The sequence below is a fragment of the Bacteroides congonensis genome (assembly GCF_900130125.1).
Taxonomy (GTDB): domain Bacteria; phylum Bacteroidota; class Bacteroidia; order Bacteroidales; family Bacteroidaceae; genus Bacteroides; species Bacteroides congonensis.
The window spans coordinates 865,073-922,743 of record NZ_FQXY01000010.1 but is presented as its reverse complement, the minus strand read 5'-3'; the positions used below and the strand labels follow the sequence as shown (position 1 = coordinate 922,743).

34 protein-coding genes and 4 pseudogenes (2 of these 38 running past the window's edge) are annotated in these 57,671 nt (G+C 44.1%); 30 read left to right on the top strand and 8 right to left on the bottom strand.

Translation table 11 applies throughout. The annotated features are described in order from the left end of the window. The 3 genes from BQ7997_RS14920 to BQ7997_RS14910 all read left to right on the top strand — a co-directional run. Positions 1-966: the 3' end of a zinc-dependent metalloprotease gene (locus BQ7997_RS14920; RefSeq protein ID WP_073347060.1), read on the top strand. Its footprint begins 1,383 nt before the window's first position; 966 of the gene's 2,349 nt are visible here — the last part of the coding sequence; its start codon lies off the left edge, out of view; its stop codon occupies positions 964-966. A gap of 26 nt (positions 967-992) precedes the next feature. Then, complete coding sequence (locus BQ7997_RS14915; protein ID WP_073347059.1) at positions 993-3,050, top strand: DUF5117 and DUF5118 domain-containing protein; 2,058 nt, start codon at positions 993-995, stop codon at positions 3,048-3,050. A 135-nt stretch (positions 3,051-3,185) separates the two neighbouring features. Continuing rightward, positions 3,186-3,959 (top strand): radical SAM protein, encoded by a 774-nt coding sequence (locus tag BQ7997_RS14910; protein WP_073347058.1) that lies wholly within the window; start codon positions 3,186-3,188, stop codon positions 3,957-3,959. A gap of 354 nt (positions 3,960-4,313) precedes the next feature. Here BQ7997_RS14910 and BQ7997_RS14905 read toward each other — a convergent pair whose 3' ends face one another. After that, positions 4,314-5,975 (bottom strand): IS1182-like element ISBf3 family transposase, encoded by a 1,662-nt coding sequence (locus tag BQ7997_RS14905; protein ID WP_073344447.1) that lies wholly within the window; start codon positions 5,973-5,975, stop codon positions 4,314-4,316. Between the two features lie 718 nt (positions 5,976-6,693). Between BQ7997_RS14905 and BQ7997_RS14900 the strand changes: the two genes are divergently transcribed. The 10 genes from BQ7997_RS14900 to BQ7997_RS14870 all read left to right on the top strand — a co-directional run bounded on the left by BQ7997_RS14900 (position 6,694) and on the right by BQ7997_RS14870 (position 16,428). Then, positions 6,694-8,244, top strand: coding sequence for a sulfatase-like hydrolase/transferase (locus BQ7997_RS14900; protein ID WP_073347057.1), 1,551 nt, complete (start codon positions 6,694-6,696; stop codon positions 8,242-8,244). 234 nt (positions 8,245-8,478) lie between these two features. After that, positions 8,479-12,321 (top strand): TIM-barrel domain-containing protein, encoded by a 3,843-nt coding sequence (locus BQ7997_RS14895; RefSeq protein WP_073347056.1) that lies wholly within the window; start codon positions 8,479-8,481, stop codon positions 12,319-12,321. A gap of 52 nt (positions 12,322-12,373) precedes the next feature. After that, a complete protein-coding gene (locus BQ7997_RS26140) occupies positions 12,374-12,559 on the top strand; it encodes a GNAT family N-acetyltransferase (RefSeq protein ID WP_394333738.1) in 186 nt (61 codons plus the stop codon). After that, positions 12,537-12,680, top strand: coding sequence for a GNAT family N-acetyltransferase (locus BQ7997_RS25920; RefSeq protein WP_235817304.1), 144 nt, complete (start codon positions 12,537-12,539; stop codon positions 12,678-12,680). Before BQ7997_RS26140 ends, BQ7997_RS25920 begins: the two co-directional genes overlap by 23 nt. Positions 12,681-13,029: 349 nt before the next feature. Beyond that, entirely contained in the window at positions 13,030-13,956 is a 927-nt protein-coding gene (locus BQ7997_RS14890; RefSeq protein ID WP_022137329.1) for a DNA adenine methylase, read from the top strand. Beyond that, positions 13,907-14,269: a DpnII family type II restriction endonuclease gene (locus tag BQ7997_RS26135; protein WP_083589249.1), complete on the top strand. Its 363-nt coding sequence runs from the start codon at positions 13,907-13,909 to the stop codon at positions 14,267-14,269. The genes BQ7997_RS14890 and BQ7997_RS26135 overlap by 50 nt, the downstream gene beginning before the upstream one ends. Positions 14,270-14,286: 17 nt before the next feature. Next, a complete protein-coding gene (locus BQ7997_RS14880; RefSeq protein ID WP_073347054.1) occupies positions 14,287-14,934 on the top strand; it encodes a DpnII family type II restriction endonuclease in 648 nt (215 codons plus the stop codon). Continuing rightward, a complete protein-coding gene (locus tag BQ7997_RS24955) occupies positions 14,927-15,280 on the top strand; it encodes a hypothetical protein (RefSeq protein WP_394333744.1) in 354 nt (117 codons plus the stop codon). The genes BQ7997_RS14880 and BQ7997_RS24955 overlap by 8 nt, the downstream gene beginning before the upstream one ends. Then, positions 15,169-15,432 carry a DNA methyltransferase gene (locus BQ7997_RS26130; protein WP_374117637.1) on the top strand — a complete coding sequence of 88 codons (264 nt, stop codon included), beginning with the start codon at positions 15,169-15,171 and terminating at the stop codon, positions 15,430-15,432. Before BQ7997_RS24955 ends, BQ7997_RS26130 begins: the two co-directional genes overlap by 112 nt. A 177-nt stretch (positions 15,433-15,609) precedes the next feature. Next, positions 15,610-16,428 carry a hypothetical protein gene (locus BQ7997_RS14870; RefSeq protein ID WP_022137324.1) on the top strand — a complete coding sequence of 273 codons (819 nt, stop codon included), beginning with the start codon at positions 15,610-15,612 and terminating at the stop codon, positions 16,426-16,428. Between the two features lie 68 nt (positions 16,429-16,496). Here the strand turns inward: BQ7997_RS14870 and BQ7997_RS26125 are convergent, their stop codons facing one another. Next, complete coding sequence (locus BQ7997_RS26125; RefSeq protein ID WP_353935680.1) at positions 16,497-16,643, bottom strand: helix-turn-helix transcriptional regulator; 147 nt, start codon at positions 16,641-16,643, stop codon at positions 16,497-16,499. Next, positions 16,630-17,328, bottom strand: coding sequence for a hypothetical protein (locus BQ7997_RS24950; RefSeq protein WP_235817303.1), 699 nt, complete (start codon positions 17,326-17,328; stop codon positions 16,630-16,632). Before BQ7997_RS24950 ends, BQ7997_RS26125 begins: the two co-directional genes overlap by 14 nt. Positions 17,329-17,395: 67 nt before the next feature. On the opposite strand from BQ7997_RS24950, the gene BQ7997_RS14855 reads away from it, so the two are divergent. Next, a complete protein-coding gene (locus BQ7997_RS14855) occupies positions 17,396-17,902 on the top strand; it encodes a GNAT family N-acetyltransferase (RefSeq protein WP_073347050.1) in 507 nt (168 codons plus the stop codon). Positions 17,903-18,970: 1,068 nt separating this feature from the next. Beyond that, positions 18,971-19,606: a hypothetical protein gene (locus BQ7997_RS14840; protein ID WP_073347048.1), complete on the top strand. Its 636-nt coding sequence runs from the start codon at positions 18,971-18,973 to the stop codon at positions 19,604-19,606. A gap of 183 nt (positions 19,607-19,789) precedes the next feature. Here BQ7997_RS14840 and BQ7997_RS14835 read toward each other — a convergent pair whose 3' ends face one another. Then, a complete protein-coding gene (locus BQ7997_RS14835; protein ID WP_073347047.1) occupies positions 19,790-23,758 on the bottom strand; it encodes a hybrid sensor histidine kinase/response regulator transcription factor in 3,969 nt (1,322 codons plus the stop codon). Between the two features lie 8 nt (positions 23,759-23,766). Then, positions 23,767-25,200, bottom strand: coding sequence for a sialate O-acetylesterase (locus BQ7997_RS14830; protein ID WP_049701441.1), 1,434 nt, complete (start codon positions 25,198-25,200; stop codon positions 23,767-23,769). 266 nt (positions 25,201-25,466) lie between these two features. On the opposite strand from BQ7997_RS14830, the gene BQ7997_RS14825 reads away from it, so the two are divergent. From BQ7997_RS14825 to BQ7997_RS14795, 7 genes are read left to right on the top strand one after another with little or no spacing between them, the layout of a single operon-like run. Further along, positions 25,467-28,739, top strand: a complete 3,273-nt coding sequence (locus tag BQ7997_RS14825; RefSeq protein WP_073347046.1) for a SusC/RagA family TonB-linked outer membrane protein — start codon at positions 25,467-25,469, stop codon at positions 28,737-28,739. Positions 28,740-28,768: 29 nt separating this feature from the next. Next, positions 28,769-30,580, top strand: coding sequence for a RagB/SusD family nutrient uptake outer membrane protein (locus BQ7997_RS14820; protein WP_073347045.1), 1,812 nt, complete (start codon positions 28,769-28,771; stop codon positions 30,578-30,580). A gap of 20 nt (positions 30,581-30,600) precedes the next feature. Beyond that, positions 30,601-32,415, top strand: coding sequence for a heparinase II/III domain-containing protein (locus tag BQ7997_RS14815; protein ID WP_073347044.1), 1,815 nt, complete (start codon positions 30,601-30,603; stop codon positions 32,413-32,415). 24 nt (positions 32,416-32,439) lie between these two features. Next, positions 32,440-34,371: a heparinase II/III domain-containing protein gene (locus BQ7997_RS14810; protein ID WP_073347043.1), complete on the top strand. Its 1,932-nt coding sequence runs from the start codon at positions 32,440-32,442 to the stop codon at positions 34,369-34,371. A 15-nt stretch (positions 34,372-34,386) separates the two neighbouring features. Further along, positions 34,387-35,565 (top strand): glycoside hydrolase family 88 protein, encoded by a 1,179-nt coding sequence (locus BQ7997_RS14805; RefSeq protein ID WP_073347446.1) that lies wholly within the window; start codon positions 34,387-34,389, stop codon positions 35,563-35,565. A gap of 15 nt (positions 35,566-35,580) precedes the next feature. After that, positions 35,581-36,054 (top strand): hypothetical protein, encoded by a 474-nt coding sequence (locus BQ7997_RS14800; protein ID WP_073347042.1) that lies wholly within the window; start codon positions 35,581-35,583, stop codon positions 36,052-36,054. Between the two features lie 29 nt (positions 36,055-36,083). Then, positions 36,084-38,123, top strand: coding sequence for a fimbrillin family protein (locus BQ7997_RS14795; RefSeq protein WP_073347445.1), 2,040 nt, complete (start codon positions 36,084-36,086; stop codon positions 38,121-38,123). A gap of 697 nt (positions 38,124-38,820) precedes the next feature. On the opposite strand, the gene BQ7997_RS14790 is transcribed toward BQ7997_RS14795, so the two are convergent. Further along, positions 38,821-39,732: a helix-turn-helix domain-containing protein gene (locus BQ7997_RS14790; protein ID WP_004322625.1), complete on the bottom strand. Its 912-nt coding sequence runs from the start codon at positions 39,730-39,732 to the stop codon at positions 38,821-38,823. A gap of 223 nt (positions 39,733-39,955) precedes the next feature. Between BQ7997_RS14790 and BQ7997_RS14785 the strand changes: the two genes are divergently transcribed. Genes BQ7997_RS14785 through BQ7997_RS14775 form a run of 3 tightly spaced genes read left to right on the top strand, consistent with a single transcriptional unit; the run spans position 39,956 to position 45,633 of the window. After that, positions 39,956-41,062: an efflux RND transporter periplasmic adaptor subunit gene (locus tag BQ7997_RS14785; RefSeq protein ID WP_004313771.1), complete on the top strand. Its 1,107-nt coding sequence runs from the start codon at positions 39,956-39,958 to the stop codon at positions 41,060-41,062. A gap of 14 nt (positions 41,063-41,076) precedes the next feature. Continuing rightward, on the top strand, positions 41,077-44,256 hold the full coding sequence (locus BQ7997_RS14780; RefSeq protein WP_073347041.1) for an efflux RND transporter permease subunit: 3,180 nt from the start codon (positions 41,077-41,079) through the stop codon (positions 44,254-44,256). A gap of 12 nt (positions 44,257-44,268) precedes the next feature. Next, the gene (locus tag BQ7997_RS14775) at positions 44,269-45,633 is read left to right on the top strand and encodes a TolC family protein (RefSeq protein WP_073347444.1); all 1,365 of its coding nucleotides are present in this window, start codon (positions 44,269-44,271) and stop codon (positions 45,631-45,633) included. Between the two features lie 154 nt (positions 45,634-45,787). Here BQ7997_RS14775 and BQ7997_RS25205 read toward each other — a convergent pair. Both BQ7997_RS25205 and BQ7997_RS25200 read right to left on the bottom strand, forming a co-directional pair. Continuing rightward, a pseudogene (locus BQ7997_RS25205) lies at positions 45,788-46,240 on the bottom strand (helix-turn-helix domain-containing protein); the annotation flags it as partial. Continuing rightward, positions 46,212-46,856 (bottom strand): annotated as a pseudogene (locus tag BQ7997_RS25200) (glycoside hydrolase N-terminal domain-containing protein); the annotation flags it as partial. The pseudogenes BQ7997_RS25200 and BQ7997_RS25205, both read right to left, overlap by 29 nt. Before the next feature lie 338 nt (positions 46,857-47,194). Here BQ7997_RS25200 and BQ7997_RS14765 point away from each other — a divergent pair. The 5 genes and pseudogenes from BQ7997_RS14765 to BQ7997_RS14745 form a co-directional block, all read left to right on the top strand. Continuing rightward, the gene (locus BQ7997_RS14765) at positions 47,195-48,928 is read left to right on the top strand and encodes an ATP-binding protein (protein ID WP_073347040.1); all 1,734 of its coding nucleotides are present in this window, start codon (positions 47,195-47,197) and stop codon (positions 48,926-48,928) included. An 837-nt stretch (positions 48,929-49,765) separates the two neighbouring features. Next, positions 49,766-53,084: pseudogene (locus BQ7997_RS14760) on the top strand (SusC/RagA family TonB-linked outer membrane protein). A 16-nt stretch (positions 53,085-53,100) separates the two neighbouring features. Then, positions 53,101-54,972 (top strand): RagB/SusD family nutrient uptake outer membrane protein, encoded by a 1,872-nt coding sequence (locus BQ7997_RS14755; RefSeq protein WP_073347039.1) that lies wholly within the window; start codon positions 53,101-53,103, stop codon positions 54,970-54,972. Between the two features lie 29 nt (positions 54,973-55,001). Further along, the gene (locus tag BQ7997_RS14750; RefSeq protein ID WP_073347038.1) at positions 55,002-56,891 is read left to right on the top strand and encodes a DUF5006 domain-containing protein; all 1,890 of its coding nucleotides are present in this window, start codon (positions 55,002-55,004) and stop codon (positions 56,889-56,891) included. A gap of 109 nt (positions 56,892-57,000) precedes the next feature. Beyond that, positions 57,001-57,671: pseudogene (locus tag BQ7997_RS14745) on the top strand (glycoside hydrolase family 20 protein); it runs 1,654 nt beyond the window's last position.

Genomic DNA, 57,671 nt, shown 5'->3' with positions numbered 1-57,671 from the left:
GGTAGTTCTATTATGGACTATGTACGGTTTAATTATGCTTTGCGTCCTCAAGATAAGGTCGATTTGGAAAACAGACGGATACGTGTCGGCGAATATGATAAGTGGGCTATTGAATGGGGTTACCGCATATTTCCGGGTAAGGATGCTTCTGAAAGAGAAAAGAACAGGAACCGTTGGAATCAGGAAAAACAGAAAGATCCTTCATTGCATTTCTTAGGTGGGATGGATGTACGGGCACAGGCGGAAGACTTAGGTAACGACCATGTTATTGTCAATACACAAGGAATAGAAAATTTGAAATATTTGTGTGAACATCCGGATGTCTGGAATGTAACGGATAAAACGTCTTTATATGTATTACAGGGGCGTTATGAAGCCGTATTAAATCATTATAAACAGTGGGTACAGCATGTTTTGTCGCATTTGGGTGGAAAATGTCTTGCTGAAGCCGATAATAAGAATATTTATATACCGGAAAAGGCTGATTACAATAAGAAAGTGATGAACTTTATACAGACTTATGTATTACAGCCTCCTGTATGGATGTTTAATACAACGTTTACCAATAAATTAGAAATAGATACCAGTCAGGAATTCGATCGTTTTTATGAGGAGCTTATGTCGGAAATAATCCGTTCTCTTCGGAAGGTAGAAAAAGCGGAGGATGCTTGCGAGGGGATGTTATCTGTAAATGAGTTTCTGGAAAGTATGCATGAAGGATTATTCGTCGAATGGGCTAATAAGGGTCTTGTAAGTGAAGCGAAGCATAAGGTACAGATACTTTATGTAAATAAACTCTGTGATTTACTGAATCGGTCGGGAAAGACAACCTCGTCGAAATTATTAGTTTCTGTCAGGCAAGCTTTGAATAGAATTAAGAAAGAGGGGCTTGAATATAGTCATAGGGTATCAGAACCGGTTGCTAGAAAGCGTGCTATGTTTCTTGTAGATAGTATTATATTTTAAGGATGAAAAGCAAAATAAAAAGACTCATGAATAAGAGAAAATATGTGATTTTTATATTGCTGTGTATGACTACATGGCTTCAGGCACAAGATTCCGTCAAGACGTTTGATGAATTCTTTGTCACCGGAATGAAAAAAATAGAGGGAGTATTTCCTGTATATGTAGCGGAGAAAGAGGTTTATCTGGAAATACCCGGTGAATATATCGGGCGGGAGATTGAAGTGCGAGGACAGATAGATAGAGGCTTCGATTTACTGAATCGTCCTGTTACCGGTTTGGGGGTAGTACGCATCATGTCTCCTGATAAAGCTACGATTTGTTTCCAAAAACCGTTTTATACAGAACGTATTCTGGATGAAAAGAGTGTATATCAGCAGTCATTTTCATTGTCGAATATACAACCTGCCGGCGATAGCTATCCGGTAGTGGCTTATTCGAAAGAACAAGGAGCCATTATCAGGATCACAGAATATTTGGTAAATGGCAATGACTGGTTCAGTTATAATCATACTTTTATCCGTTCGTTGGTTCCGGAACTGTCGGAGGTAACAAAAATACATCCTTTTGAAGAAGGGGTGTCCTTTACGATCAGGCGTTATCACGGGGTTGAGGCGGAAAGATATATGTTTTCCAGCTCTGCCATTATATTACCTGAAGGCAGCATACCTTTGGAGGTTACTTGTGTAGTACGTTTGCTCCCTCAAAAGAAAGATCAGATCCGCCTGGCAGATCACAGGATACCCTATCAGACATTGACTTTTAAAGATTATTCCCAAGATCCTTATTGTATGGTAGAAGATTCATTAATTCTTCGTTGGGATATGTCGAAACCGCTTATTTTTTATGTAGATACGCTTTTTCCGAAGGAATATTTTCAAGCTGTGAAAGAAGGAATATTGGTATGGAATACTGCATTCCGCAAGGCAGGTATCCGGGATGCTTTACAAGTGAAGTATGCAGACAGCAAGATTGTTCCGGCCGAACAGTGTGCTTTCGTTTCATACGATTTGATGATGCCGGGGATAAAGAGCGACTTTACCTGTCATCCTCGTACCGGAGAAATACTGTCATGTCGGGTGAATATCGGACATGGATTTCAAAAAGGAAAATTGGATGACTATTTGTTGAGTTGTGGTGCTTCGGATCCACGTATCATAGCCGACCGTTATTCTAAAGAAGTGGAAAAAGAGTTGTTGCGAAATGAAATAACAGGGGAAATCGGGCATCTTTTAGGTTTACACGGAAATCTGTCAAAAAGCTCGTGCGGAACGACTGTAAAAGTAGGGGACGATGCTTGCCGGGCTATTTATTTTGGTTATAATCCTCTCAAAGGAAGTAGGAATTGCTATGATGAACGGGAGCAACTCCGCCGATGGATAGATAAAAACCTGCCGGATGGGATTTTTTCTCTTCCGTTATCCGATTATGCAGCAAAAATGTCAAATCTGCAGATTGTACTAAATCAGTTGGATAAGATTGTGTATAAAGGAGGAAAAAGGGACAAGGGCAGTTCACTCACTGATATATATAGGAAGGCTATTCGTCTGTATGGAAGTTATCTGATGGGAATAGCTGAAACAGTGGGAAGTTCCCAACCGGCAGACGCACAACATCAAGCAATGCTCGAACTGGACAACTATTTATTTCATCCTGCAGAAAAGATGGAATGTACGTATGTAAAAGAGAATTTACTGGAAGCAAGAAATAACATTCTATATCCGGAATTGGTAAAGATGTTCAAGCACTTACTAAGTATAGAAACCATATCGGCTCTTAGATTGCAAGCATTACATAGTAATCAAAAAGGATATAGTGATGACGATTTCTTCCGGGATTTGTATAAAGGGCTGTTTAATGATTTTGATCCGTCGGCTGCTGTAAGCTATGAACAAATGGATATCCAGTTGATATGTCTGGACGCATGGTTGGATATCATACAGGAAAATGCAAAACATAATAGTATAACGAAGCGTTTAAAGGACGAATTGCATAGTCTGTACAACAGATTGGAGAAGCTTGGCACGATACATCCCCAGGCAGAGGTGCGTGATATGTACACTTTACTTATGGGAAGAATAAAGTGATATTTCTGTTATTTCCTGCATATTGTTAAAGAAGCTAATTTGTTTCGGGTGATGAAAAAATGGTTGAACAGATAAGATAACCTGTAACTTTTGGGTTATCTTTGCTACGATTTATGAATAAATTATTAAAATAAGATGACTATTATTTTTCCTTCACCCATCTTCGGCCCTATCCATTCCCGCCGTTTGGGTGTTTCTTTGGGAATCAATTTATTACCGGATGACGGTAAAGTTTGTTCATTCGACTGCATTTACTGTGAATGTGGCTTCAATGCCGAGCGCCGTACGAAGAAGCTTCTCCCTACCCGTGTGGAAGTCCGTACGGCTCTTGAAGAGAAACTGAAAGATATGCAGGCAAACGGCCCTGCTCCCGATGTGTTGACATTTGCCGGAAACGGTGAGCCGACTGCGCATCCCCATTTCCCGGAAATCATAGAAGATACGCTTGCACTTCGCGACAAGTATTTTCCTGAGGCGAAAGTAAGTGTATTGAGCAACTCTACGTTTATCGACCGTCCTGCCGTATTCGAAGCGTTGAACAAGATAGATAACAATATCCTGAAACTGGATACGGTGGATGAAGAATATATTCGTCAATTAGACCGTCCGAATGGAAAATATTCCGTGAGGAATATTATCGAAAAGATGAAAGAATTCAAAGGAAACTGTATTGTACAGACGATGTTCCTGAAAGGAGCTTATCAGGGAAAAGATATGGATAATACATCCGATAAATATGTACTTCCCTGGATAGCAGCGGTGAAAGAAATCGCTCCCCGTCAGGTTATGATATACACGATTGACCGTGAAACACCCGACCATGATTTGCAGAAAGCTACCCACGGGGAATTAGACCGTATTGTAGAGTTGATAGAGAAAGCCGGAATTCCGGCAACAGCTTCTTATTAGCATGTGACTATTTATTCATAATCGTGCGAAAATGAATCAAATACTTATGATTCTTTTTAGGCACGGATTACGCGGATTACACGGTAGCTTTGCGCACTCACTATGCTAAAACCGTGAAATCCGTGCCTAAATTTTATAACTTGTTTAGTTCGCAACAGTGCAGAAATAAGCCAAGTATTTAGCTTCATCAAGATTTAAAATGATATAATTATCTTGCACACCTACACTCTTTGTATCTACTTGATTGACACATAGAGATATAAGCGTGTGCAAGATACCGTTGCAGACGAGGTTGTGTCAAAACGTTGGCACAACCTCTTTTATATTTTACAGTTCTGCTATATTTTCTTTTGGCTATGCTGCTTTTTCCTCATGCATTTGGCAACAAGTTGCTATATTCCAATTATATCGGGTTATAAATAGTCCCATAAACATATATTTGGCAACTGTAATGAGCCCCTTTCCTTCTTTTATCAGTTTAGCACACATTTTTTTGATATTAAAGGCTATAGCAAAGAAAGCAAAGTCCATTGTAACCTTGTCTTCTCCCACATGCCGGAATCTTCTGTATGCCATGTTGTATTTCATTTGTCCAAACACAGCCTCTGGTTCTATACACCTCCTGCCTCTATGCTTGATACCTTCTTCTGAGAGCAACCTTTCCCGTGCCTGCCGTTTGTATTGATTTAATCGGTGGTTGACTTCTATAATACGGTTCCCCCGAGCTTTAAAACAACTGCCACGCAAAGGGCAACCTTCGCATCTTTTTGCTTTATACCGGGCACTTTCGATGATGTATCCGCTCGCTGTCTTGTCACGTTTGGTTCCTATACGGTTCATGTGCTGTCCCATAGGACAAACGTAATAATCCTCTTGGGCATTGTAATGGAGACTTTCGGCATGGAACGGGTTGGGAGTATAACGAGGACGCTGTTCTTTATGGAAGTAATTGTACTTGATGAAGGCTTCTATCCCATTCTCCTGCATGAACCGGTAATTTTCTTCCGAACCGTAACCGGAGTCTGCCACACAGATATTCGGTAAACGGTTATAGCGGTACTGGAAAGAGTGGAAAAAAGGTATGAGGGTCAGTGTATCGGTAGGGTTGGGAAACAGACGGAAGTCTGTGATGAATTGGTTTTCAGTACCTATTTGCAGATTATATCCGGGTTTGGTCTGCCCGTTCTTCATGGCATCTTCTTTCATGCGCATGAATGTGGCACCAGGATCGGTTTTGGAATAGGAGTTACGTTCTCCAAGGGTATCAAGGTGATTGTTGTATTCTATCAGCTTGTCACGATACCCTTCAAGTTCCATGACCTGCTTCTTCTTTTTGCGCAGGGCTTTCTTTTCTTCCTTATCCTTTGTTGCAGGCTGGCGTTCCAGGGCTTCTTTAAGTTCATCCACTATGTCAGAGAGCCTGCAGGGAGTAAACTCCACGGATGTGTCTTTTATAGAGTTCTCCTGTGCAATGGCTTGATCCACCTGCTCCAAGAGAATACGGATTTTATCCATTAGTATCGTACGGTTCCGTTCGACTGTCTTGCGCCAGACAAAAGTATATTTGTTGGCTTTGGATTCAATCTTGGTGCCGTCGATATACTCTACATCAAGGCTGATGAAACCTTTATCGGCAAGGACAAGAACCAACTGGGTAAATACATTATTTATTTCCTCCTTTACACGGTTACGAAAACGGTTGATCGTGATAAAATCCGGATGCTCATTACCGGCAAGCCAAATATAATGAATGTCACGAAGGAGGTGCTTCTCTATTTTACGGCAAGAATAGATATTATTCATGTAGGCGTAGATTATCACCTTAAGCATCATTTTAGGATGATAAGGACAACGGCCCGTTTCCTTATAAAGCTTCTTGAAACTCTCAAGATTGAGATTGTCAATAACAGCATTCACGATGCGGACTGGGTCGGTCGCAGCTATGTTTTCATCAATTCTTTGTGGAAAAAGAACGGTTTGGTTGGGAATGTAAGGACGAAAATGTAACTTTGCCATAACGAAAAACTTTATACCTAAAGATACGAAAACTTTGGGTAATAACAAAGCCCGGGCTTGAGAAAGTCTGGGCTTTGCGCATAAAAAAAGGCTGTGTCAGCGTTTTGACACAACCTCGTCTGCTGTGATTACTTAGCTATTCATTCCTGTTGACGGTAGTTCCCATTTTTTTCAAGCACTTGAAACAAAGTGTTCATAGGCTTGAAACAAAGTGTTTACTTACTTGAAACAAAGTGTTTCTCTATAGCAAACACTTTGTTTCATTACTTTGAACAAGTCATTTGATGCCTTGATTCTATAAATGACTGCATAGTTTTCGGGAATTATCAGGAACTTTTTGAAAAAGACAAAGCGTGCAAGATACTTTTATCTTGCACACATCTGCAACGGCATCTTGCACACGCTTATATCTCTATGTATCAATCAAGTAGATGCAAAGAGTGTAGGTGTGCAAGATAATTATATCATTTTAAACTCTATGTAATGCAGGAACTATTATGATTTTGTTCAAAACAGTATCGAAATGAAACAAACTTTTGATGCGATTGCCCTAAATAATAGTAGGCTGTTTTAGAAATGAGGCAGCTTTTTTCTAGTGTATATTAAGACCAGGTGATAGAATTATTGTACATTTGACAAATAAAAAAGGATTTTCGTACGGGGACAACAAGATTTGAAGTGTATTTATAGTAAGTGATAAATTCTAATTAAATAAGACATGAGAAACTTAGATTATGTATTTTACACATTAGCTGGTATTTCTTCGATACCTGCCACCCTGTTAGCCGGACAAGCTCAACCGGAGAAAAAGCCGGTTGACAGACAACAGCCGAACATCATCCTGATTGTAGCCGATGACCTCGGATATGGTGATTTGAGTTGCTACGGCGCTCATCGCATCTCCACACCGGGCATGGATCGCATAGCGAACGAAGGAATCCGCTTTACGCAGGGTTTCTGTACGGCAGCTACTTCCACCCCCAGCCGTTATTCCGTAATGACCGGACTTTACCCGTGGACGAGTACGGAAGCGAAAATCCTTCCGGGTAATGCGGCACTGATTATCGATACGAAAAAGATAACCTTGCCAAAACTAATGAAGCAGGCAGGCTATGCTACCGGTTCCGTAGGAAAATGGCATATCGGACTGGGAGACGGCAGTGTGGACTGGAACAAAGATGTCCATCCCGGAGCAGTCGAAATCGGATATGATTATTCGTTTATTCAGGCAGCTACCAATGACCGCGTTCCGTGTGTCTTTCTTGAAAACGGACGTGTTGTAGGACTGGACCCTAATGACCCGCTTTATGTGGATTACCGTAAGAACTTCCCCGGCGAACCTACCGGAAAGAACAATCCCGAAATGCTCCGTATGCATCCGAGTGTAGGACATGCTGGCTCGATAGTAAACGGTGTTCCCCGTATCGGATTCCAGAAAGGTGGTAAAGCGGCGCAATGGAAAGATGAAGAAATGGCGGAGCTATTTCTGGATAAAGCCAAACAGTTTGTCAACGACCACAAAAATGCTCCTTTCTTTCTCTATTACGGATTGCACCAGCCACACGTGCCCCGTGTTCCTAATGAACGCTTCGCAGGAAAGTCACCTATGGGGCCACGTGGAGATGTTATCCTCGAAGCAGACTGGTGTGTATCCGAGTTTCTCAAAGAATTGGACCGCTTGGGATTGGCGGAGAATACGATTGTAGTGCTGACCAGTGACAATGGCCCGGTGTTGGATGACGGTTATAAGGATGATGCAGTGGAATTGGTAGGTGACCATAAGATAGCAGGCCCGCTTCGCGGCGGAAAAACAAGTATGTTCGACGGTGGTACACGTATACCTTTCATGCTTCGCTGGCCGGCAGCGGTGAAGCCTCAGGTTTCTGATATATTCGTTTGCCAAATGGATTTGCTGGCTTCCTTTGCTTCTTTATTGGGACAATCTTATCCGGATAAGTTGGATAGTGAAAATACATTGGACGCTTTCTTGGGAAAGAGCAAGAAAGGACGTGAAGAACTCGTCATCGAAGGTATGTTCAATTATGCGTATCGTCAGGGAGATTGGGCATTGATTCCACCTTATTATAATCCTTACAGCAAAGAAGACGGTGAATTTATCGGTTTGGGATATGGATATAAACTCTATAATTTGAAGAAAGACATTGGTCAGCAAGAGAATCTGGCAGATAAGTATCCAAAGAAATTGGGAGAAATGATTAATCGTTTCGAATATTTGAAATCGACTACAAACAAGGTGACTCGTTACTGATTTTTGATGTGATAAATGATAAACAGCAGCATTGAAAATTCATATAGGAAAGTTAATGCTGCTGTTGTCATTTCTCCGCTATTGTTTCCTATTCTGCCTTTTAATAGTGAAAAAAAGTAATAAGAATAAAGAATACCTAAAAAAACAGCCATATAAATAGGGTAATAGGCGACTTACGTGTATTTAAATTGTATTACGACAATAAGCTTATGTCTAATTCTAAATAAGTAAAACATGAAAAACAATCATTCTCTTTCTTCGCGGTATCTCAAGTTTATCGCATTACTAGTATTGTTATTACATCCCATTTCGTTTCTTTCCATACAAGCATCCGAAACTTCAGGTATCCTTCGGGCGGAAAAGGTAAATCCGACCACAGTCGATGTGCTGTTTACAAACAACCAGCGAATGACTATCGACTTTTACGGAGAGAACATCTTCCGTGTCTTTCAGGATAACTCCGGAGGTATCATTCGTGATCCCGAAGCGAAACCTGAAGCGCGAATACTTGTCGACCAGCCCCGCCGCAAGGTGTCCGGCCTTGCACTGGATGACAGGGACGGCCGTATCATCCTGACCACCGGAAAGGTACGGATTGAGTTCGACAAACAAACATCCCTGATGAAAGTCTTTAACCTTGAAACAAACGTATGTGTCATCGAACAAACTGCCCCGGTGGCATTCAGCCCGAAAGAAGTGACCGTCACCTTGAAAGAACAGCCGGACGAATATTTCTATGGCGGCGGCGTACAGAACGGGCGCTTCTCCCACAAGGGCAAAGTGATTGCCATCGAAAACCAGAATAGCTGGACAGATGGCGGAGTCGCTTCCCCCACCCCTTTCTACTGGTCAACAAAAGGCTATGGAATGATGTGGTACACCTTTAAGAAAGGCCAATATGACTTTGGAGCAACAGAAAAAAACGTAGTGAAACTATCCCATAATTCTTCTTACCTTGATTTATTTTATATGGTCAACGACGGAGCCGTTGCCTTATTGAACGATTTTTACCAACTGACGGGAAATCCCGTCCTGCTGCCCAAGTTCGGTTTTTACGAAGGGCACCTCAACGCCTACAACCGCGACTATTGGAAAGAGGATGAGAAAGGAATCCTCTTCGAAGACGGAAAACGTTACAAGGAGAGCCAGAAAGACAATGGCGGCATCAAAGAATCCCTGAACGGTGAGAAAAACAACTACCAGTTCTCGGCACGTGCCGTTATTGACCGCTACAAGAACCATGACATGCCCCTCGGCTGGCTGCTCCCGAATGACGGCTACGGCGCCGGCTATGGACAGACGGAAACACTGGACGGCAACATCGCCAACCTGAAAAGCCTGGGCGATTATGCCCGCAAGAACGGAGTGGAAATCGGACTTTGGACACAGTCCGACCTGCATCCGAAGGAAGGCGTAAGCGCCCTGCTGCAACGTGACATCGTGAAGGAAGTGCGCGACGCAGGCGTACGTGTACTTAAAACCGATGTAGCTTGGGTGGGAGCCGGATACTCCTTCGGGCTGAACGGTGTAGCCGATGTAGGACATATTATGCCTTATTATGGCAATGACGCCCGTCCCTTTATCATCTCCCTTGACGGCTGGGCAGGCACGCAGCGTTACGCAGGCATCTGGTCGGGAGACCAGACAGGCGGGGTATGGGAATATATCCGTTTCCACATACCGACTTATATCGGTTCCGGCCTTTCCGGACAGCCCAATATCTGTTCGGATATGGACGGCATCTTCGGCGGCAAGAATGAAACAGTCAATATTCGTGATTTCCAATGGAAGACATTTACCCCCATGCAGTTGAATATGGATGGCTGGGGCGCCAATGAGAAGTACCCCCATGCTTTAGGTGAACCGGCTACATCCATCAACCGGATGTACCTGAAGCTGAAATCCGAATTAATCCCCTACACATATAGTTTTGCCAAGGAAGCGGTGGACGGAATGCCGCTGATCCGTGCCATGTTCCTGGATTACCCGAATACGTACACCTACGGGCCTGCTACGCAGTACCAGTTCATGTACGGCACGGACTTCCTCGTAGCTCCCGTCTATCAGAACACCAAAGCCGACGAGAAAGGCAATGATATCCGTGACGGTATCTACCTGCCCGAAGGAACCTGGATTGATTACTTTACCGGCGAGAAGTACGAGGGCAACCGTATCCTCAACAACTTCGATACCCCGATTTGGAAATTGCCCGTATTCGTGAAGAACGGCTCTATTATCCCGATGACCCACCCCCACAATAATGTCAGCGAGATAGACCCGTCCCTGCGCATCTATGAGCTTTATCCGAACCGCCATACCGCCACCGTTGAGTATGACGATGACGGCGTGACGGAAGCTTACCGCCAGGAGAAATCCGTATCTACCTTGATTGAATCCGACGTGAATGCCAAAAAGAATAGCCTGACGATTACCATTCATCCGGCAGCCGGCAACTTCGACGGCTTTGTGAAAGATAAAAAGACGGAACTGCGTATCAATGTCACCGAAAAGCCGAAGAAACTGTCAGCTAAGATAAACGGCAAGACAGTGAAACTGACAGAAGTGAACACAGCCGGCGACTTCCTGAAAGGTGAAAATGTCTTCTGGTATGAAGAAGCTCCGAATCTGAACAAGTTTGCCACAAAGGGTAGTGAATTCGAGAAAGTAACCATCACGAAGAATCCGCAGGTACGTGTAAAGCTGGCCGCTACCGATATTACCGCCCATCAGACCACAGTAAACGTGGAAGGCTTCCGCTTTGAACCTGCCGACCGTTATCGTGTAAGCACCGGTGCTCTGACAGCTCCGCAGAACGCACAGGTAACGGAAGAAAACCGGGAAGCATATACCTTGAAACCAACTTGGGACAAGGTAACCAATGCCGACTTCTATGAAATCGAGTTTGGCGGAATGCTCTACACAACCATCCGTAACACTTACCTGCTGTTTGATGGTCTGGAAGCTGAGACGCCTTATTCTTTCAAAGTACGTGCAGTCAACAAGGACGGCGTTTCCGACTGGGCTGAAATTCAGGTTACAACGAAAGCAAACCCATTGGAATTTGCCATCCAAGGCATTGAAGGCGAATCTACCGCTCCTTCACAGGGAGGATTCGGTGTCAACCGCTTGTTCGACTTTGCCGAATCAGGTGACAACTGGCATACGAAATACCGTGCCAACGCCATTCCTCTGGATTTGGTTATCGACCTCAAGACAGTTAACCAACTGGATAAATTCCACTACCTGCCACGCACCGATGCCGGAAACGGTACGATACTGAAAGGTTCCGTGTCTTACAGCATGGACAAGGAGCATTGGACGGAAGCCGGAGCATTCGACTGGAAACGTGATGGTGAAGTGAAAGTCTTTGAATTTGCCAACCATCCTACCGCACGTTATATCAAGGTTAACATAACGGCAGGTGTGGGCAACTACGCTTCCGGTCGTGAACTCTACGTATTCAAAGTGCCCGGAACAGCCAGCTACCTGCAGGGAGATATCAACAATGATGGCAAGATTGACCGCAACGACCTGACTTCTTATATGAACTACACAGGTTTGCGCCGTGGTGATTCGGATTATGAAGGTTATATCAGCAAAGGTGATATAAATATGAACGACCTGATAGACGCTTATGACATATCCGTAGTAGCCACCCAGCTTGAAGGCGGTGTCGGCAGAAAGGATACGCTCAAAGTATTGGGTTCTTTGTCAATCAGCACCCCGAAACGGCTGTATCAGAAGGATGAAATCGTTGAAATTCGTGTCAAAGGCAATGACCTGAAAGCAGTGAACGCACTTAGCTTTGCCTTGCCTTACGACCAGAATGACTATGAGTTCGTGGGCGTAGAACCTCTGAATATGAAAGCCATGGAAAACCTTACTTACGACCGCTTGCATACCAACGGAATGAAATCCCTCTATCCTACGTTTGTCAACTTGGGAAAACAGGAATCATTGAATGGTTCGGAAGACCTGTTTATCCTGAAATTGAAAGCGAAACGTAAAGTGAAGTTTGAATTGACTTTGAAAGACGGAATATTGGTTGATAAGGAATTGAGGATGCATCAGTTCTAATGATTGATGCATCATACCATTCCTGAATAATTCATTTTATTTTTCTTGTAAAATGGTTAGGGAAGCAAATAGTAGAATACGGAGATTATACTCCGAATCTACTATTTGCTTTTTATTCTTTTCAGATATGAAAACAGCCAAAGTGGAATATTACGTTGCAGAGCTTTATTGGGGGCAAGGTATCGGTAAAAGCGCTGTGAAACAGCTATGCGAATATGTTTTCAAAATACGGATATAATCCGGCTTTTTGCCGCATCCTTGAGAAATGCGGGTTTGAGTTAGAGGGGACATTGAGGAAGAATGCGGTAAAAAATGGTGTTGTGGTGGATATGAAGATGTACTCAATTCTGAAAGAATGAATCCCGGATTCATCATGTAAAAGATATATGTCGGACTCTTATGGGCTAGCCCGGCTATATGCTAATACCCAATTGAGTGTATCAGGGCTTTGCATCCTTTGTGATGCAGTGATTGGATTAGACTGAATATAAAGGTACAAATTGGAATGAAGCATGATATTGTAAAGATTAGTCTGTTATCGCCTATCTATCTCAACTATTTACCTATACAATTCTGAATGACTTTCATTTTTTTTGCTTACTTTTGTAGTTGTAATAGTACGATATATAGATAGATATTAAAATGCATCTTTTTTGCATAACCAATCAATCTGTTTTTCGTAACTCAAAATAGAGTATAGAAATTATTATGGCTAAACCTTTTATAAAATGGGCTGGTGGTAAAACACAATTGCTAACGCAATTTGAACGCATCCTCCCTAATGACCTTTACGAAGCAAACCCTTTTACATATATAGAGCCTTTTGTGGGTGGGGGAGCGCTATTGTTTTATATGTTACAAAAATTCCCCAATATAGGTCGTGCAATTATCAATGATGTGAATCCTAATCTTACCACTGCCTATCGAGTGGTAAGGGATATGCCTGAGCTTCTTATTGCAGAATTGAAAAGGCTTCAATTAGAGTTTCATCAACTCAATAGTGAAGAAGCAAAAAAGGATTATTTTCTAAATATCAGAAATTCCTATAATGTGGAACAACATGATGATGTTATAAAAACAGCCCTATTTATTTTCTTAAACCGTACTTGTTTCAATGGTTTGCATCGTTTAAATTCTAAAGGGCATTTCAATGTACCTTTTGGGAAGTATACTAAACCAACCATTTGTGATGAAGCTTTAATTATGGAAGATAGTTCTGTGTTGCAGAATGTTGAAATTCTCTGTGGTGACTACTCTCAAATAGAACGATTTGCCGATGACAATACTTTTGTTTATTTCGATCCGCCTTATCGTCCACTTAGTGCAACTTCAAGTTTCACATCTTATTCAAAAGAGAGTTTTAATGATGCCGAACAAATACGCCTGGCTCAATTCTTTGCTCGATTAACAAGGTTAGGTTGTAGGATGATGCTTAGCAATTCTGATTGTAGTTCACATAATCCAAGTGACACATTCTTTGAAGAATTGTATGGCAATTATATAATTGAAAGGGTTTATGCTTCTCGTAGCGTTAATGCAAATGCATCAAAGAGAGGTAAATTGACAGAAATTTTAGTCAGAAATTATGAGTCTGCTGGAATACAGCCTGCGGATGAATTTCAGTTTGCTATTTAAACAATTAATATCTTATGCTATGGAATTTTTAAATCAAAAATCTAAAGACTTAGTGAATGTTTTCACCAACAATCTGTTGTCGACTAATAGAAGCTTCAATTATTATGTTAACTGGGCTAATGTAGATGGTTATAAAGGGTTTTTGGTTGAGATCCATGCTATGGATGTCTTGATAGGATGTAAGGATGAAAGTTTCAAATCCCAATTTTTCACCCTTATTTCTAAACTTCCCAACGTAAGATTGCTATTTCCGTTTTTATTTGGATTGGCTAAAAGTGAAAGGGAACAGCTCATAGAGGTAAAAACAAGCTGAAAATCATTCAACATGAATTGGACAGCCCAGATTATCTGGTTTATAGTTTCTCTAAAACAATCGATCTGTTTGATGAAAACAGTATCGAGATGTACTATGATTTTTTTGTTAAAATGGGATTGAAAAACCTCTATCAAAATATAATAGAAAAAAGCACGTTGGACTATATTGCAGGAGTTTTAGTTGGGATGGATTCTAATGGTCGCAAGAACAGGGGTGGAGAAGCATTTGAACTGGCTTGCCAACCATTATTTGAGAATATCTGCTGCAACTGCAAATACCCATTGAAACTTTTGGTACAAAAGCAATTTAAAGGATTAAGCAAATACGGATTTGATATTTCTAAGGATATTGCTAACCGGAAAGCCGACTTTATAGTGGTGGATGTTGAGAAGAAAAAAGCCATTAATTTTGAAGTTAATTTCTACAATGGGTCAGGCTCTAAACCTGAAGAAATTATTGATTCATATATTACTCGCCAAGGTAATTTAAAATCCTCAGGGATAGGTTTTGCCCTTGTGACTGACGGTAAATGCTGGTCGACAGCTTCCAATCAGCTATTGAAGGGATTCAGGCATTTAGACTATCTTCTCAACTTCTATATGCTCAAACACGGTATGTTGGAGGAAATATTAGACAACGTGTTTGGTGAAGATAATGATTGAATCTTATTTTAAATCTCCCAACCGTGACTTTACCCTTCTTCACGGTGATAGTTGCAAGTTGCTCCGCGAATTTGATTTCAAGTTTAATTGTATATTTGTCGATCCACCATATTTCCTTTCCAATGGCGGTATCAGTGTGCAAAACGGTCAGATTGTCTGCGTAGATAAAGGCGAATGGGACAAGGGTATGACTCCACAGAAAGTGATGGAGTTTAATATGGAATGGATCGGACTTTGCCGGGAGAATGGGTACTTGACCCATTATGTGGCAGTTCTACAACGGGTATTGCTGCAAATCTATTGGGACGACGCTTTTTGGGCATTGACCAAGAAGAAGAGTTTCTGAAGATCAGTGAATGTCGCCGTGAAGAATTGGATGATATCCAAACTTTTCATAAATATCGTTCTAAAATAAAAGATATTAGTTATGTTGATTTGCAATGTTCACACATTGCGAATGAGGAAACAGATTGCCAATATTGTGATTTACCGTTTTAGGTATTGAAATTTACTCTTATCCTCCTTTTTTCACATAATCTTTCGGCAATATCCCGAATTGTTTCTGGAAGTAACAGACTTCATCCATCTTATCCTCCCCTTCGCGCAAAAGTTCTCCGGCGGATGATGTCCCGTTTGAAAATAAACACTACCTTTGTCTCCTGTAAAAAAACAAGTATGTATCTGACAAGTATGAGCCAGGAGGAACTGTATGCCGAAGCGCATAAAGACCTCATTGCAATATCAACCCCAATGAACATGTTTATAGACAAAGTTCGTAAGAAAGCAGCGATGACGAGTCCATTTCCTGTGGCGCCCCAGCGTATGACTATCACCACTACCCGAAGAAATGTATGGACGCTGGAAGGGAGATACAATTCTTATATGCATGCTTTGGCATTTCAAGCTTACGCTCCAGTCATTGGTGCTTCAAGCAATGGCTATATCCAAATAACAGGTTTCAAGTCCTCAAATATAATAATGCATTACACGGCACACTTCATGCAACGATACAAGGAGCGCTACATTGATCATTATCAAATAGACCTCAAAGGAGAAAGTTTGTACAATTACTTTGTGTATAATAATCCGGATGTATTGTATACTCAAAAGAACAATGGCGGTTATTTCATTGTTTCCGACCATGGCATCGCTGTAGCCGAGTTTAGTGACGAACGAAAGCTTATGACCCATATCACTTTTCTGGGAGATGATGAACTGACTCTGAGGAAACAGCTCATCTATGATGAAGAAATCGGAATCTATAAAGGGGTACTTGAACTGAAACGGTTAAAATTGAGAAAACAACAGGATGACATCATCACAATCTGGAATATCGCAAAGAAGCACCATGCAGGTTTTGAAATGGTGAAGCGTTGGTATAAGTGGAATGGAGTGGAAATATCCGAAGATGAGCTTCATCAATGCATTGAGTGCATTGAGAAGTATCATGTACAATCGCTTGACAAACTAGGCAAACTTATGTCACAGATTTAATAGAGGTAGGAAAACTGATTTTCCTACTGTTTTCGGCCTATACTCTACTCGATAATTTATCTTTTGATTCAGATACTCAGTATGTAAGAGGTCAGACTGCTGTTTGCATCCAGATTCAACTTCTGTTTAAGCCTGTATTTCTTCAGTTCAACCGAACGGAGCGCAATGCCCATAATGACAGAAATCTCTTTCGTAGATAAGTTAGCCCTTAACAGGCAGCAGAATTTCAGTTCGGAAGCCGAGAGAGAAGGCTGTGTCGGTATTTGTTTTCCATAGATAGGTTGCCGGTTCGAGGATAATTGATGATATTCCGTTGTTAAGCGAGAGCCAAAGGAAGTTCTTGTCGGCGAAACACAAGCCATGAATATTGAGGTCTTGCAGTTGCGAAGAATGATAATGCGTCTGTTGTCTGTTTTTCAGGTCAATCAGGAACAATCCGCCGCACTTCTGCGTAAACAGTTTGTCACCTGCCGGATAGAGAGAAACACAACAGTCGTTTTTCACCAGATAACCCATATCCTTGCCGTCATACCAGATAATATTGCCGAAAGAATGGAAATACACCTTGCCTTCCGTTTCGGCTATACTCCAAAAAGTCTCCCCTTTGATTCCAAGCTTATTTACCAGGGACAGAAGAGATGTATAGTTGATTTTTCCGTTCGCACCATATTGCCAGTAGCCGATGTTGTTGTCGCCTGCTGTGTAAATCCGGTTCCCGATACAGCAGACCGCACGTACGGTACTTCGCTCGCCCGGTTCGAGAAGTGCCCAGTCATTGCCGTTATATCTCAGTAGTCCGTTGTTATTGCTGCTGTAAAGAACCTGTCCGGGAGAAACCGTAATGCCCCAGTTCTGAATCCCGCCTTTGTAGTTTTTATAATTATAGTTGGTGATTTGCACAGGCGTCTGTGCTGTGCCCGGCGAGAGACAGGCAAAAGAGGGTATAATCGTAAAATGTAATCATAATATGGAATGTAAAATACGTTATTGGCGGATAGAGGATGCAGAAGATATTGCAGAGACACTGAATAATAAGAATATACTGGATAACCTGCGGGATGGCATCCCCTTTCCATATACAGTGCATGATGCAAGGGAGTTTATACAGGCAATGAATGCCGCCGATTCGGAAAGTACGTTCTCATTTGCAATAACTGTCGATGATAAGGCAATAGGTAGCATAGGTGCCTTCTGCCAAAGCAACATACATTCGAGAACTGCCGAAGTGGGATATTACATTGCAGAGCCTTATTGGGGTCAAGGTATCGGTACAAGTGCTGTGAAACAGCTATGCGAATATGTTTTTCAAAATACGGATATAATCCGGCTTTTTGCCGAACCCTTTGCACATAATGCCGCTTCTTGCCGCATCCTTGAGAAGTGTGGTTTTGAGTTAGAGGGAAGATTGAGGAAGAATGCGGTAAAAAATGGTGTTGTGGTGGATATGAAGATGTATTCAATTCTGAAAGAATGAATCTCGGATTCATCATTTACAAGATATATGTCGGATTTAAGATGTATACTAATGCACAATTACATTTATCCATCAGGTAGTATTAATGATTTCTTCTATATAAACTAATGGCTTCTTCCTGTCTGTTCACCGATTCTTCCACATATATTAATCAAATGCACTTGAGCAACTGTGTTGTTGCACTTGTGTATCCGGATGGTTGCCCAAGTCCGTCATGGAAGTTGCCCAAGTGTAAGCAGATACTGCTTTGGAAGGAATGTTTTTGGGGGAAGAAAGACCAAAAAGCGGATGTAATGCATTAATAAATAGAATGTTACAAAGAAAATGCAGTTTTCTCGCAGAAAAAAGCAAAAACATCCTATTGTTTTTTGTGAACTTCTCTTAAAATAGGACGATTTTTAGGGGTAAATGATTGATTATTAGTTCTGTGACATTTTTGTTTTTCCCCGTATAATACTTAAAATAAGAACAAAAATGTCACAGATAATTTCAACGTTACGGTTGCTCGATGGTAGTAACGGGAAGATTGGTACAATCGGCGATGACGGCGGCGTCTATTCCTTTCTGTTTGAGTTTATGTGCTATCTCTAACGTGCGGTTATGTTCTTCGAGGAACTGGAATACGAGGTGGGACAGATAATCCAGTGCTTTGTACAGGCGTTCCCGACCCTCTTTCTTCCATTTTCGGTTCGTATTTCTTTCTGGTAAACAAAGGTATGAAAAAATATGTAAAGAGCTTATATCATGTTAGAAAACACAATTTTAGGAAATAACAGAAATAAATGCTTTGTTCTTTTGTATGTAATACGATAAAGTTGTATTTTTATGGCCGATAATAATACAAGATATTTATTTGATATAATATAGTATTGATATACAGATTATTATATTGTTGTTTTATAAACATGTATAGTATTAAACTTATATACACACAACATGAAGATACACATGCAAACAAAGAACCCGTTCGGATTTATTCTGTTTTCCTTTGGAAAATCCACCATCCGCTGCTTTCGAATATAAAGAAATGATATCCATTAAATTAAATCAACTTAAAAACTTTCAAGTATGACAACCAAAAGAACATTTCAATCATTAGTAGCCATCTTTTCATTGGCATTAATTCTTGTATCCTGTGGACTGGCAAAGAGCAGCGCTCCCCGACCCACCGATACGGTAGGCACAAATCCCGACGAACTAAAAGCAAAATTGGTAGAGATAATGGAGAATGCAGGCGGAACGCTGGAAACGGCGGAGTTTGCCAGTATCACTTCCAGTTGCAGCTATTCAGGTAAAATGAGTTATTCTGTTTACCTGGAAATTGTGAAACCACAGAATAAAAATAAATTAGCCGAGGCTACGTGGTATAGCTCGGAATCGTCTCCCAACGATTTTAGTGTAACGGATATAGTACTGTCAGATTCAAAAAACAATGTGATTAAAGAGTATGACCAATTCAAAGATATACTCTTTACTTATGCCGACATTGAACACTACATCACCCATTCACCTGTTTGCTTTAAAGAAGCACTGGAAGCATCCGGATATGGTACGGACGGTTACATTGAACGTATTGACATTTCCCGGGAGCAACACAATAACAATAAACTAAGAGCAAATATCAAGGTGACGAACAAGAGCAGTAGGACGTTAAACAAATACTATCAGATTCAGGAAGACGGAATGCACATTATTAAGAAATAATGCAAAGCAACGGCAACCGGCCTGTAGGGTGTGTCATGGGCACACCCTACTACACATAAGGAAGATTGTAAAGGGATTATTGTGACATAATTATATAAGAACCATTGAAATGTATGTTCGTCTATATGGCAGAGACAACTAGAAGATTCCTCTTTGGTTGTTCGGTTTCCTATATTAAAATTCTCATCCTTTCTTCACATAGTCTTTCGGCAATATCCCGAATTGCTTCTGGAAGCAGCGTGCGAAGTATGAAGGATTATTAAATCCTACGATGTAGCAGACTTCGTTAATCCGGTACTCCCCTTCCCGCAAAAGTTCTCCCGCAGTTTTGAGCCGAATCAACCGGATATAATCATTGGGCGGCATTCCTGTCAATCCTTTCAATTTGCGCTGTAAGTTGGAACGGCTGATAGCCATCTCTTCCGCCATCTTGTCGATGGTAAATTCTTCATTGGTGAAATTGCGGGTAATGATTTCATTGATCGTGTCCAGCCATTTCACGTCTGTTTTATTCATCAATGTCTGGTCGTATGACATATTCGGTACCGTTGTAAAGTGGTTGAACAGCATGCGCCGGTTTTCCAGCAGATTATTGATGGTGGCTTTCATGTGGCTTAGCGAGAAAGGCTTTTCTATATAAGCGTCCGCGCCATAGTCAAGACCGGCAATTTTTGAATCTATGCTGTCGAGTGCCGAAAGCAGGATAAACGGGATATGGCAAAGCATATTGTCGGAACGGATGGACTTTAACAGTTCGAATCCGTCCATATGAGGCATGACGATGTCGCTGATAATAAGATCTACTGTCGTTGTCTCCAGACATTCCAACGCTTCCTTTCCATTGGCGGCTGTATGGATGGTATAGGTATTTCCCAGATTCTTAGCCAGAAACTCCAGCATATCCGTCGTGTCTTCCACTACCAGAAGAGAGTAACCGGCGGGTTCGCCTTCTTCCTCCAAAGCGGGAACCTTGTCGGGCATGGAAGTAATGGAGGGGCTGACAGAGATGCTTTTCTCCAAATACGGAATTTCCACACATACTTCGCATCCTTCCGTATAGCCGGGATTGATATAAACCTTTCCTTTATGCTTTTCCACCAACAATTTGACGAGACTCAATCCGATTCCTACTCCCGAACCGTTGTTTCCTGTGTTTCCCACTTGATAAAACGGTTCGAAAACCTTGCTGCATTCCTCTTGCGGAATACCCGGACCGTCGTCGCGTACACACAAGGAGAGCGTACGCCCTTCTGCAGACAGATGTTCGTCCAAAATCACCATAATGCGGGTGCGGGCATATTTCATGGCATTCGTCAGCAGGTTGCTGACAATTTTAGTCAGCGCCTCCTGGTCTACATTATATTGCAGATGTTCTTTCGGCAGGGAGACACTGAAAGAGATTCCGGTCAGGGAGATGGCACGGAAACGGTCGATGATGTCCTCTATCATCCGGTTGATATCCACTTCATGGAATGAAAGCGTATAACCTTCCTTGTCCACTTTTCGGAAGTCGAGCAATTGTTTGATAAGCTCCATCAGCCGGTTGGTATTCTTTTGTATCACAGACAGGTTGCTTTCCACTTCACTGTTCCATTCATGTGTTTCCAAAATCGCTTCCAGCGGAGCTTTGATAAGACTAACCGGAGTCTTGATTTCATGTGCCACTTGGGTGAAGAATGTAATTTTCGACTGGAACAATTCCTGATTCTTGATTTGTTCCATCTCTTTCATCTTTCTTGCTTTCACAGCCTGCTGTTTACGCAAATAAAGCTGTATCAGGAAATATGCGAGGCCACACGCTATTAGTAAATAGAAAATCTTGGCATAAATGGTCTTCCAGGGTGGAGGAAGAATTTCAATATGCAGGCAACAGTCGTCATTGCTCCAATATTCATCGTTGTTACTGGCTTTCACACGGAAAGTATATTCACCTGGAGGCAGGTTGAGAAAAGATACGTTATGTTTATCCGTATATATCCATTCTTTGTGAATACCGTCCAGTTTGTAGGCATATAAATTCTTGCTGGGAGCCACATAACTAAGACTTTCGAATGCGATGTCGAACGATACTACCTGATAAGGAATCGTTACTTGTCCGCTAAGAGCAGGTATACGCTTGCTAAGGCTTACTTTGTCGTCGGGGCTGTGCATATATACCGCCGAGATAGACGCCGTAGGTCTTACCTTATTAATAGATAACTTGAACGGATAGAAACAATTAAACCCGTTCACCCCACCGAAATAGAATTTCCCGTCACTGGCTTGCAGGGAAGAACGGAAATTGAATTGGTTGCTTTGCAATCCATCCTCGATGGTATAGAGTTGTGCCCGTTTGTTTTGCGGCTCATACCGGATCAGTCCCCTGTTGGAAGAAAGCCAATAGTTACCCGATTGATCGTCCAGTATGCCATAGATGATATTGTTCGGCAGATTCTCTTTGGTAGAGAAGTTTTCAAAACGGTCTTCCTGATAGTGATAACGGCAGATGCCACCGCCTTCGGTACAGAACCATAGATGCTGCTTATGATCGATATACACACGGATTACCCAGTTGCTACAAGGAGAATCAGGATTTACTGGGTCGTTGCGATAGTTGTGCAATTTACCGGTTTGGCGGTTGTAACGCCAAATGCCGTCCCTTTTGCTTGCCAGCCACATGTCCCCATGTTGGTCTTCAACCATATCGTAGATAAAGATATGGCTTAAAGGTTCCAATGTCCGGAAAGAGTCACTTTCCGGGTCATACCGGCAGAATCCGGAAAGCGTTCCCAGATAAATGCTGCCATCCTTCGTTTGATAGATGGAGTAGATATGGTCGTTAGGAATTGAATGTGGGTTTGCGCGGTTATGGCGATAGTTTTTCATTTTTCCCGTTTGAGTATCCAGGATATATAATCCCCGTGAGAAACTGCCAATCCACAATTTTCCTTCATTGTATAGTAGTGCATGGATATTGTGATAACCGATGTTAGGGTTACTGCTTCTCAACAGATGGTTCTTGAACTTTTTCGTGCGGGGATCAAAGAGATTCAGTCCCCCGTCTTCGGTAGCAATCCAAATGTTGCCATCGGGATCTTCGCAGAATTGGCTGATTACATTTCCCGAAAGAGAATTTTCCGTACCATTGGGATAATACCACTCGATATCCTTATGCTTGGGAGACAGGTAACTCACTCCACTGAAATAAGTCCCGATCCAGATTCCCCCTTCCCTATCCTGATAACAGGCATAGATACTTTCTTTATTTTGTCCGTCGTCGGTAGGCAGACATTCTCCTGTCGTGGTGTTGAATGTATAAAGTCCGTCGTCGGAGCCGAGATAGAAAGAGTTGGCTGTCCGTTGAAACAAGGTGCGGATGCGCGGAATGGTAAGCGTGTCCCCTTCTCCGAAGTAATAGCGGAATTGCCCTGTCTCTTTATTGAAACGTGCCAGTCCCCCGTACCATGTACCCGCCCATAATACTCCCTGCGAACTTTCCATCAAAGAGATAATCTCGTTGCAGGCAGGACGTCCGAAAGAAGTGCCCTCGGATATATATCCTGTGAAGTTGTCCGTACGTTGGTTGTATTTCGCCAGCCCATTCCGGGTACCTATCCAGATAGTCCCGAACGAGTCGTTATAAATCACCCATATGTGATTATCCGGCAATGAATGAGGATCGGAAAGAGAATGCAGATATTGCCTCAACGTACCTTTTTTCTCGTTGTAGACAAACAGCCCGTTGGTTGTTCCGATCCATAACTGCCCGTCATTGTCGTATGCCATTCCGAAGACGCTGTTGACTGACACCCCGTCTTCCGTCTGTTTATCGAATACGGAGAACTTCTCTTCCCACGAATCGAATAAATACAGCTTCTCCGTACTTGCCACCCAAATCTGATTGTTATCCTGATGGCGGCAAATCGTTACTATATTCATATAGCTGTTTCCGCCGTTTTCTGACGAATGTCCGTAGTTGGTGAACTCGATACCGTTGAAACGATTCAGCCCGTCCTGCGTTGCAAACCACATATAGCCGATGCTATCCTGAAGGATGCTCCGGACACAATTGCCCGATAACCCCGATCGAACGTCATATTTCTTGTAGATATTGGCGAAGGCCAGAGAAACCGATGCCAGCAATATACATATGGATAAGATGGATCGTTTCATGATTTCCTTTATTTCACGTCATCCCACGTATCTGTGCGGAACGGGAAAGCACTCAAACCGAAAGTATTCCGCAGCGTGATATTTCCCACATAATTACGGAAAGCATAGCGCACGGCAACCGGCTGGGCTACCTCTTCACTCCACACTTCTACTGTGTTGGTACGTCCTACAATCTTTGCTTTCGCCGGATAGAACTTCTTGTCCGCTCCCGCAATCTCAAATCCTTCCAGTTCGGAGAAAGTAGGGAACAACCCCGCAGGTGCATTATCGAATGTCACTATGGCCTTTTTGTCCGCATAGTCCACTTTGGTCATCATCGGGCCGTTGGATGGCAACCGGCGGATACCGTATGTCTTAGTCAGTGCAAGCGTAGCCAACCGAAGCCCTACTACATCCTTCTGTGGCGGATGGATGCAGAATTCATCACCGATATCCGTAGTGGGTACAATGCCCGAATTAGGGATTGTTTTCAGTGCTTCCACTTGTGCTTCACGCAGCAAGGCGGCACCTGTATTCCGGCTGTTTTCATATTTGTAAGGAGCAATCTGCACATAATAGAAAGGCATATCGGGCGCTTCCCACACATTTCTCCATAGTTGTACCATAGCAGTCATCATCGGAGCATAGAATTGATAATTGAAAATGTTCGATTCTCCTTGATACCAAAGAAATCCACGTGCTGTATAATTTTTGACAGGCCATAACATGATATCATACAGACACCCTAATCGATTACGTACATCCAGTTTAGAACTTTTGGCTGTCTCTATATCTATTCCTTGAATGGATGACAGTGTTTCTTCGGTCATCCAGGATTCAATTCGGGAACCTCCCCAGCTATTGATTACCAATCCTACCGGTAGATTTAGAGTTTCGGTAATTTGTTTGGCAAAAAAATAAGCTGTTGCACTGCAATCAATAGTTGTTTCAGGAGTGGAGACTTTCCATTTTTCTTTTTTAAAGTCCGCCCTTCGCTGTACATCTTTTATTCTTGGCACGGTGATAAACCGGATACGGTCACGGTAGTTACCTGCATTCAGCAGCGTTTCAAGTGAGTTGTCAATGGGTTGTGCCGTATTTCCCATCATACGCATTTCCATATTCGACTGTCCGGAGCAGATCCATACCTCTCCTATCAGTATATCCGAGAGAGTGACCGGAGTTCCGTCACTGATAGTAATGGAATAAGGAGTATACCCCCCTTCGGGAGTGTCTACTTTCACCAGCCAAGTCCCGTCTTTATCCGTAGATGCCTGATAGGTCCGGTTGTTCCACGAAGTGGTGACAGTTACTTTCTTACCGTCTGCCCAACCCCATAACTTAACGGAACTGTTCTGTTGAAGTACCATGTGATCTCCCATCATTGCAGGAAGTTTTACTTTGCCTTGTGCAATCGGCAGGAATAAAAGTGATAAAATAAGAAGTAGAAAATGTTTTTTCATACTGTTTTTATTAGATATTCGACGAATAGTTATTAGGTATCGGGCAAAAATACAACCTATTTTTAAATATGGAATAAAATTATCTAGTCATTTTCTGATAAAAACTAGTCGAATTCTTAAAAGATTGTTTTTCCTTTCCATTCTCCTCCGAATTTTATTAATTAGTGGCATCAATCGCCTAAACAGTATTATTAGATTGGCTAAATATCCCATTTCTTTGCAGGGTGAGTATTTAACAACCTAATTGTTTCATTAAATCTAATAAAATGAAAAAGAAGCATTATCTATTATTTTTATTGGCTTTGCTCTTTTTACTGACAGATGTGGTGTGGGCACAAACATCTGCCACGGTAAGTGGAGTAGTGATCGATGAGAATGGAGAAACCCTGCCGGGTGTTTCCGTCGTCGAAGTAGGTACAACAAACGGTGTCCTGACAGACCTGAACGGACACTATACCTTAAAAACAACTTCTGCCAAACCTTCCGTTTCTTTCAGTTACATTGGTTATCAGACCACCACGCTTCCCCTGAACGGGCGTACGAAACTCGATGTACAGATGAAAGTGGAAACGAAAGTACTGGATGAAGTAGTGGTAGTGGGCTACGGTGTACAGAAGAAAGTGAACCTGACCGGTTCTGTGACTTCCATCAACTTTGCCGACCAGACGGAAGGACGACCCATCATGAGTGTTTCTTCCGCCCTTTCGGGACTCGCCGCCGGTATGAACGTCACACAAGCTTCGGGACAACCCGGCTCGGACGGTGCCACCATCCGCGTCCGCGGTAACGGTACGTTCAATACCAACTCCCCATTGGTCCTAGTGGACGGTATCGAATGGAGCATGGACAATGTGAACCCCAACGACATCGAAAGCATCTCCGTACTGAAAGACGCTGCCTCCACAGCTATTTATGGTACGCGCGCCGCCAACGGAGTCATCCTTATCACCACCAAAAGCGGGAAAGGCAAACCGCAAATTTCCTATTCTTATTCGGGAGTCGTGCAGATGCCTTACAACAACCTCTCTTTCGTAAGCGACTATGCCCGTTATATGGGACTGGTCAACGAGGCTTGCGAAAATGTGAATACCAAAGGTATTTTCTCGCAGGAAAGCATTGACCGCTGGAGGGCTGCTTCTGCCGATCCGAACGGACTGAATGAGTACGGAGTGCCCAATTACGTGGCCTATCCGAACACAGATTGGTTCGACGAAGTATTCGACACCGGATATTCGCAGGAACACAACCTCTCTGTCTCCGGCAGCTCGGAGAAAGTGAAGTATATGCTCTCTTTGGGCTATCTCGACAATCAGGGAGTCATGAACCGCTGGAACCTCGATTCAAGTACGCAGAAAATCAATTTCCGTACCAATCTGGAAGCCAAGATTGTGAAATGGATGACCGTCGGCACCCGTCTTTACGGGCAAAAGCAGGATTATGGGATGGCTAATATCAGCAACGGATTCAAGTATCTCTATCAGACCACTCCGGGTGTATATCCCGGTGAGCCGAACTATTGGGGACGTGCCGCACTGGCCAGCGAAGAATCTTCCAATGCCAATAATATCTTCGGTCAGATGGCGGGAGCCACCGGTTTCAATACCGTATGGCGTCTCAATGCTTCCGTCTACGGAATTATCACTCCCTATAAAGGACTCAACATTGAAGGTACCTTCAACTATTCGCCGACATTCACCGACAAGTCTTCTTATAGCCGCCAGAATGGTTATTGGGACTATGTCACCGACCAGCGCGTCAGCGAAAGCGCGTTGGAGAACGCTTCCATCACCAATACGAGCGCACGCACCTGGCGTCAGAGTGCTGAAATACTGGTACGCTACAATACGACCATCAAGAAAGACCACGATCTGGGCGCACTGCTCGGATATTCTGCCCAAGAATATTACAGCAAGAGCTTTGCCGTTTCCCGTAAAGGCGCTACGGACTGGACGCTGAACGAATTAAGCACTTACGAGACGCTCGTCAGCTCTTCCAGCTCGGCACCCGCCAAATGGGGATTGCTCTCTTATTTCGGCCGTGTCAACTACGGATATAAAGGACGTTATCTCTTTGAAGCCAACCTTCGTGCCGATGCCTCCTCCCGTTTCGGTGTGAACCAGCGTTGGGGATATTTCCCCTCGTTCTCCGGCGGATGGCGTATTTCGGAAGAATCGTTCATGCAGGGAGCATCGGACTATCTCTCCAACCTGAAACTGCGTGTTTCCTATGGAAAGACAGGTAACAACTCTACTGGCAACTACGACTGGCAGGCAAACTACGCCACAGGCAATGTCGTAATCGACGGTGAAGGAACCAAAGGACTGGTACGCAAGAAACTAAGCAACGACAAGCTGCACTGGGAAAGTACCGCCACCACCGACATCGGACTTGATTTCGGCTTCTTCAACAACCGCCTGACGGGTGAAATAGACTATTATAATAAGTATACTTCGGACATTCTCTACCATCCCGAACTCTATCTTTCAATGGGTGTTGTAGGCTCTGCTCCCGAGAACCTGGGTGAAGTACGCAACCGCGGTGTTGAATTTACCTTGAACTGGAACGACCGTATCGGAAAAGATTTCGAATACCGGGTGGGTATGAACTTCTCTTTCAATGCCAACAAAGTAATGAAGTTCAAAGGCGAACTCCAGAAATACTGGATGTATGATGCGCAGGGAAACAAAGTCAGTTATGTCAATAACTTCAGTGATGTGTCCGAATCCGGCTTCGGAGGTTACATCTGTGAAGGCCGCCAACTGGGGGAAACTTATATGTATAAGGTGTACAGAGGTTCCGGCGAAGGCTATACCGGAGGTGCGGTGGATATCCATGCGGGACCGAAGGACGGAATGATACGTACGAAAGAAGATATGGTATGGGTGCAGGCCATGATTGACTCCGGTTATTCATTCGGAGGAATGAAGACGATTGCCAAAGACCAGCTTTGGTATGGTGATATACTCTATGCCGACAGCAACGGTGATATGAACTACGGCGATACCAACGACCGGGATTTCTCCGGACACACCAGTGTCCCCAAATTCAACCTGGGTTTCAACTGTGCCTTCTCTTACAAGAACATTGATTTCTCCATGTTATGGTCGGGAGCTTTCGGGCATTACCTCAACTGGAATACGGATTACTACAACTCGACACTAGTCAGCCACGGATATGGCATTATCGAGCATATCGCCGATAACCATTACTTCTTCGATCCTTCCAACCCGGACGATCCGCGCACCAACCAGTGGGGCAAATATCCCCGCCTGACATACGGTACTACCTATAATAACAGAATCCAGAGCGACTGGAACGAATATAAGGGCGACTACTTCAAGTTGAAGAATATCCAGATCGGCTATACGTTGCCGCAACGGATTTCCAGCAAGTTCTTTGTTAATAAGCTCCGTGCTTTCGTGTCGATGGACAATATCCTGACGATTACTAGTTATCCGGGACTCGATCCGGAGATAGGAACTGCTATCGGTTATCCATTGATGCGTCAGATCTCTTTTGGCGGACAGATTACCTTTTAATGATGTAGAACTAAAAAACAGAATCTGATATGAAAAAGATATTAATGATTTTAACGATGGCGTTGGCGGCTACTTCCTGCATGGATATTCTCGATGTGGCTCCGGAAGACCAGATCGCAAGTGAAAACATGTGGACCACGGAGGAGCTTGCCGACAAGGGAATGGCAGGACTTTACTTCCCGTTCTATGCCACCCAACTCTCCTCCACCCAGCTTCGCCGTGCCGACGGACTGAACCGTCAGGGAATCGAAGCTATGAGCTTTGCAACCGATTATTATTCCAACAACTATCCGGTGGAACTGCTTTCGCTGGCTACCAAGCCTGCCAATGACTTTCAGGTGTGGTATGAATGGAAGTTCTGTTACACCATTATCCATGCGTGTAACGATGCGATTGCCAATCTGCATAAAGCGGGTATGAGTACTGATAAACTGGCACGTTACCAATGCGAAGCCCGTTTCCTCCGTGCCTGGGCGTACAATCGTCTGAATATGCTTTATCAGGGTGTTCCCGTTTATCTGGAACCTATCAATAACGAAGACTGTACCCGTGGCCAATCTTCGGTAGATGAGGTATGGCAAGTGATTCTGGATGATTTGACGTATTGCATCAACAATCCCGACTTCCCCAATAACACGCTGAATGAAAACTACGGCCGTCCTTCTAAAGGTGCCGCTTATGCCCTGCGTGGTATGGTGTATATGTGGAAGAAGCAATACAAGGAAGCAGGCAACGATTTTAAAGAAGTGGAAGCGTGCGGTTATGGCTTGTGGACAGGCGAATATGCCGACTTCTTCAAATATGAAAACGAAAAGGATAAAGAAATGATCTTCTCGCTCCAGTTCAGCGAAGAAACTGGTTATTGTGATAACATTCAGCAAATGACCGGTGCCCGCGATACGTATGATGGCTGGACGGAAATAAAACCTTCTGCAGACTTTGTGGACTACTATAAGAACGCCGACGGATCGGACTTCAAATGGTCGGAAGTAGACGGCCTGCAAGACTGGGACTTGCTGACTCCAAAACAGCGTGAAATCTTCTTCTGCCGTGACGGACTGGAATCCATGTCCTCACAAAAGAATGCGCTTATCAAACGGGTAGGCGAAGATATCTATCAGAAATATTACCTGAACAGCGGTAATGAAGCCCGCATCAAAAAGGCGTATGACAGTCGTGACCCGCGTCTGCAACAGACCGTCGTCACTCCTTATGTGCCGGTAGACTGCTACAAGCCTAATTATGCAGGAGATGCCAACCAGATCGGTAAACAACTCCGTTGGCCGTTGAAGGAACAGGGCACGAATGGTGGAGACTTCTGGCTCGATAAACGTACTTCTGCTTTCTACTGCTATCGCAAGTACAATGAGTTTGAGAAAGGACGTTTGATTAGCCGGAGCCGTTGCCATACCGACTGGCCGTTGATTCGCTATACCGATGTACTGTTGCAGTACGCCGAAGCATTGGCGCAGACCGATCAGTTGGGAGAAGCCATCCGCCTGGTGAATAAAGTGCGTACCCGCGCCCACATGCCTGCACTGACAGAGGGCGGAAGCGGCCCGTGCGCAGTGAACGGAAAGGAAGACATGCTCGAAAGGATACGTTATGAACGTCGCGTGGAATTCTGTCTGGAAGGAATCAACTTTTTCGATGAAGTACGTTGGGGAACCTACAAAGAAACCAAATTCCAGGGGAAAGACGTGAATGGCGGCAAGTCCTGGTGGGGCGATATGGTAGAGTATAACTGGTATTACACCGATTATATGTGGCCGTGGACTGCTCCTATCGTTGAAACGCAAAAGAACCCGAACCTGACTAAACGAAGCGGTTGGGCGTATTAATCATAAAGATTTGAATAAGGATGAAGAAAATACTTTTACTATTACTCATTTTTGTATCCGGTTGCACAGGTGTATTTGCGCAACAGTTTGACTATGGCAAGATAGCGCCTCATCCCCGGTTGTTATTGCCGGAGGGCGGAGAAGAAGCTATTAAGAAAGCTATTGCGGAGTATCCCCCGTTGGCAGCAGTTCACCAACGGATCATGGAACTTTGCGACCGGACACTTACGGAACCACCAGTGGAACGTATCAAGGAGGGCAAACGCCTGTTGGCGATTTCGCGCATCGCATTGAAGCGTATCTATTACCTCTCATACGCTTACCGTATGACGGGAGATAAGAAATACGCTCACCGTGCTGAACAGGAGATGCTCGCTGTCAGCCGTTTCACCGACTGGAACCCCACTCATTTTCTGGATGTGGGCGAGATGGTAATGGCATTGGCTATCGGTTATGACTGGCTGTATGACTCTTTGCAGCCCGACACCCGCCGGGTGGTGCGCGAAGCAATCATCGCAAAAGGGTTCGACGCGGCAAAGAACACCCGTCATGCCTGGTTCTATACAGCCAAGAATAACTGGAATTCCGTATGTAATAGTGGATTGGCGTATGGCGCGCTGGCTCTTTTTGAAGAGATTCCGGAGGTATCGAAAGGCATCATAGAGAAATGCATGGAGACAAATCCGAAAGCGATGGTAGGTTATGGCCCCGACGGAGGTTATCCCGAAGGGTTCGGATATTGGGGGTACGGGACAAGTTTTCAGGTAATGCTCATTGCTGCGCTCGAAAGTGCTTTCGGCACAGACAATGGGCTCTCCCAAGCCCCCGGCTTCATGGAATCTGCCCGTTTCATGCAGTATATGACGGCTCCGAGCGGAGACTGTTTCTGTTTCTCGGATTCTCCGGTAGAGGCGGAGTGTAATATGATGATGTTCTGGTTTGCAGGCAAGGCGAAAGACCTTTCCCTGTTGTGGATTGAACGTCAGTATCTCGACCGCCCGGATATGCCGTTTGCCGAAGACCGTTTACTGCCCAGCCTGATGGTGTTCTGTTCGCAGCTCGATTTGAAGAATATCGGCAAGCCGAAGAAAAACTTCTGGTTCAGTCGCGGAGATACGCCTGTGTTTATCTACCGTGGCGGATGGGACAGCAAGGAAGATACCTATCTGGGAGTGAAAGGCGGTTCGCCTTCTACCTCTCATGCGCACATGGATGCCGGTTCGTTTATCTTCGAGAGAGACGGGGTGCGTTGGGCGATGGACTTGGGTATGCAGAGTTACATCACGCTCGAAAGTAAGGGAGTAGACCTGTGGAATATGTCGCAGAACGGACAACGCTGGGAAGTATTCCGGCTAAGCAATATCGCTCACAATACGTTGACGATTAACGGAGAACGCCATTTGGTAGAGAGCAATGCCCCGATCACCCGTACTTTCGAGTCGAAGAAACAGAAAGGGGCGGAAGTAGACCTGTCGAGTGTGTTTGCCAACAGCGTGAAGAAAGTCGTCCGCACCGTGATATTGGATCAGAAAGACCATCTGGAAGTAACCGACCGGTTGGAGACGGGGGACAAGGAAGCTGCCGTATCCTGGATAATGGTCACTCCGGCGGAAGCCAAAATAACGGGCAAGAACCGGATGGAATTAACCAAAGACGGACAACGGATGCTATTGACGGTAGATGCCGATACGGAAGTAGAAATGAAAACCTGGTCGAACGTGCCCCCGCATGAATATGATTTCCGCAATCCGGGAACCATCCGCGTGGGTTTTGAGACGGTGATTCCTACCAATCGTGCTTCGCAACTGAAAGTACGACTTATTCCTTTGAAGTAGTAATACAAATAAATTCATTGAACCATGAAAACGATTCTTTTTAAAACAATCCTCATAGCTTTCTTTGTAGGAACAGCCGTTAGTTGTTCCGATGAAGATGAGAACAGATTCCGTCCGGGATCTACCCATGAGAAACCGAATCCCACGGAGCCGGAGGGCGGACTGGATTATTCCAAACTGACCGCGGACAATCATCCCCGCCTGTTGATGAACGCCGAGGCCTTCACTGCGTTGAAAGCCAAAGTGGATGCCAATTCGAGTGCCAATCTGACCTTGCTCCATAATACCATTATGGGAGTGTGCAACAGCAAAGGGATGAACGCCACGGCACTGACTTATAAATTGGATGCCAGCAACAAACGTATCCTCGATGTGTCTCGCGATGCGTTACTGCGTATTTTCACCTGCGCTTATGCCTACCGGATGACCGGCGATGCCAAATACCTGACTAAAGCGGAAACGGATATGAACGCTGTCTGCAACTTTCCCGACTGGAACTCGAAACGCCACTTTCTCGATGTGGGCGAAATGGCTACGGCTGTTGCGTTCGGCTACGATTGGCTCTACAACGAAATAAGCGCAGCCACCCGTATAAAAGCGGCCAACGCACTGTTGAAGTTTGCCTTCCAACAGGCGCAGGATAAGAACTGGAACCTCAACTTCTACGAAGCCACCAACAACTGGAACCAGGTTTGTAATGGCGGACTGGTCTGTGCGGCACTCGCTTCTTATGAAAACAATCCTTCCGAAGCAAAGGACATGATTGAGAAGGCGTTGGAATCCAATAAACCTGCATTGGAAGTGATGTACTCTCCCGACGGCAACTATCCGGAGGGCAGCGGTTACTGGTGTTACGGCACGCTCTATCAGGTATTGATGCTTGCCGCCCTCAACAGTACGCTCGGTACGGATAACGGGCTTTCCGATACACCGGGATTCTCCAAGACGGCAGAATATATGCTGTATATGACAGGCTTGAACAGCAAGTTCTTTAATTATTCTGACTGTGCTCCCTCCTCTACCGCGGCATTGGCTTCGTGGTGGTTTGCCGATAAATACAGTAATCCATCCTTATTATATAATGAGCTGAAAATGCTGAAGAACGGCGAATACGCTTCCTGTGCCGAAAACCGCCTGTTGCCGATGATTATGGCGTTTGCCAATAATCTGAATCTGGACGCAATCTCCGCTCCTTCCAATAAACTATGGAGTGGAAAAGGGGAAACGCCTGTGGTGATGGTACATACTGACTGGACATACACTGATACGGACAAATACCTCGGAATCAAAGGTGGCAAGGCAGGTTCGAGCCACGGACACATGGATGCCGGTTCGTTTGTATACGACGCGTATGGAGTGCGCTGGTCGATGGATTTCGGTCTGCAAAGTTATACAACGCTCGAGTCGAAATTGGCAGCTTTGGGTGGTAATCTTTGGGATATGGGACAGAACTCGATGCGTTGGGATGTATTCCGCTTGAATAACTTGAATCATAGCACGATTTCAATTAATGACGCCCGTCACCGGGTAAATGGGGCGGCTACGCTGACTACTACTATCAATACCGCTACGGAATTGGGGGCCACTTTCGATCTGACTGAAGTAGTGTCCGATCAGGCGGCGTCCGCTACCCGTACCGTGAAAATCGTGAACGATAAAGATTTAGTAGTCATGGATGAGATCAAGGCGAGAACAGATAAATCCGCCAAAGTGCGCTGGTGTATGGTAACGCCTGCCGTTCCGACGGTGGAAAGTAACCGCATCGTACTAACGAACGGAAGCAAAGTGATGTATCTCACAGCCAGCGGAAGCGTGAAGCCTACCTACAAGCAATGGAGTACTACCAGCGAGAACTCTTATGACCAGGCTAATCCGGGCACCTATATGGTCGGCTTTGAAGCAACGGTCACCGCCAATCAGACCGCTACATTTACCACAACCCTGTCCCCTAAATAAAAAAGAATGGAACGTATGAGAATCCTATTAATATCTATACTCGGACTTTTGACATTGGCCTCCTGCACGAAGCAGGAGCCGATGGAGGCGTTGATTGACCGTGTATTTACCGTTGCGGAGCAACAATACACGACTATGGACACCCGCTTGACAGAAAAGACACTTCCCCGCACGCTCTCTGCCGACGGTGAGTTTGTTCCCTCGAATATCTATTGGTGGTGCAGCGGCTTCTATCCCGGTTCCCTTTGGTATATCTACGAATATACCCGGAAGGACGCAGTGAAAACACTGGCCGAGAAGAACACGCTGAAACTCGACTCTATACAATACGTGACCAGGGACCACGATGTCGGTTTCCAGTTGAATTGCAGTTATGGCAATGCTTTCCGGCTGACAGGTAATGAGGCTTATAAACAAGTGCTCTATCAGGGTGCCAAATCCTTGTCAACCCGCTTCAATCCTGCTACCGGTGTGATCCGTAGCTGGGACTTTGTACGCAAAGGCTGCGACTGGAAGTTTCCGGTGATTATTGACAATATGATGAACCTTGAACTGCTGTTGTCCATGTCGAAAGCCTACGCCGACGACTCTTTGCAGAACATTGCCTGTACGCATGCCAATACCACTATCCAGCATCACTTCCGGGATGATTATTCCACGTATCATCTGGTGGATTATGACCCTGAAACGGGTGCGGTGCGCGGCAAGCAAACAGTGCAGGGCTTCTCGGACGATTCCTCCTGGAGCCGCGGACAGGCATGGGCCTTGTATAGCTATACGATGATGTTCCGCTTGACGGGGTATCAGAATTATCTGTTGCAAGCCGGGCATATCGCCGATATGCTGCTCCACCGTCTACCTGCCGACGGTATTCCTTACTGGGATTTCGACGCTCCGGTAGAAGAGCAGACCTATCGGGATGCTTCCGCTGCGGCTATCATGGCCTCCGCCTTTATCGAACTAAGCCGTTATATCCCCGGCACGGAAGCCAAGGAATCTTATCTTGCCATGGCAGAAAAGCAACTCCGTACGCTTGCCTCGAAAGAGTATCTGGCAGAACCGGGTACGAACGAATGTTTCATCCTGAAGCACAGCGTGGGTGCACTTCCTGATAAAAGCGAAGTGGATGTCCCCCTGACGTATGCCGATTATTACTTTTTAGAAGCATTGCTGCGGTATAAGAATCTACAATAATAAAACTAATACAATATGATTATGAAGAACTTACATATAAATATGGCATTTATCTTCGTTCTACTGCTGATAACTGCCTCCTGTTCGGACAAGGATGATTCGGCTCCGCGTGTCATTCCCACCATGAACCTGATAGTTTCGGAGATTGCGGACAATACGGCTCTGATTACTTCCGAGCAGCAAACAGGTACTACGTTCGGTGCGAAAGTCATTGAATTCTATCCGGTGGCGGACATCGGCTTTGATTATAACATTGAAGTGAAGCTGGTGAAATTTGTAGAAGAGAACGGAGAACCCGTATCTCTGCCCTATACGCGTAAAATCACCGAAGGATTACGTCCGGGAGTGAATTACATCAGTGCGATCATCGCCTATAATGCCGAAGGGCGTGCCGTGTGTTCCGCTTTCCAGACCTGGAAAGCTTCAGGAACGGAAGGAGCATGGAGTGACGGCGGTTCTGCCGGTGATCTGGAAGAGAATAAATGGTAAAAATGGTGTAACTCAAAAGAATGAATGGTATGAAAAATAGATTATTTGCAATAGGTGCAATGATTCTCATGATGACAAGTTGCACGCAGGACGAACTTATTTCGTCCGATAACGGCAAAGAACCGGCGACGGCAGGTTCATGTCTGACGTTGGTTGGACTCTCGTCTCCGCAGACACGTGTTTCTATCGGTGACAAAACAGGGGATGTTTATCCGGTGCTTTGGAGCGAAGGGGATGCCTTGGGTGTTTTCTCCCGTACGGCAGGGACCGGCATCAATAATGTGCAGTCTTTATTGAGTGATGAGTCGATCGGGCAGAACTCCGGCGTCTTTACTTCGGACGACGTGAAGATGGCGGAAGAAGGAGCTACGGAACTTCTTATTTACTATCCTTACCGGGCAAGTACGGAACTGGCCGAAAATGGCAACAAGATAACTTCTACCCTGTCTGTTGAGCAGGAACAAAGCCGTCCCGGCGATAGCCATCATATTGGAAAGTATGGTTTTGCGTTTGCCAAGGCTACGGTCAGCAGTCCGGATATGCTTGCTAAATTTACGTTGAACCATGCGATGGCTTATGTGAAGTTCAGCATCTCGTCCCAGGAGCTTTCTACGTACAAGCTCAAGAGTGTTTCTTTATATGACAAGGAGACAAAAACTCCTCTTTCCGGTGTATTCACAGCAGATTTGGATACGGACGAACTGACCTACGGTACGGATGTGAAACCGTATGCCACTGTTTCACTGACTACTCCCGAACTGCTCGCTTCCGCACAGGATATATACCTGACTACATATCCTGCCGATTTAAGTGGCAAAGAAGTGTACATTGTCATCACTCTGGAGAATGACCAGCAGACTGTTACCATTCCTATTCTCAAAGAAGGAAAGCAACTGAAAGCCAATGCTGTCAATACGATTGCTGTCAATAACCTGAAACTTTCGGATAACTCCTGCGAATGGTATGAGCCGGTAGAGACACGTTTATTGGCAGGAGGATGGGCTTATGGCGAGTCTAACTGTCTGTTGACGAATATTTCTACCAGTGGCGTGAGCAATACGATGAGCGTGAAAGCACGTGGTAACTTTATGGAAGTGGAAGAACCCAAGTATGCCAAGACTATTCTGGGTTGCGATTTGAACGTTAATCATAAGATGATTGCCGTAAATGGCTCTACTACGGACATCTCCCCTATTGGCAGTGATTACAATATTACGATCAATGCCTATAAAGTAAGCGGAGGCTATGACGGCGGTTGCGGTCAGGTGGCTATCTATGGAGCGGATCAGACTACCGTCATCTGGAGTTTTATTATCTGGATGACCCCTACTCCGGCAGAACATCCTTATGGTAATACGGGATATGTAGTGTTGGATCGTAATCTGGGTACTTATATGACGTGTGAAGGAGACAACTGGAAGCAAAACGGTGTTTACTTCCAATGGGGACGTCCTACGCCGGTCGGCTGGTCGGGAACCGTGGGTACTAATATACCTACCGAAGCCACCAACGTCCGATTCTCTATAGAAAATCCCCGCGCATTGCTTTATACCAATAATGTGGAGAATACAAAATCCGACTGGTATCTGGGCGCATGGACCGGTGCACGTACCGATCGTAAAGATGACTTCTGGGGTAACCCGAACGAATCGAGCACTTATCTCAATCCTTCTGACGGTCATAAATCTATTTATGATCCTTGTCCGAAAGGTTACCGGGTTGTATCTCCTCGCGTATTGGATGAGATAGAACAGAAAGGTGAATTTGTGAAACAGAGCGCAACTGCGGTATTTAAATATTGCTATGACGGTACGAACTATGCTTATTGGCCGTTGGCAGGTTGTAAGTGGGGTTCCAACGGCGGTAATAATGGCAACAATACAGGATTGGATGCCAGTAAGGGTGCCGCTTGTTATTGGTCTAACTCATCGGCAAGCAGTTATGGAAATGACAAGGATCAGGGAGCTACTTCTCTGTATTATAAAGTTTCCGATAAGACTTGGACACATTCCTCCGGTCGTTCCCATGCGTTCTCCGTGCGTTGTATGAAGGATGCCGAGAATCGTTGATTCTTTTCGTTGATTCTCTTCATTGAGAATATGAAATAGAATTCCCCGCTATATGAAAGTTTCTGCCTGTCTCCGGATACAAGGAACTTTCATATAACGGGGAATCTGTTCTGTTTTTAAGATATTCACGAAAAAAGGAAAGAAAGAAAAGAGCCAAACAGAAAATAAACTGCATGAACAATTGCAAGAATATACATTATATCTCTCTATTTTGTATTTATTTCCTTGAAATATGCACGATATGGTGTAATTAAACGGTCCGTTTGCCGTAATCAAACCCTCTGTTTGGTTTAAACAAACCGTCCGTTTGCTATAATCAAACCCTTCGTTTCTTTTAAAGGAAGCTAAACTTGGTTTTTGAAGAGGATGTATTGAGCTACTTTGTCTTTTTCCATTGCTTATTTATAAATAGCAATCTGATGCATCTCTTGTGAGATGATAACCATTTATGCTTTTGATTGGCTACTATTATTGCAACTTGTTTATTAATAGCACCTGTTTTGTGTTATTTGCGAAATCTGTAACTCTAAATGGCGGGAGTTTTTCATGAAGTGCAAGGAAACGGCTCGAATGATGAAGAGCAGGACAGATAAAATATACAATTCTTCATGTTGGCACTTTTTTCAGCGATAGGGATTAACACTCTGTTCCGTTTGGAACGTGGAAATGGTAATCCCCCGCTTTGATGTTCTTTTTGTCATTCTTCTTTCCTGTTCCGATAATTGGCCGGTGATGTTCCCAAATGCGCTTTTACGTATTTCCCGAAAAAGGACTGATTGGGGAAGTTGAACTCTTCGGCAATTTCCTTGATAGACTTTTCCGAACGTTTTAATCGGTATTTGATATGCTCCACGGCAGTTTCATTAATCAAATCCAACGGAGTCCTGCCACACGCCTGCTTGATGACTTTCGAGAAATGCTTCGGAGTGTAGCAAAGCTCGTTGGCAAAATAGCTCACCGAACGGTGCATACCCTTGTCCTTCGATAACAGTTCCATGAACTTCCGCAAAATGTAATTCACCTGTTTGATGCCTTCTTTCGAACCTTCCGTATTGCCGGCAGCTTCCATTTCCTTGTGAAGCTGTCCCAGCATTTCGCAAAAGATAGCGGAAAAGAGATATTGCATCACTTCTTTGTGGTAGCAATGAGGCTCATCGTTTATCTTGGCTATAATTAAATCCCGGTAGAATCCGAAGAAAGTTTTATCCTCCCCGTTGCCAACCGACTTCACCGGATTGTTGTGGATATGAATGGCAGTATTCCACGTTTCCTTTTCCATTTTAATAATACGTTGCAGGAAACGGGTAGAGAATCCGGCAAGCCTGACTTTATATTTAGGACTAAGCATCGTATGGCTGATAATCGTATTGGGCAGACCGAGCAGCAGCTCGCCCGCTTGCAACTTGTAGGTCCGGTAGTTGACGTCCAGCTGGATGCACCCTTCTATGCAAACCGCGATGAGAAAACAATTCAGTTTGATTGTATCATTACTATAAGGAGTCCCCTCCAGACTGTTGACTATCGCAAAGTCATCATCTATATAATCAAGGACGTGCTGACTGTCCTTAAAATCCTCTATATCCACCGTAATAATGTTCTCTTTTTCCATGTTCTTTCCTTTTTTACTTTTTGCAAAGTTGGTGAATAATCGGGAAAACAGAATGTCCCATACTTCTTCAGATTTGTTTGATATGTCGTTTATTGCCAAATAGTTAGCTATAATAAACGTAAATGGCGAGAATGGGACATTTATGGAGGGAAATTGGTCACTGTTGCCTTGTTCTTTTCTCCTACTTTTGTCCAGGATTTAACAAAAGACCAAAAGAGAAAGTATGATTACAGTAAGCAAAAAATGGATACGGCTGATAGGGATTGTCGGTTGTACAGTGTGGATGGCATCTTGCAAGCAGGCATCGGATGCGGGAGTGAAATCTTCTTCTTATGCAGTAATGCAGATAGAAGCGGTGGATAAGGAATTTTCTTCTTCCTATTCGGCGAGCATACGTGGGCGGCAGGATATTGATATTTATCCGCAGGTGTCGGGAACGATTGAGAAACTCTGTGTGACCGAAGGGCAAAAAGTACGCCGCGGGCAATCGCTTTTCATTATCGACCAAGTGCCTTACAAGGCCGCACTGAAAACCGCCACTGCCAATGTGGAAGCAGCACGTGCCGCGCTGGGTACTGCCGAACTGACCTACAAGAGCAACAAAGAACTGTATGCGCAGAAAGTAGTTTCGGAATTCAGCCTGAAAACGGCCGAGAATTCTTATCTCACCGCCAAAGCTCAACTGTCGCAGGCCGAAGCCCAGGAGATCAGTGCCCGCAACAATCTCTCTTATACCGAAGTGAAAAGTCCCAGTGACGGAGTCGTAGGTGCGTTGCCTTATCGTGCAGGCGCATTGGTAAGTGCCAATATGCCCTATCCGCTTACTACGGTCAGCGACAATTCGGATATGTACGTCTATTTCTCCATGACCGAGAATCAGTTGCTTGCCCTCACCCGCCAGTATGGCGACATGGACGAAGCCTTGAAGAACATGCCGGAAGTGGAATTGCGCCTCAATGATAATTCGGTTTATGATAAGAAAGGTGTCATCGAATCCATCAGCGGCGTCATCGACCGGCAAACGGGTACTGTGGTGGCGCGCGTGGTGTTTCCCAACGAATCGCGGTTGCTTCATAGCGGAGCCTCGGGCACGGTGGTAGTGCCGAGCATTTATAAAGACTGTATCGCCATCCCGCAGACGGCCACCGTGAAGATGCAGGATAAGACGATTGTATATAAGGTAGTGGACGGGAAGGCTGTCTCTACCCTGATAACAGTGGCCGAAAACAATGACGGGCGCGAATATGTGGTGCTGGACGGACTGAAAGCAGGTGATGAAATCGTATCGGAAGGCGCCGGACTGGTGCGCGAAGGCACGCAAGTTAAATAAGAAGGAGATTGATTATGAAAGGAAATGTGTTTATAAAACGGCCGGTGATGGCTATCTCCATCTCTGTCCTGATTCTGGCCATAGGGCTTATTTCGCTCTTCACGCTGCCGGTGGAGCAATATCCTGACATTGCGCCTCCAACGGTATATGTAACTGCCAGTTATACGGGTGCCGATGCCGAGGCAGTGATGAACAGTGTCATCATGCCACTGGAAGAGAGTATTAACGGTGTGGAAGACATGATGTATATCAGTTCCAGTGCTTCCAATGCAGGTTTGGCTATTATACAGGTTTATTTCAAGCAGGGCACAGACCCCGATATGGCGGCAGTCAACGTGCAAAACCGTGTGGCGAAAGCGCAGGGATTGCTTCCGGCTGAAGTAACGAAAGTCGGCGTCAGCACGATGAAGCGGCAGACCAGCTTCTTGCAGATTGGTGCTTTGGTCTGCACGGACGGTCGATACGATCAGACGTTCCTCGCCAATTATCTGGACATCAATGTCATTCCCCAGATTAAACGTATCGAGGGAGTGGGAGACGTGATGGAGCTGGGCGATACGTACAGTATGCGTATCTGGCTGAAACCGGAACGGATGGCGCAATACGGACTGGTTCCGTCGGACATTACCGCCATATTGGGTGAGCAGAACATCGAAGCTCCCACCGGTTCACTGGGCGAGAGTTCGAAGAATGTTTTCCAGTTTACAATGAAATATCGCGGACGCCTCAAAAGCGTGGAAGAATTCCGGAACACGGTTGTCCGTTCGCGGGAAGACGGTTCCATACTTCGCCTGCAAGATGTGGCAGAGGTGGAGTTGGGTACGATGACGTATAGTTTCCGCAGTGAAATGGACAGTCAGCCGGCCGTTCTTTATATGATATTCCAGACAGCCGGTTCCAATGCTACCGCTGTCAACAAAGAAATCACTGCGCAGATAGAGCGGATGGAGAAGAATCTGCCGGCAGGAACGGAGTTCGTCACGATGATGAGTTCCAATGACTTCCTTTTCGCTTCCATACACAACGTGGTGGAGACACTGATTATCGCCATCATTCTGGTCATCCTCGTGGTCTATTTCTTCTTGCAGGATCTGAAGAGTACGCTGATTCCCTCCATCTCTATCATTGTGTCGTTGGTGGGTACGTTTGCCTGTCTGGTGGCTGCGGGATTCAGCTTGAATATCCTGACATTGTTTGCTTTGGTACTTGCTATCGGTACGGTGGTGGATGATGCCATTGTGGTGGTGGAAGCCGTGCAATCCAAGTTCGATGCCGGGTATAAGTCTCCTTACCTTGCCACGAAAGATGCAATGGGCGACGTGACGATGGCTATTGTCTCCTGTACCTGTGTATTTATGGCTGTGTTTATTCCTGTAACCTTCATGGGAGGTACTTCGGGCGTGTTCTATACACAATTCGGTATCACGATGGCAACTGCCGTAGGTATTTCGATGATTTCGGCTTTGACGCTCTGTCCCGCTTTGTGCGCCATCATGATGCGTCCGTCGGACGGAACGAAGAGCGCCAAGAGCATCAACGGACGGGTACGTGCAGCTTACAATGCTTCGTTCAATGCCGTATTGGGTAAATATAAGAGAGGTGTGATGTTCTTCATCCGCCATCGCTGGATGGTGTGGACTTCACTGGCTGTTGCCGTTGCCTTGCTGGTTTACCTGATGAGTACCACTAAAACAGGACTTGTGCCGCAGGAAGACCAAGGTGTCATTATGGTGAATGTCAGCATTTCACCGGGAAGCACGCTCGAAGAAACCACGAAAGTGATGGACCGCCTGGAAAATATCCTGAAAGATACACCCGAAATAGAACACTACGCCCGCGTAGCAGGATACGGACTGATATCCGGTCAGGGAACTTCGTACGGTACGATGATTATCCGCCTGAAAGACTGGAGCGAGCGAAAGGGCAAGGAGCATAGCTCGGATGCTGTGGTGTCCCGCCTCAACGGACAATTCCAGGCGATAAAGGAAGCGCAGGTATTCAGTTTCCAGCCTGCCATGATTCCGGGTTACGGTATGGGTAACTCCCTCGAACTGAACCTTCAGGACATGACGGGTGGAGAATTGGCTACGTTCTATGAAGCGGCTATACAGTTCCTCGGTGCTCTGAACGAGCGTCCGGAGGTAGCGATGGCTTATACATCGTATGCTATCAACTTCCCGCAGATATCGGTGGAAGTGGACGCTGCCAAATGTAAGCGTGCAGGAATCTCGCCGAGTGCGGTGCTCGATGCGGTGGGCAGTTATTGCGGTGGCGCGTATATCTCCAACTATAACCAGTATGGTAAAGTATATCGTGTGATGATGCAGGCTTCGCCTGAATATCGTCTCGACGAGCAGGCGCTGAATAATATGTTTGTACGCAATGGTACGCAGATGGCTCCGGTGAGCCAGTTCGTGACGCTGAAGCAAGTGTTGGGACCGGAAACGGCCAACCGTTTCAATCTTTACAGCACCATCACCGCCAATGTGAATCCTGCCGACGGTTACTCCTCCGGCGAGGTGCAGAAAGTGATTGAAGAAGTGGCTGCGCAATCTTTGCCGGCAGGCTACGGATATGAATATGGTGGTATGGCACGCGAAGAAGCAAGTAGTGGTGGTGCGCAGACGGTTTTCATTTACGCCATCTGTATCTTCCTTATCTATCTGATTCTGGCCTGTCTTTACGAGAGTTTCCTCATACCGTTTGCCGTTATCTTCTCCGTGCCGTTCGGGCTGATGGGGTCGTTCCTTTTCGCCAAAATACTCGGGTTGGAGAATAATATCTATTTGCAGACAGGTGTGATTATGTTGATCGGTTTGCTGGCTAAGACAGCCATTCTGATTACGGAGTACGCCATAGAACGTCGTCGCAAGGGAATGGGTATTGTGGAGTCTGCCTACTCTGCCGCACAAGTCCGCTTGCGTCCTATCCTGATGACGGTGTTGACGATGATCTTCGGTATGCTTCCGCTGATGTTCTCTTCCGGTGCGGGTGCCAATGGCAATAGTTCGCTGGGTACGGGTGTTGTGGGCGGTATGGCTGTCGGGACACTGGCATTGCTCTTTGTCGTTCCGGTTTTCTACATCATCTTTGAGTTTTTGCAGGAGAAAATCCGTAAACCGATGGAAGAGGAACCAGATGTGCAGGTGCTTTTAGAGAAAGAAAAGAGTGAAGTTGAACGCGAACGTAAATAAATGAAAGAAAGAATGAAGAAGAATATCATCACATTAGTTGCCATCAGTCTGTCGTTGAGCGGTTGTGGCATCTATACCAAATATGACCCCGCCACTGTCGTTCCCGACGATCTGTACGGCGGGGAAGTGCTGACCGAAGACACTGCCGGTCTGGGTAATATGGACTGGCGGGAACTCTTCACCGATCCTTATCTGCAATCCCTCATCGAAGTGGGATTGCAGACCAATACCGACTATCAGTCCGCCCAGCTCCGTGTGGAAGAAGCACAGGCCGTACTGATGTCCGCCAAACTTGCTTTTCTGCCCGCTTTTGCTCTTGCTCCGCAGGGAACAGTGAGCAGTTTTGATACGCACAAGGCTACGCAGGCTTATTCGTTGCCCGTTACTGCCAGTTGGGAGTTGGACGTTTTCGGGTGTATGCGCAACTCCAAGAAACAGGCGAAAGCGCTTTATGCTCAAAGCGAGGATTACCGTCAGGCAGTCCGTACACAGTTGATAGCAGGTATCGCCAATACCTATTATACCTTGTTGATGCTGGACGAACAACTCGACATCTCCCGTCAGACGGAAGAGGCATGGAAAGAAACCGTTGCGTCCACCCGTGCATTAATGAATGCGGGACTGGCAAACGAATCGGCTGTGTCGCAGATGGAGGCGGCCTATTATCAGGTGCAGGGTTCGGTCCTCGATTTGCAGCAGCAGATCAATCAGGTGGAGAACAGTCTTGCCTTATTATTGGCGGAGACGCCACGCAACTATGAACGTGGCATGCTGGCAAAGCAACAGTTTCCTGCCGACTTCTCGATAGGGATTCCTGTCCGGATGCTTTCTTCCCGTCCGGATGTCCGCTCGGCAGAGCGGACGCTGGAAGCGGCGTTCTATGACACCAATGCGGCACGTTCGGCTTTCTATCCTTCCATCACTTTAGGCGGGAGTGCCGGATGGACAAACTCCGCCGGGGCGATGATTATCAATCCGGGCAAGTTTCTCGCGTCGGCGGTAGGTTCGCTTACACAGCCGCTCTTTAACAGAGGACAGGTTGTGGCACAATATCGCATTGCCCGTGCGCAACAGGAAGAAGCAGCGCTCGGTTTTCAGCAAACGTTGCTCAATGCCGGTAGTGAGGTGAATGATGCTTTGATTGCCTATCAAACCAGTCAGGGAAAAAGAATCTTGCTGGATAAACAGATCACTTCCTTGCAAACGGCTCTGCGAAGCACTTCTCTGTTGATGGAGCATGGTAATACGACCTATCTGGAAGTGCTTACCTCCCGGCAGTCATTGCTTAGTGCGCAACTCTCGCAGACGGCCAATCATTTTACTGAAATACAAAGTTTAATTAACCTATACCGTGCTTTAGGGGGAGGTCAGGAATAAACTGTATCATACTCTCTGTTTTCTAATTTAATGAAAGAAGGGCTGCTGGAGAAGTGATTCTGTGGCAGCCCGTTTGTTAATCGGTCAATATACGGTGCATTGGCTTACAGCCGGAAACTTCAGCCAGCATAAAGAAAGAATAATGATGGTATTATTATTGATCAGTCAGACCTTTCTTTTTCCTTTCTTTATATTGACTGGGCGTCTCTCCCGTATATTGCTTGAATGTCGTACTGAAATAACTCGGAGTGGTAAATCCGGTTTTCTCTGCAATTTCAGAGAAGGGCATATCCGTGCCGGATATCAATGTAATAGCTTTTTCTATACGGAGCTTACTGATATATTCGTTCGCTCCCATGCTTGTAAGTGCTTTCAGTTTGTTATAAAGCGAAGAACGGCCCAATCCTACTTCCTGGCAGATAAACTGGATGCCCAGGTTGGAATTTTCTATATTTTCCTGGATGATATTATTCAGTTTAATCAGGAATGTTTCGTCTGTCAGGCTGATGGTGCTTTCTTCCGGAGTGGGGATTAATCCTGCATTCAAATACCTTTTCTTGGTATATTCCCGGTTTTTCAACCGGTTGCGGATAAGTTCCATTAGCATTGAAGTATTTCCGTTGATACCGTATCCCGTCTTTGTCAAATTGCACCACAGCCATCGCCGAATCCAACGACAGGATGCGGCGGTAATTGCTCATGTTGATTTCGCTTAGTCCGGTTTCCACATAAAGCTCTCCCATCGTGGTAAAAGCGCCGAAACGGAACGGAGTCTCGTCTTTTTCTTCATAAGCTCCCAGCCCGTTGAAGTTTTCTTGTGTGAGATACCCCGCCTTTTGGGAATCTCCGTCCAGAAAAGCCTGTCGGATTTCTTTCAATACGCCTGCCGACTGTTTGTTTACATTCCAATAATATTCGGCGCCTTTGGCAGTATTCGGCCCCCCTTTCCAAAGCGTCTTTTCATTCAGTGTGATTCGTTCCGCAGATATGGAGCCCATGATATTCGCTCCCAGGCTGCCATTCCCGATAGGCAGCGAACGGCTTTCCCATGCTTTGTCCGGATTCGCCCCTGTGCCGTTGGCACGTAGCCAGACAGCTTGTCCGTCGAGATTGTTGGGAGTGTCGAACCATATGGAAAGTCCTTGTGTATAATCCACCGTTTCTATTGATGATGCAGTGAGTGAAAAGAGTGTGCAAAAAATAAGGAAGCAGAGTTTCTTCATAAGATGTATTATTTATAAGGAATGTGATGTGCAAAGGTATTGTTTTTTTAGGATTTCAGCGAACGGCCCGCTTTCGATTATAACCAATAAGCTTTTAAAAATCACCAAAAGTGCTTCTTTGTGTAGGTAGTAAGATGTTTCTAATGAGAAACTGTATGACGAACAGTTTCTACTATAAATCTCATCCGGCTAATAGCATGAAAAAATAAAAGGATTTATGTCTGTCACTTCAATGCGGCAATCTTTCAACTTTCTTTCCCTTTCTTTGTTCTTTCTGCTGAAATATGCTACTTTTGTATTATCCTCATAGATATAAGGATTAAAGAAAGGAACAAATCATGGAAGAAGTAAAAAGAATCCCTTATGGAGTTTCCAACTTTGTGGAAGTGATGGAGCAGAACCAATATTACGTGGATAAAACGATGTATCTGCCTTTGTTGGAAGAGCAACCCAGTAATTTGTTCTTTATCCGTCCCCGCCGCTTCGGCAAGAGCATCTTTCTGAGTATGCTCCGGGCTTATTATGACATCGCTCAAAGAGAAAAGTTCGATAAACGCTTCGGCAATCTATGGATAGGCAGTCGCCCTACACGGCTGCAAGGGACTTTCCAGATACTCTTTCTTGACTTTTCCCGTGCCAGCGGCGGTAGTGGTACGTTGGCCGAGAACTTCGACCGTTATTGCTGTATGGTCATGGATTTGTTCGGTATGTCCTACGAATCTTATTATTTTCCGGGATTTGCTCAGGAGATGAAAGCACAGCCCGATTTTGTAAGTAAACTGAATTATCTGAATCTTCATGCGGCTGAAACCGGAGCGCATCTTTATCTTATCATTGATGAATATGATAACTTCACCAATGTGGTGTTGAATGAGCAGGGCAAGGAAGTCTATCATGCGCTGACCCATGCCAGCGGCTTTTACCGTGAAATCTTCAAGAAGTTCAAAGGTATGTTTGAGCGCATCTTTATGACCGGTGTCAGCCCCGTGACGTTGGACGACTTGACTAGCGGATTTAATATCGGTTGGAATATCAGTACCAAGCACCAGTTTAATATGATGCTGGGATTCAGTGAAACGGATGTGCGTGAGATGCTCCAATACTATAAGGATGCCGGACAGTTGCCGGGCAATGTGGATATAAGTGCGATGATAGAGGAAATGCGTCCGTGGTATGACAATTATTGTTTTGCCGAAGAAAGTCTGGAACGTGACCCGAAGATGTTCAATTGTGACATGGTGCTCTATTATTTGCGTAACTATATGGATTTGGGCAAATCACCCAAAGAGATGATAGACCCCAACACCCGTACTGACTACAACAAGATGAAGAAACTCATCCGTTTGGACAAATTGGACGGTAACCGCAAAGGCGTGTTGCGCAAAATCACCGAAGAGGGGCAGATTATCACCACATTGACGACTACCTTTCCCGCTATTGATATCACCAAGCCGGAAATTTTTCCCAGTCTGCTCTTTTATTACGGTATGCTTACCATCACTGCTACTCGGGGCAACTATTTGGTGTTGAGTATTCCCAATAATAACGTGCGTAAGCAGTATTACGAATTTCTGTTGGAAGAATATCAGGATAACCGGCATATCAATCTGAATGACCTTGGCTTGATGTATTATGAAATGGCTTACGAAGGTCATTGGCGTGAAACGATGGAGTTTATTGCTCATGCCTACAAGGAAAACTCTTCCGTGCGAAGCTCCATCGAAGGCGAGCGCAACTTGCAAGGCTTCTTTACTGCCTACTTGAGTACAAATGCCTATTACCTGATAGCTCCGGAAGTAGAATTGAACCACGGTTATTGTGACCTGTTTCTTATGCCCGACCTGATGCGCTATGACGTGAAGCACAGCTATATCATCGAACTGAAATACCTCTCCGCCAAGGATTCCGAAGCGAAAGCCGAAGTCCAATGGCAAGAAGCTGTAGAGCAAATAAAAGGTTATGCCGTTGGTGCTAAGGTGCGTCAGATGGTGCACGGCACCGAGTTGCATTGTATTGTGATGCAGTTTCGCGGATGGGAACTGGAACGGGTGGAGGAAGTCATGCAGAAATAAGCTCAATTTATACTGTCATTTCTTATTTTAGGCAAAATATATCTGTAATTCCCTTATTTCAACAAAGAGTTGTCTGATTGCCAGACTTTGTATGATAAACTAATTTATGCGCTAAATCTATATATTTAGCTTGGTAGGCATATATACTCACCATGTGGGCTTATGGTTGCTTACCTGTGGACTGAAACATTTTAGACAGAAGAACATAAGAACAAAAGATAAAACAGTTATGTGTAATTATTATTGTAATAAAATAAGTATTAAAGATGACTCAACCTATTAAAATGGGTAAACAAATTTCTTAAACATTCCAAACGAAGAGTATGATTCTGTAATATATTGATATATAAATAGTTATCTTTCCTCTTTTTCCCTTTAAAACCAACGACCTGTTGCACACCGAGAAACAAAGTGTTCGACACCGAGAAACACATCGTTTCTCGGTGTCGAACAAATCGATAGATAAGGCTCGGAGTATAGAATAAACAAATCGTCCGTCTTTTTCTATTTTATGGATTATCCCATAGATATATATGCGTCAATATATATTCCCATAATTACCCTATTGCATCTGAAATGTAATATTATAGAGTATGGTACCGATTTAAACTAATTTTTTGAAAAACAATCATTCCCCCGATGAAACGGTTTGATTTGGTGAAAAGTGAATATTTAATGGCTATTTTTAAAATACCTCTTTTTAAAAGCTATCCTACCTTTGCGACAAGAATGTTAGACGGGAAAGCTATCCCGGTTCTTCATTCTTAAATCCGATGTCTGCGAGATTTATTTTGTTAGCTAATAGAAATATGAATCTTTATTATTAAATGTAGTATTATGAAAAAAAAGAAGCTTATGAAGAAACAAAGCTGCTTTGTTGTTCTTATGATGATGCTCCTGTTATTTCCTTCGGGAGCGTTTGCACAGCAACAAATGATTAAAGGACAAGTGGTGGATGATAAGGGGGAAACCATTATTGGAGCTACGGTCATGGTAAAAGGGGCGAAAGAAGGTACGTTGACCGATATTGACGGTAACTTTTCTGTCAAAGGTAAAGTCGGTAATACCTTAGCTATCTCTTATGTGGGTTATTCTCCACTCGAAGTAAAGGTTACAAAGCTCGAAGGTAACCGTTTCGTACTTAAGGAAGATTCTAAACTTCTTGATGAAGTTGTCGTAATGGGTATGGACAAACAGAAACGTAGCACCATTACGGCTGCTGTTTCAACTGTAAAATCTGATGCAATTGTCAACCGCCCTGTAACTGATCTGACAAGTGCTCTACAAGGTAATGTTGCAGGATTGAACTTTGATACAGATACCATGTCTGGTGGTGTTGGTGGTGAGTTAGGTGCTGAAATTAAATTCAATATTCGTGGTACAGGTTCCATAAATGGAGGTTCACCTTATATATTGGTGGATGGAGTGGAACAAAGTCTTCAAAATGTAAACCCTAATGACATTGAAACTATCACTGTCTTGAAAGATGCTTCTGCAGCAGCCGTATACGGGGCTCGTGCTGCATACGGTGTAGTAGTTGTAACCACCAAAAGTGGTCGGTCAGAAAAGGCACAAGTCACTTATCGTGGAACGGTCGGTTTTAGCTCACCTATTAATATGCCGACAATGATGAACTCTATTGAGTATGCTAATTACTTAAACGAGTGGTCGCTCAATGGAGAGAACAAGATAACAATTTCTGATGCTCTTATTAAAAAGATGGAAGGATTTATGAAGAATCCTTATTCGGCAGAGTTTCCGGGCGTTGAACCAAATCCGAATGGTACAGATTGGGCTGCATCCCGGGATGCGGTATATGCAAATACAGACTGGTTTGATTTCTATTTTAAAAAGACTGCTATCCGTCATACGCACAATCTAAGCGTATCTGGAGGAACAGATAAGATTAACTATTATGTGGGATTAGGATACACTTATGATGAAGGTTTCCTCGACCAAGTTGACGACAACCAAAGTAAATATTATGTGAATACTAAACTACAGGTTAAACCTAATAAGTTGATGAAGTTTAATTTTAATAATAATATTACATTAAACATTATTAAACGTCCGATGCCCAATCAGCTTATTTTGTACGCAAACGTTGGAAAATCGATTCCGAATGCTCCGACTCATTATCCGATTGACTCCAAATATAATGATGCTACGGAGTTCAAAAATCTTAAAGAGTCACATTATGTACAGAATCGTATCTCTGATGCCATGACTTTTTCTGCTACTATCACTCCGATAGAGAGATGGGAAATATTAGGAGAAATGAAAGTTCGTTTTGATGTCGAAGATAACAACTTTAAACGTGGATTCCCTACTACGGAAAAACCTGATGGAACCTTGGTAATAGCAAGGGAGTGACACAGGGTTATATGTATCCGGGAATGAATTATCAAAATTCTAAATGGGGATCATATACTCGCGGAAATGCATTCAATTATTATCTTTCTCCTAACATATCATCCAATTATACTTATGAATGGCGCGGGCATACCTTTAAGGCTTTGGCGGGTTTCCAGATGGAATTACAAGAAAATTCGAGCGGCTATACTTATAAAGATGGTATTTTATCTGACAATATTTATTCATTTGCCAGTGCCAATGGTGTATTATATGCGGGGACGATCGTACACACTGGGCTACGATGGGTATGTATGCTAAATTGAACTGGAACTATCTGGAAAAATATTTTCTTGAATTTAGTGGACGTTATGACGGTTCTTCCCGTTTTGCACCAGACAACCGTTGGGGATTCTTTCCTTCTTTTTCAGCCGGTTATAATATAGCTAATGAAGACTATTTTAAATCATGGAATCTTCCAATTTCTCAATTGAAAGTACGTGTTTCTTACGGACGTTTAGGAAATCAGAATGGCGCTGGGCTGTATGACTATCTTGGATATATGGATTTGGTGGCCAGTCCGGCCGATGCATGGTTGCTACCAGGAGTCAGTGTTACTCCTGCCAAAGGAATAATTGCAGGCACTCCCAAAATGACTAGTCCTTACATCACCTGGGAGAAATCGGAAAATGCTAATCTTGGTATCGATTTGTCAATGTTGGACGATCGTCTTAATGTTACGGCAGATATTTATCAGCGTACCACAAAGGATATGATAGGCCCTGCTGAAACTATACCGGCAATTGGAGGTATTAATAAAGATAAAAGTGCGAAGATAAATAATGCCACGTTGCGTAATCGTGGTTGGGAATTAACTGTCAACTGGCAAGATGAATTTAAATGTGGCCTTAGCTATGGTATAGGATTTAATATATCCAACTATAAAGCGGTGGTTACGAAATATAATAATCCGGAAGGGATCATTACAAATAATCATACCGGTTTGCCACAGAATAGAGGTTTTTATGAAGGAATGGATTTAGGTGAAATCTGGGGTTATCAGGCCGACGACCTATTTATGAGTAATCGAGAAGTGGATGAATATCTTAAAACGGTAGATTTAAGTTATTTCAAACCTGATAATGCGTGGCAACGTGGCGATGTGAAATTCATTGATTCAAATGGTGATGGCAAAGTTGATCCGGGATCGGGTACATTGGCAGATCATGGCGACTTGAAGAAAATTGGTAATGTTGCTCCTAAATATTCTTTTGGTATAAACTTGAGTGTTGGTTACAAAGGATTTGGAGTTTCCGCTCTTTTCCAGGGAGTAGGTAAAAGAGATTTTGCAGTTGCAGGCTCCCAATATCTTTTTAGTGATAACTGCTACTTTAAAGAACATTTGGATCATTTTAGCCCTGATCATCCTAGCGGCTACTTACCACGCCTGACAAGTAATAAGGTGGACAATCAAGTTAACTCGGGTTATAATACTACACGCTATTTGTTGAATGCGGCTTATATGCGTCATAAGAACCTGACAGTTTCTTATGACTTTAAACCCCAAGTGGTGAAATTTATCGGTTTAAGCGGATTGAGAGTGTATTTCACTTGCGATAACTTGTTTACAATTACGAAATTGCCGAATCAATTTGATCCTGAAACAATTAATCAGGTGAACTGGATAGTAGGAGGTAGTAGTGATGCAGCTCCTGTACTTACTTCGCCTTTGACTGCAAATGGTAATGGTAGGGTTTATCCGATGAACCGGAACTTTGTATTTGGAATTGATGTCACATTTTAATTAAAGAGGAACTATTATGAATAAGAAAATATTTATCCTGGCTACTTTTATGGGGCTGGTATTGTCATCCTGTTCTGATTTTCTGGATCGGTTGCCATTGACTCAACCCGATAATACAAGCTTTCTAGTGGGGCGGGAACAGGCAGAAAATTATATAAATGGTCTATATCGTTCATTACCGGTACCAGCTAAGTTTGGTATAAGTATAAGAGGTGAAGAAGTAAATAGTGATAACATTTTGGCAGAAAATTACGATAAACGTCCGAATGGTGAAAACAATCTGTTTAGTGGTGCAGATGAATGGAAAAAGGGCTATGAAAATCTGCGTAATGTAAACTACTTTTTTAAGTATTATAAAGTACCTGGTACAGAGGAAAACGATGAAGTTCTTTCTCTTAGAGGTGAAGCGTACTTTTTTCGTGCATATTGGTATTTCTTTTTACTGACGCGTTTCGGAGATATACCCATTATGGATGATTTTTGGGATGGGAATGCAACACTCGCAGGCCTACAGATTCCCGCTACTAAACGTTCTGATGTGGCACGGTTTATATTGAATGATTTGAAGACTGCTATTGGTGAACTTCCTGAAGAAAGAGCAAACCTGTTTTCTCGCAGTAAATATTCGGGACTGCGTGTCAATAAGGAAGCAGCTACACTTTTAGCTATGAGAGTGGCCCTTTATGAAGGTTCTTGGGAGAAATATCATAGTGGGACAAAGTTTGCAACAGAAGATAATTCTACAGAGTTCTATCAAGAAGTGTTGAATTGGGGGGATCAGCATCTCTTTCCGGCCAACTTGACATTGAATACAAAAGCAACTGACAAAGAAGCCAAAAATATAGAGGATGCTTTTGCACACTTATTTAATCAAAAAGATTATTCTACAGTACCCGAGGCGGTATTTTGGAAGAAATATTCTGATGCTGACGGTGTATATCATGTGATAGGACAATTATTGGCTGGTGGTGTTGTTGACAATGTGGGACCGTCAGGATTGTCCAAATCGCTTGTAGACAATTTCTTGAATACAGATGGTACGTTTATTGATCCGGCAGCGGAAAAATATAAGGACTTTAACAATATGTTTGAAGGTCGTGATGGAAGGCTTCTTGCTACGGTTATGCATGCAGGTTCTAAATTCCGTTCTTCGGCAGGTTCAAGTGCGAATAAGCCTATGAATGTCAGAGCTTATGATTCTACAGGTGCTGACGAGGAAGAAATAAAAAAGAAGAATGAAGATATTCGTCGTCCGAGTTTGACAAGTGCCAATCAGTATAAGAATGTTACAGGATTCCATATTAATTTGGGTATTGATACGACTTATGTGTCTGGTAATTGTGAGACTGGCATTATTTTGTTCCGATATGCTGAAGGATTACTTTGTTATGCAGAAGCTGCAGCAGAACTAAATAAATGTACTGATGATGTGTTGACTAAAACGTTGAAGCCATTACGCGAAAGAGCAGGGGTAGAATATAAAACACCCGTGGCGGATCCTAATTTCTCATTTAAGGGACTTACTCCTTTGCTGCAAGAGATTCGTCGTGAAAGACGTTCGGAATTATCGCTTCAAGGTTTTCGTCTGGATGATTTGATGCGTTGGGCGGAAGCCGGCATATTGAAAGGAGCGGATGGACGTGGCAGAGGAGCTTATCTGGGAGAAGACGGGGTTCTGTATAAAAGTTTCCCACCCAAAGAAGTCACTGAATCATTGTTGCCGATAGTGGTAGATCGTGATAAATGGATGGATCCGTTGCAGCAAATTCTACCGAATGGATATTTATTCGATTTGAACCGTGATTACTTATTACCGATACCGCCGGATGAGTTGCAGATGAATCATAAGATTTATCAGAATCCGGGTTGGGAGAATGTTAGCGAATAATTGTCTTATTTTTAATAAACCAAATTGTTATGATAAAAAGAATATTATATAGATTTCTGCCTGTTTGCCTGCTAATAATAGGTTTTGTAGGTTGTAAAGACGATGATGCGGAATTAGCACTGCCCAAAACTGTACCTTTGAAAGTGGAAGCGAATGCTACTAGCTTTGTAATGGGAGAGAAGATGGTACTTACTGTAAAAGTGTTTGACGCAAAAAATCCGGAACTGGTTTCCAATGAGGACTTTGACGTTTATTTGACCGCTAAGGATGGTGAGAAGGATGTATCAAAAACACTTTTTAAGTCTTTCCCTTCGATGGTAACTTTCCCAAAAGGAGAAAAGTCGATGGATATAGAATTGCCAATTATTGATAATGGTCTTGAGCCTAAAGCGAAATTGTACGTGAATGTGATATCTTTTGTGCGTGGGTATACAATGACAGATCCTACTGTGCCTATTGTCGTTTCCGACCACCACTATACTGTAGTATCGTTGAAAAACAATTCGGATAATGCGATTAATGAAGGTGAAACATTTACTGTTCAAGCACAGGCTCCTGTTGCAGTGACGAGTGATATGGATATTAATATAACCATACCGGAGGATCAGAAGAGGTTTTATGAGTCTCCACTTCCTATTAAGTTAACACTGAAAGCTGGAGCAAAGTCGGGAGAGGTGACGTTTAAGACCATACATAATCCTGAATTGACTCAGGATGAAAAGTTAACTCTTAATTTCTCAACTGATGAAGATGTCCTCTATCCATTGGATAATGAGAAAATAGAAGTAACAATGAAAGAGGTTGATGCAATGAAGAGTAAGCTTCTTGACGAGCGTTGGGTATACGAACATCCGGCAATTCCATTTGCTTCAAGCGATAATTATAAAGCAAAAGTTGATGAGTTATATGGATTGCAATCTGTAAAAATGCAGGAGATGAATGAACATCCAAATGCTGATTTAGCTGCTGCTGGTTGGAAATTCTATAATGCATGGGAATTTCATGGTATTTCTGTTTCTCCGCCTATGTGGAGTGATAATAATACATGGAATAATAAAGTTCCTCAATTCTTGGCAGCTCGTAATACTGTGATTGCACAAAATAATGCAGCTGTTATCAACACGCAATTCTCGAATATAACAGATGAAGGATATTTGAGAATGATTCAGATGAAGGTTCCGTCAACAGCTACTGCTCCGGCAAGCGGAGTAAGAGATTATGGTACTGCAGCTTTCTATGCATGTGGAACCGGATCGGCATGGGCATCAAATAACCAATTGATTTTGGAAGGTTGTAGAATGGAGATTCGCGCTCGTTTCCGTGGTGAAAGAAATGGTTTTAATTTGGGGATGTGGTTGATTTCAGATGAGGCTGGAACTCAACAGTACTATTCGGAAATTGATATTCTTGAGAATCCTGTTGGCTCTGCTGCAGGAAATAAAGCACACCAAACGTTCCACGGTAAACCTGCTGGTGCAACTGAAAAGAGTAGCAAAACAGCCAATAGAGAGATAGAAATGGGTGATTGGAATATTTATTGGTTAGAATGGCGTTCTGGTGAGGAACTTGCAATGGGTATTAATGGTGAGGAAACTGTTTGTTTGAAAAAAAGTGAATGGAAAGATGAAGATTGGACGTTCACAAATGAAAAGAATCCAAAGGGACTGAAATTCATTCTTACTATGGGGGCACCTAGTCCATGGGCACTTGGCGAAAGTAATGGAACAACAACTAACGGTGTATGGACTGCTAATCCGGGTTGGGATACCGGCTTCGCTAATTTCACTAATTATGACCAAGACCGTGATAATCCTGCTATTCCCCGTATGGAAATTGATTGGATTCGTACTTATATTAATAAGACATCTAAATCAGAATATGAAGGTGGAAGGACTAGGAATGGTAATAAGTACTATTAATCTTAACCTCTCCTAATTAAATTTTCGCAAGTGCCTTATTCAGTCTTCAATAAAAAGGGGCAAAAGAGGCACTTGCGAATTTTTTTAATAACCCACTGACTATCAAACCATGACGAAATACATCTTAATCATTTGTATGCTGTTTGCATCCATGTCAGGTGCATGCGCGGACAACTTGACATCGCCCCCTATTTCAATAGTTCCCCATCCTGTACAGGTAGTGCCGGGCGAGGGTAACTTCACCTTCTCCGCCTGAACCTTGTTTTCGGTAGAGAACCACGAGCAGGCTGTCATCGTCCGCAACTTTATAAACTTATTGAAGAGAAGCTCGGGGATCACCCCACAGTTGGCAATAGGTAGAAGTGAGAAGAGTCATGTCCGTTTCGCGACTGACTCTTCTTTAAAAAGCGAAGCCTACCAGTTGGAGATTACTCCGGAGCAGATACAAGTAAAGGCATCGGATATCAAAGGTTTCTTCTATGCATTGCAGACCATCCGCTTGCTGTTGCCGTCGGCTGTCGAAGGCAACCATCGGGCTGAGAATATCCAATGGAGCATTCCCGCAGTAACCATTCAGGACGAGCCGCGCTTCGGCTATCGGGCATTGATGCTGGATGCCGCCCGCTTCTTCATTCCCAAAGAGAACGTGATGCGTATCATCGACTGCATGGGCATGCTCAAAATCAACACGCTTCATTTCCATCTCACGGATGATAACGGCTGGCGGATAGAAATCAAGAAATATCCCCGCCTGACGGAAGTAGGCGCATGGCGAGTGAA

What these genes read in the sequence shown, in the direction of transcription:
- BQ7997_RS14915 (WP_073347059.1), top strand. Translation starts at nt 993, where the DNA reads ATGAATAAGAGAAAATATGTGATTTTTATATTGCTGTGTATGACTACA.
- BQ7997_RS14910 (WP_073347058.1), top strand. Translation starts at nt 3,186, where the DNA reads ATGACTATTATTTTTCCTTCACCCATCTTCGGCCCTATCCATTCCCGC.
- BQ7997_RS14905 (WP_073344447.1), bottom strand. Translation starts at nt 5,975, where the DNA reads ATGGCAAAGTTACATTTTCGTCCTTACATTCCCAACCAAACCGTTCTT.
- BQ7997_RS14900 (WP_073347057.1), top strand. Translation starts at nt 6,694, where the DNA reads ATGAGAAACTTAGATTATGTATTTTACACATTAGCTGGTATTTCTTCG.
- BQ7997_RS14895 (WP_073347056.1), top strand. Translation starts at nt 8,479, where the DNA reads ATGAAAAACAATCATTCTCTTTCTTCGCGGTATCTCAAGTTTATCGCA.
- BQ7997_RS26140 (WP_394333738.1), top strand. Translation starts at nt 12,374, where the DNA reads ATGGTTAGGGAAGCAAATAGTAGAATACGGAGATTATACTCCGAATCT.
- BQ7997_RS25920 (WP_235817304.1), top strand. Translation starts at nt 12,537, where the DNA reads ATGTTTTCAAAATACGGATATAATCCGGCTTTTTGCCGCATCCTTGAG.
- BQ7997_RS14890 (WP_022137329.1), top strand. Translation starts at nt 13,030, where the DNA reads ATGGCTAAACCTTTTATAAAATGGGCTGGTGGTAAAACACAATTGCTA.
- BQ7997_RS26135 (WP_083589249.1), top strand. Translation starts at nt 13,907, where the DNA reads ATGAGTCTGCTGGAATACAGCCTGCGGATGAATTTCAGTTTGCTATTT.
- BQ7997_RS24955 (WP_394333744.1), top strand. Translation starts at nt 14,927, where the DNA reads ATGATTGAATCTTATTTTAAATCTCCCAACCGTGACTTTACCCTTCTT.
- BQ7997_RS14870 (WP_022137324.1), top strand. Translation starts at nt 15,610, where the DNA reads ATGTATCTGACAAGTATGAGCCAGGAGGAACTGTATGCCGAAGCGCAT.
- BQ7997_RS14855 (WP_073347050.1), top strand. Translation starts at nt 17,396, where the DNA reads ATGGAATGTAAAATACGTTATTGGCGGATAGAGGATGCAGAAGATATT.
- BQ7997_RS14840 (WP_073347048.1), top strand. Translation starts at nt 18,971, where the DNA reads ATGACAACCAAAAGAACATTTCAATCATTAGTAGCCATCTTTTCATTG.
- BQ7997_RS14835 (WP_073347047.1), bottom strand. Translation starts at nt 23,758, where the DNA reads ATGAAACGATCCATCTTATCCATATGTATATTGCTGGCATCGGTTTCT.
- BQ7997_RS14830 (WP_049701441.1), bottom strand. Translation starts at nt 25,200, where the DNA reads ATGAAAAAACATTTTCTACTTCTTATTTTATCACTTTTATTCCTGCCG.
- BQ7997_RS14825 (WP_073347046.1), top strand. Translation starts at nt 25,467, where the DNA reads ATGAAAAAGAAGCATTATCTATTATTTTTATTGGCTTTGCTCTTTTTA.
- BQ7997_RS14820 (WP_073347045.1), top strand. Translation starts at nt 28,769, where the DNA reads ATGAAAAAGATATTAATGATTTTAACGATGGCGTTGGCGGCTACTTCC.
- BQ7997_RS14815 (WP_073347044.1), top strand. Translation starts at nt 30,601, where the DNA reads ATGAAGAAAATACTTTTACTATTACTCATTTTTGTATCCGGTTGCACA.
- BQ7997_RS14810 (WP_073347043.1), top strand. Translation starts at nt 32,440, where the DNA reads ATGAAAACGATTCTTTTTAAAACAATCCTCATAGCTTTCTTTGTAGGA.
- BQ7997_RS14805 (WP_073347446.1), top strand. Translation starts at nt 34,387, where the DNA reads ATGAGAATCCTATTAATATCTATACTCGGACTTTTGACATTGGCCTCC.
- BQ7997_RS14800 (WP_073347042.1), top strand. Translation starts at nt 35,581, where the DNA reads ATGATTATGAAGAACTTACATATAAATATGGCATTTATCTTCGTTCTA.
- BQ7997_RS14795 (WP_073347445.1), top strand. Translation starts at nt 36,084, where the DNA reads ATGAAAAATAGATTATTTGCAATAGGTGCAATGATTCTCATGATGACA.
- BQ7997_RS14790 (WP_004322625.1), bottom strand. Translation starts at nt 39,732, where the DNA reads ATGGAAAAAGAGAACATTATTACGGTGGATATAGAGGATTTTAAGGAC.
- BQ7997_RS14785 (WP_004313771.1), top strand. Translation starts at nt 39,956, where the DNA reads ATGATTACAGTAAGCAAAAAATGGATACGGCTGATAGGGATTGTCGGT.
- BQ7997_RS14780 (WP_073347041.1), top strand. Translation starts at nt 41,077, where the DNA reads ATGAAAGGAAATGTGTTTATAAAACGGCCGGTGATGGCTATCTCCATC.
- BQ7997_RS14775 (WP_073347444.1), top strand. Translation starts at nt 44,269, where the DNA reads ATGAAGAAGAATATCATCACATTAGTTGCCATCAGTCTGTCGTTGAGC.
- BQ7997_RS14765 (WP_073347040.1), top strand. Translation starts at nt 47,195, where the DNA reads ATGGAAGAAGTAAAAAGAATCCCTTATGGAGTTTCCAACTTTGTGGAA.
- BQ7997_RS14755 (WP_073347039.1), top strand. Translation starts at nt 53,101, where the DNA reads ATGAATAAGAAAATATTTATCCTGGCTACTTTTATGGGGCTGGTATTG.
- BQ7997_RS14750 (WP_073347038.1), top strand. Translation starts at nt 55,002, where the DNA reads ATGATAAAAAGAATATTATATAGATTTCTGCCTGTTTGCCTGCTAATA.